Annotated in this window: 56 protein-coding genes (1 of these 56 running past the window's edge); 28 read left to right on the top strand and 28 right to left on the bottom strand. The window is 59.7% G+C overall.

The window, feature by feature from the left end:
* Positions 1-2,941 (bottom strand): hypothetical protein (locus tag VJU77_01495; GenBank protein ID HKP02010.1); only part of this gene is annotated, 2,941 nt, incomplete at its 3' end.
* Positions 2,942-3,154: 213 nt separating this feature from the next.
* Between VJU77_01495 and panC the strand changes: the two genes are divergently transcribed.
* The 3 genes from panC to VJU77_01510 all read left to right on the top strand — a co-directional run bounded on the left by panC (position 3,155) and on the right by VJU77_01510 (position 6,598).
* Positions 3,155-3,994 carry a pantoate--beta-alanine ligase gene (gene panC / locus VJU77_01500; protein HKP02011.1) on the top strand — a complete coding sequence of 280 codons (840 nt, stop codon included), beginning with the start codon at positions 3,155-3,157 and terminating at the stop codon, positions 3,992-3,994.
* A gap of 52 nt (positions 3,995-4,046) precedes the next feature.
* On the top strand, positions 4,047-5,657 hold the full coding sequence (nadB, locus tag VJU77_01505) for an L-aspartate oxidase (protein ID HKP02012.1): 1,611 nt from the start codon (positions 4,047-4,049) through the stop codon (positions 5,655-5,657).
* A gap of 116 nt (positions 5,658-5,773) precedes the next feature.
* Positions 5,774-6,598, top strand: coding sequence for a hypothetical protein (locus tag VJU77_01510; GenBank protein ID HKP02013.1), 825 nt, complete (start codon positions 5,774-5,776; stop codon positions 6,596-6,598).
* A gap of 25 nt (positions 6,599-6,623) precedes the next feature.
* On the opposite strand, the gene VJU77_01515 is transcribed toward VJU77_01510, so the two are convergent.
* Positions 6,624-8,357: a dynamin family protein gene (locus VJU77_01515; protein ID HKP02014.1), complete on the bottom strand. Its 1,734-nt coding sequence runs from the start codon at positions 8,355-8,357 to the stop codon at positions 6,624-6,626.
* Positions 8,358-8,366: 9 nt separating this feature from the next.
* Positions 8,367-9,230, bottom strand: coding sequence for a polysaccharide deacetylase family protein (locus tag VJU77_01520; protein HKP02015.1), 864 nt, complete (start codon positions 9,228-9,230; stop codon positions 8,367-8,369).
* 260 nt (positions 9,231-9,490) lie between these two features.
* Here VJU77_01520 and VJU77_01525 point away from each other — a divergent pair, with 260 nt between their 5' ends.
* Positions 9,491-11,383 carry a response regulator gene (locus VJU77_01525; protein HKP02016.1) on the top strand — a complete coding sequence of 631 codons (1,893 nt, stop codon included), beginning with the start codon at positions 9,491-9,493 and terminating at the stop codon, positions 11,381-11,383.
* On the opposite strand, the gene VJU77_01530 is transcribed toward VJU77_01525, so the two are convergent.
* The 3 genes from VJU77_01530 to VJU77_01540 form a co-directional block, all read right to left on the bottom strand.
* Complete coding sequence (locus tag VJU77_01530) at positions 11,384-11,866, bottom strand: thioredoxin family protein (GenBank protein ID HKP02017.1); 483 nt, start codon at positions 11,864-11,866, stop codon at positions 11,384-11,386.
* Between the two features lie 144 nt (positions 11,867-12,010).
* Positions 12,011-12,241: an SWIB/MDM2 domain-containing protein gene (locus tag VJU77_01535; protein ID HKP02018.1), complete on the bottom strand. Its 231-nt coding sequence runs from the start codon at positions 12,239-12,241 to the stop codon at positions 12,011-12,013.
* A gap of 125 nt (positions 12,242-12,366) precedes the next feature.
* A complete protein-coding gene (locus VJU77_01540; GenBank protein HKP02019.1) occupies positions 12,367-13,533 on the bottom strand; it encodes a SpoIIE family protein phosphatase in 1,167 nt (388 codons plus the stop codon).
* Positions 13,534-13,710: 177 nt separating this feature from the next.
* Between VJU77_01540 and VJU77_01545 the strand changes: the two genes are divergently transcribed.
* The 6 genes from VJU77_01545 (at position 13,711) to VJU77_01570 (ending at position 19,464) form a co-directional block, all read left to right on the top strand.
* Positions 13,711-14,100 (top strand): hypothetical protein, encoded by a 390-nt coding sequence (locus tag VJU77_01545; GenBank protein ID HKP02020.1) that lies wholly within the window; start codon positions 13,711-13,713, stop codon positions 14,098-14,100.
* A 192-nt stretch (positions 14,101-14,292) separates the two neighbouring features.
* On the top strand, positions 14,293-15,645 hold the full coding sequence (gene aroA / locus VJU77_01550) for a 3-phosphoshikimate 1-carboxyvinyltransferase (protein HKP02021.1): 1,353 nt from the start codon (positions 14,293-14,295) through the stop codon (positions 15,643-15,645).
* Between the two features lie 25 nt (positions 15,646-15,670).
* Complete coding sequence (gene cmk, locus VJU77_01555; protein HKP02022.1) at positions 15,671-16,324, top strand: (d)CMP kinase; 654 nt, start codon at positions 15,671-15,673, stop codon at positions 16,322-16,324.
* Between the two features lie 79 nt (positions 16,325-16,403).
* Positions 16,404-17,021 carry a lysophospholipid acyltransferase family protein gene (locus tag VJU77_01560; protein HKP02023.1) on the top strand — a complete coding sequence of 206 codons (618 nt, stop codon included), beginning with the start codon at positions 16,404-16,406 and terminating at the stop codon, positions 17,019-17,021.
* Positions 17,022-17,060: 39 nt separating this feature from the next.
* Positions 17,061-17,264 carry a hypothetical protein gene (locus VJU77_01565; protein ID HKP02024.1) on the top strand — a complete coding sequence of 68 codons (204 nt, stop codon included), beginning with the start codon at positions 17,061-17,063 and terminating at the stop codon, positions 17,262-17,264.
* A gap of 76 nt (positions 17,265-17,340) precedes the next feature.
* Positions 17,341-19,464 carry a DUF6600 domain-containing protein gene (locus VJU77_01570; protein HKP02025.1) on the top strand — a complete coding sequence of 708 codons (2,124 nt, stop codon included), beginning with the start codon at positions 17,341-17,343 and terminating at the stop codon, positions 19,462-19,464.
* 49 nt (positions 19,465-19,513) lie between these two features.
* Here the strand turns inward: VJU77_01570 and VJU77_01575 are convergent, their stop codons facing one another.
* Together VJU77_01575 and VJU77_01580 are read right to left on the bottom strand one after the other, a co-directional pair.
* A complete protein-coding gene (locus tag VJU77_01575; GenBank protein HKP02026.1) occupies positions 19,514-22,480 on the bottom strand; it encodes a hypothetical protein in 2,967 nt (988 codons plus the stop codon).
* 87 nt (positions 22,481-22,567) lie between these two features.
* Positions 22,568-25,267: an ATP-dependent DNA ligase gene (locus VJU77_01580; GenBank protein ID HKP02027.1), complete on the bottom strand. Its 2,700-nt coding sequence runs from the start codon at positions 25,265-25,267 to the stop codon at positions 22,568-22,570.
* Between the two features lie 87 nt (positions 25,268-25,354).
* On the opposite strand from VJU77_01580, the gene VJU77_01585 reads away from it, so the two are divergent.
* From VJU77_01585 to VJU77_01610, 6 genes are all read left to right on the top strand, one after another.
* The gene (locus VJU77_01585; protein ID HKP02028.1) at positions 25,355-25,933 is read left to right on the top strand and encodes a hypothetical protein; all 579 of its coding nucleotides are present in this window, start codon (positions 25,355-25,357) and stop codon (positions 25,931-25,933) included.
* A 61-nt stretch (positions 25,934-25,994) separates the two neighbouring features.
* The gene (locus tag VJU77_01590) at positions 25,995-26,507 is read left to right on the top strand and encodes an STAS domain-containing protein (protein ID HKP02029.1); all 513 of its coding nucleotides are present in this window, start codon (positions 25,995-25,997) and stop codon (positions 26,505-26,507) included.
* Between the two features lie 15 nt (positions 26,508-26,522).
* Entirely contained in the window at positions 26,523-27,956 is a 1,434-nt protein-coding gene (locus VJU77_01595) for a GAF domain-containing SpoIIE family protein phosphatase (protein HKP02030.1), read from the top strand.
* Positions 27,953-28,504 (top strand): nucleotide exchange factor GrpE, encoded by a 552-nt coding sequence (grpE, locus tag VJU77_01600; protein ID HKP02031.1) that lies wholly within the window; start codon positions 27,953-27,955, stop codon positions 28,502-28,504. The genes VJU77_01595 and grpE overlap by 4 nt, the downstream gene beginning before the upstream one ends.
* 102 nt (positions 28,505-28,606) lie before the next feature.
* Positions 28,607-29,749, top strand: coding sequence for a molecular chaperone DnaJ (gene dnaJ, locus VJU77_01605; GenBank protein ID HKP02032.1), 1,143 nt, complete (start codon positions 28,607-28,609; stop codon positions 29,747-29,749).
* Between the two features lie 99 nt (positions 29,750-29,848).
* Entirely contained in the window at positions 29,849-30,595 is a 747-nt protein-coding gene (locus VJU77_01610; protein ID HKP02033.1) for a 16S rRNA (uracil(1498)-N(3))-methyltransferase, read from the top strand.
* 115 nt (positions 30,596-30,710) lie between these two features.
* On the opposite strand, the gene VJU77_01615 is transcribed toward VJU77_01610, so the two are convergent.
* The 9 genes from VJU77_01615 to VJU77_01655 all read right to left on the bottom strand — a co-directional run bounded on the left by VJU77_01615 (position 30,711) and on the right by VJU77_01655 (position 35,731).
* Positions 30,711-32,024 carry a sorbosone dehydrogenase family protein gene (locus VJU77_01615; protein HKP02034.1) on the bottom strand — a complete coding sequence of 438 codons (1,314 nt, stop codon included), beginning with the start codon at positions 32,022-32,024 and terminating at the stop codon, positions 30,711-30,713.
* A gap of 19 nt (positions 32,025-32,043) precedes the next feature.
* Positions 32,044-32,427: a VOC family protein gene (locus VJU77_01620; protein ID HKP02035.1), complete on the bottom strand. Its 384-nt coding sequence runs from the start codon at positions 32,425-32,427 to the stop codon at positions 32,044-32,046.
* 4 nt (positions 32,428-32,431) lie between these two features.
* On the bottom strand, positions 32,432-32,872 hold the full coding sequence (locus tag VJU77_01625; protein ID HKP02036.1) for a hypothetical protein: 441 nt from the start codon (positions 32,870-32,872) through the stop codon (positions 32,432-32,434).
* Positions 32,873-33,018: 146 nt separating this feature from the next.
* Entirely contained in the window at positions 33,019-33,279 is a 261-nt protein-coding gene (locus VJU77_01630) for a hypothetical protein (protein HKP02037.1), read from the bottom strand.
* A 26-nt stretch (positions 33,280-33,305) separates the two neighbouring features.
* A complete protein-coding gene (locus VJU77_01635; GenBank protein HKP02038.1) occupies positions 33,306-33,668 on the bottom strand; it encodes a hypothetical protein in 363 nt (120 codons plus the stop codon).
* Positions 33,669-33,680: 12 nt separating this feature from the next.
* Positions 33,681-34,025 carry a hypothetical protein gene (locus VJU77_01640; protein HKP02039.1) on the bottom strand — a complete coding sequence of 115 codons (345 nt, stop codon included), beginning with the start codon at positions 34,023-34,025 and terminating at the stop codon, positions 33,681-33,683.
* Positions 34,022-34,531, bottom strand: coding sequence for a hypothetical protein (locus tag VJU77_01645; protein HKP02040.1), 510 nt, complete (start codon positions 34,529-34,531; stop codon positions 34,022-34,024). The genes VJU77_01640 and VJU77_01645 overlap by 4 nt, the downstream gene beginning before the upstream one ends.
* An 80-nt stretch (positions 34,532-34,611) precedes the next feature.
* Positions 34,612-34,950: a hypothetical protein gene (locus VJU77_01650; protein ID HKP02041.1), complete on the bottom strand. Its 339-nt coding sequence runs from the start codon at positions 34,948-34,950 to the stop codon at positions 34,612-34,614.
* Positions 34,951-35,056: 106 nt separating this feature from the next.
* Entirely contained in the window at positions 35,057-35,731 is a 675-nt protein-coding gene (locus tag VJU77_01655) for a hypothetical protein (protein ID HKP02042.1), read from the bottom strand.
* Between the two features lie 187 nt (positions 35,732-35,918).
* Between VJU77_01655 and VJU77_01660 the strand changes: the two genes are divergently transcribed.
* The gene (locus tag VJU77_01660) at positions 35,919-36,281 is read left to right on the top strand and encodes a hypothetical protein (GenBank protein HKP02043.1); all 363 of its coding nucleotides are present in this window, start codon (positions 35,919-35,921) and stop codon (positions 36,279-36,281) included.
* A gap of 25 nt (positions 36,282-36,306) precedes the next feature.
* Here the strand turns inward: VJU77_01660 and VJU77_01665 are convergent, their stop codons facing one another.
* Positions 36,307-36,693, bottom strand: coding sequence for a VOC family protein (locus VJU77_01665; protein HKP02044.1), 387 nt, complete (start codon positions 36,691-36,693; stop codon positions 36,307-36,309).
* Positions 36,694-37,375: 682 nt separating this feature from the next.
* On the opposite strand from VJU77_01665, the gene VJU77_01670 reads away from it, so the two are divergent.
* From VJU77_01670 to VJU77_01685, 4 genes are all read left to right on the top strand, one after another.
* Positions 37,376-39,151: a GspE/PulE family protein gene (locus VJU77_01670; GenBank protein ID HKP02045.1), complete on the top strand. Its 1,776-nt coding sequence runs from the start codon at positions 37,376-37,378 to the stop codon at positions 39,149-39,151.
* A gap of 72 nt (positions 39,152-39,223) precedes the next feature.
* Positions 39,224-40,909, top strand: coding sequence for a GspE/PulE family protein (locus tag VJU77_01675; GenBank protein ID HKP02046.1), 1,686 nt, complete (start codon positions 39,224-39,226; stop codon positions 40,907-40,909).
* An 85-nt stretch (positions 40,910-40,994) separates the two neighbouring features.
* Positions 40,995-42,284, top strand: a complete 1,290-nt coding sequence (locus tag VJU77_01680) for a type II secretion system F family protein (GenBank protein ID HKP02047.1) — start codon at positions 40,995-40,997, stop codon at positions 42,282-42,284.
* Entirely contained in the window at positions 42,281-42,862 is a 582-nt protein-coding gene (locus VJU77_01685; GenBank protein ID HKP02048.1) for a prepilin-type N-terminal cleavage/methylation domain-containing protein, read from the top strand. Before VJU77_01680 ends, VJU77_01685 begins: the two co-directional genes overlap by 4 nt.
* Positions 42,863-42,878: 16 nt before the next feature.
* Here the strand turns inward: VJU77_01685 and VJU77_01690 are convergent, their stop codons facing one another.
* The 6 genes from VJU77_01690 to dapF form a co-directional block, all read right to left on the bottom strand.
* Complete coding sequence (locus VJU77_01690; GenBank protein HKP02049.1) at positions 42,879-43,949, bottom strand: OmpA family protein; 1,071 nt, start codon at positions 43,947-43,949, stop codon at positions 42,879-42,881.
* A gap of 219 nt (positions 43,950-44,168) precedes the next feature.
* The gene (gene panB, locus VJU77_01695; GenBank protein HKP02050.1) at positions 44,169-44,915 is read right to left on the bottom strand and encodes a 3-methyl-2-oxobutanoate hydroxymethyltransferase; all 747 of its coding nucleotides are present in this window, start codon (positions 44,913-44,915) and stop codon (positions 44,169-44,171) included.
* Positions 44,916-44,926: 11 nt separating this feature from the next.
* Positions 44,927-45,424 (bottom strand): 2-amino-4-hydroxy-6-hydroxymethyldihydropteridine diphosphokinase, encoded by a 498-nt coding sequence (gene folK, locus VJU77_01700; GenBank protein ID HKP02051.1) that lies wholly within the window; start codon positions 45,422-45,424, stop codon positions 44,927-44,929.
* Positions 45,425-45,508: 84 nt separating this feature from the next.
* Entirely contained in the window at positions 45,509-46,246 is a 738-nt protein-coding gene (dapB, locus tag VJU77_01705; GenBank protein HKP02052.1) for a 4-hydroxy-tetrahydrodipicolinate reductase, read from the bottom strand.
* Complete coding sequence (gene dapA, locus VJU77_01710) at positions 46,243-47,121, bottom strand: 4-hydroxy-tetrahydrodipicolinate synthase (protein HKP02053.1); 879 nt, start codon at positions 47,119-47,121, stop codon at positions 46,243-46,245. Before dapA ends, dapB begins: the two co-directional genes overlap by 4 nt.
* A gap of 52 nt (positions 47,122-47,173) precedes the next feature.
* The gene (gene dapF, locus VJU77_01715; protein ID HKP02054.1) at positions 47,174-47,977 is read right to left on the bottom strand and encodes a diaminopimelate epimerase; all 804 of its coding nucleotides are present in this window, start codon (positions 47,975-47,977) and stop codon (positions 47,174-47,176) included.
* 552 nt (positions 47,978-48,529) lie between these two features.
* On the opposite strand from dapF, the gene VJU77_01720 reads away from it, so the two are divergent.
* A complete protein-coding gene (locus tag VJU77_01720; protein ID HKP02055.1) occupies positions 48,530-49,291 on the top strand; it encodes a hypothetical protein in 762 nt (253 codons plus the stop codon).
* A 119-nt stretch (positions 49,292-49,410) separates the two neighbouring features.
* On the opposite strand, the gene trpA is transcribed toward VJU77_01720, so the two are convergent.
* Positions 49,411-50,277: a tryptophan synthase subunit alpha gene (trpA, locus tag VJU77_01725; GenBank protein HKP02056.1), complete on the bottom strand. Its 867-nt coding sequence runs from the start codon at positions 50,275-50,277 to the stop codon at positions 49,411-49,413.
* 67 nt (positions 50,278-50,344) lie between these two features.
* Between trpA and queE the strand changes: the two genes are divergently transcribed.
* Both queE and queD read left to right on the top strand, forming a co-directional pair.
* Positions 50,345-51,007: a 7-carboxy-7-deazaguanine synthase QueE gene (gene queE / locus VJU77_01730; protein HKP02057.1), complete on the top strand. Its 663-nt coding sequence runs from the start codon at positions 50,345-50,347 to the stop codon at positions 51,005-51,007.
* Positions 51,008-51,016: 9 nt separating this feature from the next.
* A complete protein-coding gene (gene queD / locus VJU77_01735) occupies positions 51,017-51,382 on the top strand; it encodes a 6-carboxytetrahydropterin synthase QueD (protein ID HKP02058.1) in 366 nt (121 codons plus the stop codon).
* A gap of 110 nt (positions 51,383-51,492) precedes the next feature.
* Here the strand turns inward: queD and VJU77_01740 are convergent, their stop codons facing one another.
* A complete protein-coding gene (locus tag VJU77_01740; GenBank protein ID HKP02059.1) occupies positions 51,493-52,131 on the bottom strand; it encodes a type 1 glutamine amidotransferase in 639 nt (212 codons plus the stop codon).
* Between the two features lie 48 nt (positions 52,132-52,179).
* On the opposite strand from VJU77_01740, the gene VJU77_01745 reads away from it, so the two are divergent.
* From VJU77_01745 to VJU77_01755, 3 genes are read left to right on the top strand one after another with little or no spacing between them, the layout of a single operon-like run.
* A complete protein-coding gene (locus VJU77_01745) occupies positions 52,180-53,034 on the top strand; it encodes a serine hydrolase (GenBank protein ID HKP02060.1) in 855 nt (284 codons plus the stop codon).
* A complete protein-coding gene (locus VJU77_01750) occupies positions 53,031-53,618 on the top strand; it encodes a hypothetical protein (GenBank protein HKP02061.1) in 588 nt (195 codons plus the stop codon). Before VJU77_01745 ends, VJU77_01750 begins: the two co-directional genes overlap by 4 nt.
* Entirely contained in the window at positions 53,603-54,817 is a 1,215-nt protein-coding gene (locus VJU77_01755; GenBank protein HKP02062.1) for a hypothetical protein, read from the top strand. Before VJU77_01750 ends, VJU77_01755 begins: the two co-directional genes overlap by 16 nt.
* 69 nt (positions 54,818-54,886) lie before the next feature.
* Here VJU77_01755 and VJU77_01760 read toward each other — a convergent pair whose 3' ends face one another.
* Complete coding sequence (locus VJU77_01760; GenBank protein ID HKP02063.1) at positions 54,887-56,572, bottom strand: DUF885 domain-containing protein; 1,686 nt, start codon at positions 56,570-56,572, stop codon at positions 54,887-54,889.
* Positions 56,573-56,704: 132 nt separating this feature from the next.
* On the opposite strand from VJU77_01760, the gene VJU77_01765 reads away from it, so the two are divergent.
* The gene (locus VJU77_01765; GenBank protein ID HKP02064.1) at positions 56,705-56,878 is read left to right on the top strand and encodes a hypothetical protein; all 174 of its coding nucleotides are present in this window, start codon (positions 56,705-56,707) and stop codon (positions 56,876-56,878) included.
* A 6-nt stretch (positions 56,879-56,884) separates the two neighbouring features.
* Here the strand turns inward: VJU77_01765 and VJU77_01770 are convergent, their stop codons facing one another.
* Positions 56,885-57,671, bottom strand: the 3' portion of a protein-coding gene (locus VJU77_01770; GenBank protein ID HKP02065.1) for a POT family MFS transporter. The gene runs 632 nt beyond the window's last position; 787 of the gene's 1,419 nt are visible here — the last part of the coding sequence; its start codon lies beyond the right edge, outside the window; it ends in the stop codon at positions 56,885-56,887.

A 57,671-nucleotide genomic window follows, 5' to 3' on the forward strand; every position in this document is an offset into this window, starting at 1 on the left:
GCACGATGAACCCGGCGATCATGAGCCCGTCGCCCGGTTGGACCAGACCGCGGGTGGCGATATTGGCCAGGCGCGCTGGGGAAGCGGAGGAAAGATCGAACGCATCGACGACACCGGTGCCGACAGTATTTCCCGCGCCGCGCACGACCGCTGTGTAACTGCCGGGCTCAAGATTTGCGATGATCGCGGACTCGAGATCGCTGCTCGGCGCGAGACCGCTGCCGTTAATCTCGGTAAACTGATTGCCCGGAATGAGTCCGCCAATCTGGGTTGTCTTCCAGTCGTTATTTGTTGCCACGGTCGCCCCGCTGGCGTCGTGAATTTCCAAGGTAGGGTTTGCCAGTGCGCCGGGAACTCCGAATTGCGCGAGCGAAGGTCCAATGGCGCGCACGAGGATTTTCTTGGACGAGCCGGCCGGTCCTTGAACGATGAATCCTTCGATCAGGACATTGTCGTCTGTTCCGACAACGAGACGGGTCGAGATGTTGCCAACGTTGGGCGCGAGACCGAGGAGACGAATCAACGAGCGGGGCTCCGTTTCGCCATTGACGATGTACGGACCGCTGAGCAGGAACGAGCCATCGGGCTGCGCATGGAACGCGCTCGCCATCCGCGAACGCTTGTCGCGATGCACCGGTGCCACGAAAGACGTGTCCACGGAGCCGTCGGCATTCAACTGGGTAATGCCCGGGGCCGCCGTTCCGTTGAACGCTTCGAAATTTCCGGTGATGAGAAACTTTCCGTCGGTTGTTGGCTCGATGTTTTCGATGGATGGGAAGAACGAGGCCGTTTCCGTTATGCTCGTCCACTGCATGCCATTCCCGGCGTTGAAGGTGCTGTCGACAGTGCCGCTTGATTCGATCCGGATGATTCCGCGAGCGGGAGTATCCCCATAGGCCGTGAAGTGACCCACGAGTATGATACGTCCATCGGGCTGGATATGGGCGCCCTGCACTGCCCGTGTTGCAGACCAGGCACCGTTCGGCGGTTGCACAGTGGTTCCAATGGCGGGATCGAGAACGAACGGGAAGCTGGTCGCGGCAGCGTCGGGAGCGGAGAAGGTCACTTCCGGCAGCGCTCCATCTCCAATGAACCCGAAGAGGTGGAACTTTAGGTCGCTCGAGAAATACTGGAGCAAGGCATTGCCATCAGGCCTGATCGCGATGTACCGGGTCCCTACATAAAGCGTGAAGAGCATTCCCCCTGAGCGCTCGATCTGACTCTGAATCGGTGCGCCGTTATTGACGAGGTCGCCGTTCACCGTGAGGCGTGCGCCCGAGCCAAAGAGCGTCATTTGAGGATCCTCCCCTGCGGCGAACCAGATTTTTCCGTCCGGCCCAATGGTAATATCGTCTCCCCCAACTCCCTGGCCGATCAGAAACGTCGTGTCCTCGACGCCGTTTTCATCCACCTTGCCATAGATGGGATAGCCTTCGGCCTGCACCCCATTAACGAAAAACTTGCCGTCCGGCAATGGCTTGATGGTTCGCGCACTAAAACCGGTGAGGAACCGGCTCGGATCGGAACTTGAAAGAGCGAAGTTTGGATCGCGCGTTCCGTTTCCAAGCAGCCGCGCAACGTTATAAGCGATCGGAGGATCAATCGGGTCATCGAAGGTGACAAGAGTCGAACCATCATCGAGCCGCACAAAACTGGAGGGTGCGCGTTCGTTTCCGGTCCGGCGGCTGGTGGTAAAAGTGGTGTCGACATTCCCGTCGGAATTCAAGCGAACGGCGCCGAAATGCGCATAGGTTGGGGTAGCCAGAGGGGCGACATCCGTGAAGGCGCCGCCTACCAGCATCCGGCCATCGGAATATAGCTGGAGCGTTACGGGCGTGCCCAGAGTCGTCGGCGGAGTCGCGGTTGCGTCCTCTAGCACCGGCTGGCGGAAAGCCGTGTCGTTTGTCCCGTCGGAATTCAGGCGGTAAACTGAATTGTTAATTACGGCGAGGATCTTGCCATCGGGTTGCAGGCCCAGGTCGCGTCCCGTATTGAAAGTCTGGACGACGCCCGCCGAGTTAAAGCTGGAGTCGAAGAGGCCAACTCCATTTAAGCGAATGACCGGCAGCCGCGGCGAGTTGGGATTGGACCCAAACCGAAAACTACCCGAGAGGAGGGTCGATCCGTCCGGCTGGATAACGATGGCCCGAACCCGACCGGGCGTACTGAAGTCGCTTCCAAAGAACGGAGATGAGTCGAGCGACCCATTGGCGTTCAATCGTGCTACCTTGGAGGTCTTGGTTACACCGTTGACGGTCGTGAAAGATCCGCCGATCACAATTTTGCCGTCCGCTTGGACCGTCGCGGCATAGACGAAGTTATTTATGGTAACCGGCGCAAAGCTGGGATCGACCGTGCCATCGGGCATGAGCCGAACGATGCCGTCACGCGCATCGTTTCCAGCGAAAGTATGAAATCCCCCGACCACCAGAATTCGACCGTCCGGTTGGACCACGATTTGTTGCACGACGGGAAACGGGTCCGGGTTGCCGACGAGATCGGGCGCAAAGCTCGAATCGATGGAACCGTCGGTGTTCAAGCGAAGGATCTCCTCTCTTTCCAAAACGCCATACGCGTAGCGCGCAGCTGCCACGTAAAGTTTGCCATCCGCCGCCGCCGTGGCCGCAACGACTTCCTTGTAGTCGCGACTAAAACTGAACGAACTGTCCAGCGTTCCGTCCGGCATGAACCGCGTGAGCGCTCCGGTCGTTTGATCCGTCAGGGTGTCCATGCCGAAGTAGAGGAGGTACTTTCCGTCGGATAAGAGCAGGGCACGCCCAGGCGTCGCCGCTTTGGCGAAAGTCGGCGGGAGAAATCCGTTATCCGGCGAGATCGGGTCAGTCTCGGCAAGAGCGAGAGAAAGCTGACCGGCGAGGATAAGCGACAACGCGGGAAGGAAGATTTTCGCCGGGCGGAGCAAAGAAACTGTTCGTTGATTCACAAGGATTGGTCGGATTGAAGGTGGATTGCGGATGGTGCCAAAAAAGGTGTTCAGAGGGCCCGGCGCGGGAGGGGCGGAAGGGATACCCGGAAGGCCTCACTGTCAATGAACTTTTTACGAAAAACAGACACTTAGTTTGGCGCTGCCCTCAAATCCCGGACACTTTTCTTCGCATTCGCTGGCAGACCGGGTGTCGCTGCGCAATCATTCCGCGTGAAGGTCATTACCGGCGTGGCAGTTGCACGGGCGTCGCGGGAGCCCGCCAGGCGGCGAGTGCTGGTCCCGACAATGGGCGCGCTGCATCGCGGTCATGGGGAACTGATCCGGCTCGCCCGCGAGGTTGCCGGGCCGATGGGCGAAGTCGCGGTCAGCATTTTTGTGAATCCGCTTCAGTTCGCTCCGGGAGGTGATTACGAAAAATATCCGCGGCCGGAGATGGTCGACGAGGAATTCTGTCGGAAGGCGGGCGTGGACATTCTCTTTCGACCGAGGGTTGACGAGATGTATGCCGCCGATGCTTCTGTAGCGGTTGAGGAGAATTCGCTTTCGAATACGCTTTGTGGGCGGTCGCGCCCCGGGCATTTTCGCGGGGTCTGCACCGTGGTGGCGAAGCTGTTTCATTTGCTGTCGCCCGACGCGGCGGTGTTTGGGGAAAAGGATTTTCAACAGCTTGCGATCATTCGCCGAATGGTGCGGGACCTGAATTTTCCGATCGAAATTATCGGGGCGCCAACGGTGCGGGAAGCGGATGGTCTGGCCTGCAGCTCACGGAATCAATACTTGAGCCCGGTCGAAAGGCAGCAGGCGCCGGTGCTGCAGCGAGCTTTGCAAGAAGCGCGAAAACGAGCCGCGCAAGGCGAGCGATCGGCGCCGGCGATCGAGAACGTGGCGCGCGAAATGATCGCCACAGCTCCGCTAGCCCGGATCGATTATCTCGAGCTGGTGGATGCGGAGAATCTTCAACCGATTCCAGAGGTCCGTCCGAATTCGCTGATCGCCGTCGCCGCTTTCTTCGGACAGACTCGCTTGATCGACAACATTCGGCTGCCATGAGCATTTTCGGGCTTGTAACCGGAGCGACGGCGTTCCACGGCGACAAAGGGCCGTGGCTACAACGATGAAGGAATATGATTTCGTAGTCATCGGGAGCGGCATTGCCGGGCTCACTTTTGCCCTCAAGGCGGCGAAACATGGCTCGGTCGCGGTGATCACGAAGCGCAAGGGGGTCGACTCCAACACTGCCTGGGCCCAGGGCGGAATTGCCTGCGTGACGAGTGACGAAGATTCGTTCGAGCTGCACGTCGCCGACACGCTCGAAGCCGGCGCCGGTTTGTGCGACGAACAGGCTGTCCGGACGATTGTGATGGAAGGGCCGACCCGCGTCCGAGAGCTGGTGGAACTGGGATTGCATTTTGACGACCGCGAGATTGCCGGGCATCGCGAACCGGACCTGGGACGCGAGGGTGGCCATTCCAAACGCCGCGTCCTCCACGTCCAGGATGTGACCGGGCTGGAGATCGAAAAAACGCTCCTCCGCGAGCTCGACCGTTCGCCCCGCGTGGCGCTGTTGGAAAATCACATGGCCGTCGATTTGATCACGGCCGGCAAGCTGGGTTTCGCCACCGAAGATCGTTGCCTGGGGGTGTATGTCCTCAACGAACGCTCGGGCGAAGTGGAAACCATTCGCACGGATCGTCTCGTTCTCGCCACCGGCGGGTGCGGGAAAGTCTATCTTTACACAACCAACCCCGACATCGCGACCGGGGATGGCGTGGCCATGGCCTGGCGAGCGGGCGCGGTCATCGCGAACATGGAATTCATTCAATTCCATCCCACCTGTCTGTTTCACCCGCTCGCGAAGTCGTTTCTCATCTCGGAAGCGGTGCGGGGGGAGGGCGGAATCTTGCGAAACCAGAGTGGGGAAGATTTCATGCAACGCTATCATCCGCAGCGTTCGCTGGCGCCGAGGGACATCGTGGCCCGGGCGATCGACGCCGAAATGAAGCGGTCCGGTTCGAAGTGCGTCTTCCTGGATATCACCCATCAGCCTCCCGAGTTCCTCAAAGAGCGTTTCCCTCATATCTACGAAACCTGCCTTCGGTTTGGAGTCGACATGGCGAAACAACCGATTCCGGTCGTGCCGGCGGCCCATTATCAATGCGGCGGCATCCGAACCGACGTGAACGGCGCGACGACCCTGCCCGGTCTCTATGCGATCGGCGAGGTGGCCTGCACGGGGCTGCACGGCGCGAACCGGCTGGCCAGCAATTCTCTGCTCGAAGGGCTCGTCATGGCCCATCGCGCCTGTGAAGCGCTCCTGCGGGAACAGCCAACCTCCCACGCTGCCCGGACCATTTCGTTGCCGGAATGGGAATCGGGCGACGTGCAAAACGTGGATGAGCTGGTGGTGATCTACCACAACTGGGACGAAATCCGCCGCCTGATGTGGGATTACGTAGGCATTGTGCGCAGCGACAAACGGCTCCAACGGGCCGCCGCACGGTTGCGGAACCTGCAACGCGAGATCCGCGAGTTTTACTGGAACTTCAAAGTCTCGGTGGACCTTCTGGAGCTGCGCAACCTGGCCACGGTGGCCGCCCTGATCGTGGATTCGGCTCTAAGCCGGAAAGAGAGCCGCGGGCTGCATTTTACGCTCGACTATCCCGAGCTTTCCGAAGAGCGGTTTAAGCGCGACACGCTGGTAAGCCGGACCTGATCGCTGGCGTGGTTGTTGCTAAAGATAAAATGCCGAAAATAGCTGGAGCTGGATCGTTAAGGGAAAGGCCTTGCCTAACAGCCACTTTTCGCCTAAATCACGTGCCAACTGTCTCAATGAGAAGATTTTTCGCCTTTCTTCCCTTGCTCCTGGTGAGCGCGTTGCCCCTCTGTGCTCAGTCGCCCTACGAGAGCAGTGCGGACTTTGCCAAGTACGCGATGAAGCTCCGGGAGCAGGCCCTCCTGAAAGTGGAACCCCAGGTTTTCGTCCCAACGACCTCCCGAGCGAGCATGACCCGATATCCCTGGAAGACGAACATTGTGACTACGGTCTTCTGGATCGGCGAGGCGGCCGGCGGCAACAATCCGGTGCCGAATGTGAAAAGTTCCTGGGACGCGAACTGGACCTCCAACTACGGCGGCTACGACACTCCCGATGCCGGCTCCCGGCGGAACTACATCCCGGTCTCGTTCACCCCCCGTCAGAACCCATTCTATTTTGCGTTGCCCTACAACGACGTCACGCACGGGCAGTTCAAGCCTGAAGCGGCGCTGGTGATCCCCTGGTTCAAGCAAGCCTACACGGAACCCGGGCGCTCCGTCTGCAAGGACCGCTGGATCGCCATTCGGAAAGGCAACCGGACCGCTTATGCGCAGTGGGAAGATTGCGGCCCGTTCCGCACCGATCATTTCCAATATGTTTTTCAAAACGAGAAGCCCAAACCGAACCTGAACCGCGGCGCGGGCCTCGATGTTTCACCGGCCGTGCGCGATTACCTGGGGCTCTCGCCGACCGACGTGACCGATTGGCAGTTCGTTGAAGTGCGTGATGTCCCACCAGGACCCTGGCGGAACTACGGCGACAACAATCACTTCGTTATCGCCAAGCGGCAGACCGAGCAAAAGGTCGTTCAGGAAGAGACGGACAAGAAAAAGAAATAGTCCTTCGACTCCGCTAACGCTCTGCTCAGGATGACGAGCTGGAGCCGAGCCGTTGGCTTATCCCCCCGAATAACTCTTTCAGGCTGTCCGCCTGCTGCAGCAGCGGTTCGCAGCGCTTGCGTTCGGCGGTGCAAAAGGCGGCCAGGGGCTCGAAAGCAGTCGCGATATCTTCATAAAAAAGATCGATGGCGTGCTTCATCTGTTGCTCGATCGCATGGACCAGTTCTTCGCGTTTCGTTTCCATCGCCTTCTCATAGGCGGACAGAATTTTCCGCCGCTGGGCGAACGCGACGATGGTCCCGATCACGGCGGCCGAGGCCGCCAGCACTCCCGTTACATCCGCGACCGAGGCGCTGCTCATCGCCACGATGACCGTGATGATTCCGCCCGCCGCCGCCACTCCCGCGGGCAGCCGCAACCACGCTGCCGTCTCGCGAAACATGCGGCCAAGTTGTTCTTCGACGGCCTTGCCCGCCACCCGTTCGACCAGCGTTAGCTCAATCGATTGGAGCAGCTCGCGCCGCTGCCGGGCGAAATCGGGAATTGTCTTGCGCACCCGATTTTTCCCCTCAGACGCAAACTGCGCTTCAATCGTATCCTGAAGTTGCGGCCAAAGACCGCGCAGATCGGTCTCCAGCAATTGAACCGCGTTCTCAACCTGGGGCTCGATCGTCTGGCGCAGTTTCGCCTCTATTTCCGTCTGGAAATCGTGCTGCCATTGCTCCCGGCTCCAGACCAGCCGCCACGTCCGCCAGAAGGAAAGTTTCTCCTCCAGCAACCGCGTTCCCTGCCGCGCGCATTCCCGGCAGGCTTGTTCGACTCCGCGGAGAAATCCCGCGACCTGCCGCAAGGTCTGGTCCTTCCGCGCCTCGAGGAATTCGTTTACCCGCCCCAGATGTCTTTCGTCACGCCGGATAGTTTCGACCGACCCGTGAATTTCGTCCACGATGTCGTCCAGGATCACGCCACCTGTTTTCACGGTCGATTGCAGCTTCAGAATCCGGACGCCGGACTCGGTCACCGTATGGTTGATTTGCTCCTCCAACGGGCCAAACCCGCTCTCCCGCCAAAGCTGTTCCTTGTCGATCCCGGTCGTGCGCGCGAGCAATGCCTTCCTGGCCGAGACGGGAAAAATCGGAGGCGCGAAGCCAAGTTTTTGCGTGGCCGTGTCCTGCAAATGGCGATGGATTATTTCGATCTCCGCGGTGTCCCGCAGATCCGCCTGTTGCAGGACGAAGACGACGTTCTTAAGCCATTTTTTCTGGACGAAATTCAAGAGCTCCCAGGCGGACTGCGACCAGGGATTTACGACGGAAAAAACAAAAAGAACAATGTCCGCGCGGGGGACAAAACCTTCGGTGATGCTCTGATGCTCGGGGACCATGGTGTTGGTTCCCGGCGTGTCCACCACGTTGAAGTCGTGCAGGAAAGCGATCGGAAGGTAGCGTTCCGTCAATTGCGGCGAAATCTCCACGGTCTTTTCTTCGACGCCGTGGCGAAAAATATAGACCCGATCGGTGGCCGGCCGGACATCGACCTTCGCGAATTCGTGGCCGAAAAGTGCATTGAGCAGCGAGGATTTGCCGGCTTTGACCTCGCCGACGACGACGAAAAGCAACGGCTCCCGGATGTCCGTCAGCAGACCATGGAGGATGTCGAGCGTAGCCGGGTCCCGCCGCATTTCGACGCCGAGGCGCAAGAGTTTCCCGAGCGCAGACTCGAGCTCGGTTCGAAGCTGCAGATAATTATCGGCGATCATGCCGGCCGCTTAACCACCAGGAATCGTTGCCGTAACGGCGGGAGTGGAAACCGGGGTGGGGGTGGTAGCCGGGAGCGCCCGCGGCACCGCCGACGGGGATGGGGAAGCCTTCGGTGGGACCGGAGTCGCCATCGAAAGTAATTCTGTAACTGTGACCGATTTGAAGCCCTTCTTCTGGAGCTGATCGAACGTTGCGGGCATGGCCTCGATCGTCGGCGGATGAATGTCATGCGCGAGGACAATCGAACCTGCATGCGTCTCCTTCAGGATTCGGCTGGTGACGACAGCCGGGCCGGGCCGTTTCCAATCCAGCGGATCGACATCCCAAATGATGATCCGGTAACCGAATTCCTCGTGGATCCAGTGTTTCTGACGCGCGGTAATCGAGCCGTACGGCGGCCGCAGCAAGGTTGGGCGCTTACCGATGGCGGCCGCAATGGCGTCGTCGGTTTTCTGAAGCTCGCGCCGAACCGCTTCGTCCGACATCTTGCCAAGGTTAGGGTGCGACCAGGAATGATTGGCGATCTCGTGTCCCTCCCGCACCGCGCGCTTGAGGATGTCCGGGTGATCCGCGGCATTTTGGCCGACGACGAAAAAGGTCGCCTTGAGATGGCGGGCTGCCAGGAGATCAAGAAGCTTCGGTGTCAGAGTGGCGTTGGGTCCGTCGTCAAAAGTCAGGGCGATGTAGGGGCCGTCCACGTGGACCGAATTAAAGGTGTAGGAAGGCTCCGCCGGAGTGGCCGGAGGTTTTGGTTTGGAAACAGGGGAAGCGGATTTTTCCGCAGGCGCAGAAGGCTTCGGCTCCTGTCCGGAAGCGGCTTGGAACGCCAAAAAACAAACCGCGACAAGGGCGAGCAACCGTGGAAAAAGCATGAATGACAAAGGCTGGACCGAAACTCCGGTCTATCTAGCAGAGAGGCCATGCAACGCAAGCAATGGGCCGCCTCAGATTGGCCCCAAATGGGACCGGATAAGGCCGGCAAAACGAATGTCAATCCAGGGGGTGTTTTTGGGACATAATCCGATAATTTGGCAATTATCCTGCTAAACCAAGGAGGATAACTCGCTTTCGCTGAGCGGAGCGAAGCGTCACGCATGGCCACACCGGCGCTGACGCGGTCTGCTTCTCCTACATGAAAATTTTGCTCGTCGAAGACCACCCGGGAAGCCGGCGTAACCTGCAGCGACTCATCGCCAAGCGCGGCCATGACGTCACTGCCGTTGCCACCGCCGAAGACGCTGAGGCTGCACTCGCCGCGGGAAGCTTCCCCTTTCTGATCCTGGACTGGATGTTGCCCGGGAAGAGCGGGATCGAGCTTTGCCGAAAATTGCGGGCCCAGCCGCGGGGCGACGAGATGTTTATTTTGCTGGTGACTGCCCGGGCCGATACCGCGGATCTCGAGCAGGCCCTTGAAGCGGGCGCGAACGACTATCTCACGAAGCCGCTCGATGTCGGGTTATTGAATGTCCGAATTTCCGTTGCCGAGCGCCAGATCCAGGAGCTCCAGGAACGCAATCAAGCCCGGGCCGCGCTGCAGGAATCCGCCCGGACGATGACGAACATTTTGGAGAAGACGACGGATGGCTTTTTTGCGGTCGATTCCGAGTGGAAACTTACCTACGTAAACGCCGCGGCCGAAGCGATCGTGAAGCGCAAGCGGAACCAGCTCATCGGAGGCCTGCTTTGGGAACGATTTCCCGAGCTGGTCGGCTCTGTCTTTCAGGCCAACTACGAGAAAGTCCTGGCAGAGCAAGTGGCCATGGAATTCGAGGCCAGCGATTCTGCCGGTAAAGTCTGGTATGACGTTCACGCCTATCCCAGCGACGGCGGAGTCTCCGTCTTTATCCGCGACATCAGCGAGAGGAAGAAAACCGAAACCGAACGGTTGACCACGAGCAAGCTCGAATCGCTTGGCACCCTCGCCGGCGGAATCGCGCACGATTTGAACAACATTCTCACCGTGATTTCCGGCAACATTGGGCTCGCCCAGATCGAAGCCCCAGCCGACTCCGGAAGTCTCCTCGGATTCCTTTCGAAAGCCGGCCAGGCCGCCCAACATGCCGCGCATTTGTCGGGTCAACTGCTGACCTTTTCGAAAGGTGGCGCGCCCCTGAAGAAGGTCGTGTCCATCGGTGAGCTCCTGGAACGGTCCGCGGAATTCGCCCTTTATGGATCCAACCTGCGCGCGGACTTCGACATCGCGGTCGACCTCTGGAAAGCAGAGGTGGATGCCGGCCAGATCGAGCAGGTCATTAATGCCCTGATGCTCAATGCGCGCGAGGCCATGCCCTTCGGTGGGACGGTTCGGGTCCGGGCGAGAAATGTGATTTTCGAAGACGATGCCAATGCTCTTCTGGTGGCGGGGCGTTACTTGAAGGTTTCGATTACTGACCGCGGCACCGGTGTTCCGGAGGAGTTGCGGGCCAAAATTTTCGATCCCTACTTCACCACCAAAGCGACCGGCACCGGTCTTGGACTGGCCATCAGTTACTCGGTGGTGAAAAAACACGGCGGCTTACTTCTCCTGGAGAGTTCGTCTCCGGAAGGCTCAGTGTTTTCTTTTTACCTGCGGGCGAGTGAACGCATGGTTTCACCTTCTGAGGCGCGCGTCGCTGGCCGGCCGTTCCATTACAACCACCAGCGAATCCTGGTGATGGATGATGAAGCGGCGATCAGGGAATTAACTTCCCAGCTCCTCGGAACGCTTGGCTACGAAGTGACGGCCGTCCCGGATGGACTGGAGGCGATCCGCCTTTACGAGCGCGCCTTGCGCCGCGGAGAGCATTTCCAGGCGGTAATTCTCGATGCCACCGTCCGCGGTGGAATGGGTGGCGTGGCCACCATCGAGCGTCTGCGCTCCATGGATCCAAAGGTAAACGCAATTATCTGCAGCGGTTATTCTGACGAAGCCGCCTTATCCGAATTCCTGGCCTACGGTTTTCGGGGCGCGCTGCCCAAGCCGTTTACCCGCTCGGAGCTGGCCGACGCTCTTCAACACACGTTTGAAAAGACCAGCGCGAACTGATTAACCGTTCCGCATTTTTTCCAGTTGGGCGATGAACACCGACGGGCCGCCCTTCATATAGCCCAGCGCCCCTACGACCTTGCCGGCGCCGTTCAGAACCACGACCGTCGGAAAGGACATGATTTGGTATTGAAAAGCCAGGCGCCGATTCTGTTCCACAGTTTCAGTCGGCATTTTCTTCGTCTTCGGGAAGTCCAACTCGAGGAGGACCAGGTTCTTCTGGGCGTATTCTTTGAACTCCGGTTTTGAAAAAATTTCGCGGTCGAGCATGATGCACCAGCCGCACCAGTCGGAGCCGGTAAAATCCATGAGGAGGAGCTTGTTCCCGGCCTGGGCCTCTTTTTGGGCTTTCTCGTAACTGGTTAACCATCCTGGCTTGGCGGATGTGGAGACGTCCGCGGTCTTTACCGGCGGCGTCTCTTCTTTAGAGCACGAAACCGCCAGGGCCGCGGCTGCGACCACGGCCGGAAGTAAAAAGCGCATGCGTTGCACGGCGGGAACTTCTCGCAGTTTGCCCCACTTCGCAAACCTGCGCCAAAGCGCCGACCCGGGATCGCGGCGCACTTCCAGTACAAAACTAGCCCGGCGGGTTGCGCCGGGCTAAAAAACCAACCGAAAGATTTAGATTTATTTAATGTGTCCGGAGACGAGTTTGGTCATCTCGAACATGCTGACCTGGCTCTTGCCGTTGAAGACGGGCTTGAGCGAATCGTCCGCATTGATCATGGTCCGCTTTTTCTTATCCTGGCAACCGTTCTTCTTGATGTAGTCCCAGAGTTTTTTGGTGAGCTCGGAACGTGGGAGCGGCTTGGAGCCGACGATTGCGGCAAGTTTGTCGTCGGGCTGCACCGGTCTCATGAAGGCGGCGTTCGGTTTACGTTTTGAAGGAGTCTTTTTGGCTTTGGTTTTCGGCATAGAGGCTGATTAATCCTTCACTCGTAGGAGGGCAATACTAATTTTAGCTATTTAAAAAATTTCTCCACTCACCCTGTCCGGCGGACGGCGACCGCCGCCACGTCGTCTGCCGATGCTTTGCCGCCATCGTTGCGGGTTGCCTGCTCCACCACCCGCGTCAGGAGAGCCTGCGCATTCTCGGAGATCGGTTGCAGCATTTCCGCCAGGCGGCTTGAAGAAAGGCGCGGATTTTCGTCGTGTCCCGATCCATAAATCCCATCGGTGTAGAGAAAAAAAGCATCGCCCAATTCCAAATCGATATTGGTCTCGACGAAATCGGAGCGCTCGAGCAAACCGAGAGGAGGCGCCGATGAAGCAATCGATTCCGTCCTGCCGCCACCGCGCGCGACCAGGAGAGGCGGATGTCCCGCGCCCACCACGCTGGCTCGTCCGGTCAACGGATCCAGCGCGACACACATCGCCGTCATAAAAGAGCGGGCGCTGAAAATGGTCCGGAAATCATTGTTCACCGCTTCCATGATTTTGGCCGGGGCATGATGTTCGGCCGTCCCGTGGTGGAAGAGGAGTTTGGCCAGGGTGGTGAGCAGGGCGGCGGAAGCCCCGTGCCCGGTGGCATCCGCGATCCAGAAGAGGGTGCGGCCATCCGCCATCCGGAGCCAGCCGTAGATATCGCCCCCGACCTGAATAACGGGCCGGTAGAGGGCCGCGATGTCCCAGCCGGGGAGAACGAGCGGCTTTTGCGGGATCAGCGATTGTTGGGTCAGTCGGGCGGCTGCCAGGTCACGCTCCAGATTATGCCGCCAGGCTTCGAGCTCATCGTTTTGCTTTTGCAATTGGCTCCGCATGGAACGGAGCCGCAATTGTGTCTCGATTCGCGCCCGCAGGACCGCCTGGTTGATCGGTTTCGTCACGAAATCATCCGCGCCTGCCTCCAGGCACAAAACTTCGCTCTCTTCGCCGCCATGGCCGGTGAGCATGATCGTGGGGATTTGAGCAATCGAAGCGATGCCGTCCCGGCGCAGGTGCTTCAAGACTTCCGCGCCATCCATCCCAGGCATGTCGAAATCCAGCAGGAGCAGCGACGGAGGATCAGCGCGCAACGATTCCAGCGCCACAATGCCATCCGGCGCCTCGGTGCAGGAAAAGCCCGCTCGGGTGAGAATGCGCGACAGCAGCTTGCGGCTGGTCGGATCGTCGTCGGCTATCAGGATTCGCTCGCTAAATTTCTTTGTCACCGTTTCTTTTGATTCGAAATGAACGTGTTGCGGAACTGTATTTTTTCCTGGGGCGGAAAAGGATCGGACTTTGGGGCAGGCTCGGGCCCATTCACACGGGAGGCATCCGGTGCTAATTAGCGATTGTCAGCAGCCCCACAATGAATTACAACGGATTCACCTTCGTCGAAATCACTTATGAAACTTTCGCATTCGCTTTTGCTTCTCGGTGCCTTTGCTCTCTTTTCCGCCTGCGAAGATGAGCCGCCAGTCCATTCTCCACGTCAACGGCCATCCAAATACCCTACTCCGTCCCCGCAATATCCGCCTCCACCTCAGCCTTACGATACGAACGCCGGCCCGCCGCCACCGGAAACAACCGCGCCCGAACCGGCGCCGCAGCCGACCGCCGCAACCGTCAACAAACCGACGAAGGGCGATCTGCCTTACGGGATTCCAGTTCCAAATAAGCCGGGATTCGTCACCAGTCCTTACGCGCCCAATTCGGGTTACGTCGACGTCCGCGGTTTCCCGCCAGGCACCGAGGTCAAGGATCCGTACACCCAAAAAATCTTTTTGGTGCCCTGAGGCGAACCCGGTCTCCTGTTCCGGCATTTGAGGGGCGGCAAACTGGGCCCGCGTCCCGGATGGTTCGACGGTCGCGAGGCCTTGTAAGCGGCGACACTGGACAAGTCGGCGGATTCTCCGATGCTGACCGTCGCGCATCCTGGGACTGCTCCCTGCGCGATACCTTCACTGGAACCGATAGAATAGAGTCGTATGGAATTTCGCGTTAAGCGGGCACCCCGAATCGAAGCGGAGATCACCGTGCCCGGTGACAAAAGCATTTCGCACCGCGCGGTCATCATCAGCGCGCTCTCGAATGGCGTTTGCGTCCTGCGCGGGTTTCTGCCCAGCGACGATTGCCTGCGCACCGTCCAAGCCCTCCGGGCTCTTGGCATCAAGATCGAGCATCCGGAGCCGGACATGCTGGTGGTGCACGGCAAGAAACGCCTTCTCACGGCGCCTGCCGGCGAGATCGATTGCGGCAACTCGGCGACCACCATGCGTCTGCTGATCGGACTCCTGGCCGGGCAAAAATTCGACAGCGTCCTGGTCGGTGGCGCGACGCTCTCGGCGCGGCCCATGGATCGGGTGCTGGTTCCTCTTCGCAAGATGGGGGCAAACATCGTGGCCCAGGGACCTGACGAAAGCGCCCCCGTCAAGATTCACGGGGTTAAGTTGAAGGGAGCACGCCATGACCTGCCCATCGCGAGCGCCCAGGTCAAAAGCGCCTTGCTGCTGGCCGGCCTTTTCGCCAAAGGGAAAACAACCGTTCGCGAACCCTCCATCAGCCGGAATCACACGGAATTAATGCTGAATTATTTCCTCGTCCGAACGGTGCGGGACGAAGATGGAGCGATCAGCGTTTTCGGCGACCAAACCCCGGAATCGCGCGATTTTTCGATCCCGGGAGATATTTCCTCGGCGGCCTTTTGGCTGGTGGCGGCGGCGGCGCAGCCAGGAGGCCATTTGCTTGTCCGCCACGCGGGACTAAACGACACGCGCACCGCTTTGCTCGGAGTCCTGGTTCGAATGGGAGCGCAGGTGCGCGAAGCGATCGAGGAAGTCGACCAAATGGAGCCCCGCGGGACTGTGGAAGTGACCGGCGCGCCGCTCAAGGGGACCGTGATCCAGGGCAAAGAGATTCCGCAACTGATCGATGAACTTCCGATCCTCGCCGTGGCCGCCGCGCTCGCCGAGGGAACGACAATCATTCGCCAGGCGCAGGAGCTGCGCGTGAAAGAGACGGACCGCATAGCGGCGATCGCGCACAATTTGCGGGCCATGGGAACGCAAGTCGTCGAGATGGCCGATGGGCTCGAGATTCACGGTCGCGCGGAGCTGCGCGGCGCTCGCGTCGCCAGTTTTGGCGACCACCGCATCGCCATGGCGTTTGCCATTGCCGGGATGTTTGCCGATGGCGAAACAATTGTGCAGGACGTTGAGTGCGTTCGCGAGTCATATCCGGGTTTCGAAAAGGCGCTGGATGAATTCGTGAATTCAAAGCGAGTGCGCATGACGACTCCGGTTATCAGCTCGCTCACTCCTGCGAAGTCCGAGGGAGAATGAGCAGCCGCAGGCGCGTTTTCCTGCCGTGAATTCTTCTCATCGCGTCATCGCGATCGATGGGCCGGCCGCGTCCGGGAAGAGCAGCGTTGCGCGCGAGGTCGCGAACCGGATTGGCTTTGCCTACGTGAATTCCGGCGCGATGTATCGCGCGGTCACCTGGCACGTCCTGCAACAGGGGGTTTCTCCGGAGGACTCGGCCGCGATTGCGCAGCTTCTCGAGGCCACTCGTCTCGATTGCACCATCGGTCCGAGCGGCTCGCTTATTTTGATCAACGGGGTCGATCCGGCGGCGCATCTGAGCGAGGAGCGCGTCAATGAAGCGGTTTCCGCTGTAAGCAGGATTCCGCGGGTTCGGGAAATATTGGTCGAGAAGATGCGCCGCCTTGTCGGCGATCACGACGTTGTCATGGAAGGGCGAGACATCGGGTCGGTCGTTTTCCCTGAAACTCCCTACAAGTTTTATGTCGACGCTTCGCCGGAGGTCCGGCTGCGCCGCCGTCAGGCCCAGGGGCTGCGGGATCAGATTGCCGCGCGGGACCGGGCCGATTCCTCGCGGGCGGCCTCGCCCCTCGTCATCCCCAAAGATGCGCATGTGATCGACAGCTCGAACCTGACGATCGACGAAGTAGTGGCCGAGATCGTTGCGCAGCTGAAAATGAAAGGGCTGGAAACCAATTAATGAATTAGCGACTAAGCGAATTAACGAATGACTTATTCCCTAATCGCTAATTCGCTCAGTCGTTAACTCGCTCAGTGCTTTGAATCCTTACTACTGGATCTGCTACCATCTGATCAAATTGATCGGCCGGATTTTCTTCCGGCTTCGTTACGTGCACCGAGAGCGCATGATCAACCATGGTCCGGTGATTCTCGCGGCAAACCACCAGAGTTTTCTCGATCCGCCGTTTGCCGGCAGCGCCTCAGACAGGGCGATTTATTTTCTCGCCCGCCGGACCCTGTTGGACGGGCCGATTCTCGGCTGGCTTCTGCCCAAGCTCAACGTCATCCCGGTCGATTCTGAAACCGGAAAGGATCGAACGGCGCTCAAGGCTTTGATTCGAATCCTGAGAGCCGGCGAGGGGACCCTGGTTTTTCCCGAAGGCCAGCGCTCGCCGGACGGCCAGCTGCAACCGGTCCTGCCCGGGTTAGGCCTCGTCATCGCCAAGACGCTGGCGCCCGTCGTGCCGATGCGAATTTTCGGCGCGCACGCTGCCTGGCCGATCGGACAAAAGTGGCCGCGTTTTCGTCCGGTCACAGTCGTAGTGGGCGAGCCGATTCATTTTAGCCCGGCCGATCTTGAGCCTGCCGGCAAAGATCTCTATCTGCGGTTGAGCCAACGGGTGATGGACGCGATCGCCGCTCTCAAGATCGATTGAGCCGCTTGCGCTCCTCCCAGGCGCGACGGACGGTGCGCCGTGCAAGCTCCGGGAGAAGAAGAATCAGTGGATCGTTCCCGCGCGCCGCGTTCTGGCCTGAGACTAATGATGATCATTCTCGTGGGCACAGCCCTGGTGGCCGTTTACGCCAACGTGCAGAAAGCACGGCGGGGAAAGATCGAAAAGGTCACGATTATTCCGGTCTCGACCGCCACGCCGTCGCCGTCGCCCGCTGGAAATTGACCCAACCTCTCTCTCGGATGCGGCCGAAGTGGCTTTTGCATCGAATAACCAATGTTCGTTCTGGTCTAATCACATCATGAAGAAGTATTTCCTTTTGCCGCTCATCGCCGCTCTGGCCGTTGGAGTTGCCTGCCAGAAGCAACAAACCGAGGAGGAACGACGGGCGGAAGTGGAGCGCCAGGTCCAGGAGCGCCTCACCGCTGAACGCTTGGCGGCCGACAAGGATGCCGTCGCGAAACAACAGGCCGAATTGGCCGCGCGCGAGAAAGCTCTCGCCGATCGCGAGGCCGCTGCCGCGACAACCCCGGCGGAAGAACCGCCCGCTACCTCAACCGAGGAAACGACGACGACATCCGAAACATCGGAGACCCGCTCCGAAGCGGTTTCGACTGAAACTTACGGCACGTTCTACGAGAAGCTTGAACCGTATGGCGCGTGGCGGGAGACAGCGGATTATGGTTACGTCTGGCAGCCACGAGAAGCGGAAGAGTCGCGCGATTGGCGGCCCTACACTGAAGGCCGGTGGGCTTATTCGGACGCAGGGTGGACCTGGGTTTCGGACGAATCGTTTGGCTGGGCGACTTATCATTACGGTCGCTGGGTGCGGTTGCGGCGCGTCGGCTGGGTTTGGGTTCCGGGCAATGAATGGGCGCCCGCCTGGGTTTCCTGGCGCACCAGTAAGGATTATGTCGGTTGGGCTCCGTTGCCGCCGGAAGCACGCTTCGACCGCCGTCACGGCATCCACAATTGGGCCGATAGTTATTACGACATCGGTCCCGATCAATACGCGTTCGTTCGCGGCGAGGAATTTGGAGGGAAACACCTGCGACATTCCCTGGTTTCGACCGAGCAGAATGTAACCATCGTGCTGGAGACGACGAATGTGACCAACATCACTTTCTCGAATACCACCATCATTAACCAGGGGCCGAACTACGACGAAATCCGCTCTCGCAGTCGCGAGCCGATGGAGCGGTATCGCCTGCGTCGCAATTTCGAAATGAATGCTGATTTCCGTTCCGCAACGGTGCGCGGCGATGAAATCGAAGTCTCAGCCCCGCGCCTCCACAACGTCGCTGGGTTCCGTCGCCCACGCACGATCAAGGAAAGAGTGTCCGACGTCACCGTGGAAGACGGTTGGAACTCGGTGAAAGATCGGTCGGCCGCGGAGCGCGCGCGGACCAGGATAAAAACCGAGGCCACGCCGCCTCCTAATGCGCCGCCGAAAAAATTCGTGAGACCCACCGAGAGTGCGGGTGGTCCGTCACCAAGTTCGACGGTCGCAGCGACAGTCGCCCCGGTCGCTACCGCAACGCCGGCGCCGATCGCCACGATTGCGCCAACCGCCCATCCGAGCGCGACGGTCGCTTCCACGGCCTCTCCGACTCCCAGGGTTCGGCAATCACCGTCAATCACTCCAAGACCGACGGCGCGGCCCGTCGCGTCGCCCTCGCCAACACCGGTTGTAGCGCCCTCACCGACTCCCGTGGCGGTGCTCTCGCCGACTCCGGCGATTCCCGCTGTCTCACCGACTCCGCACACCCTGGTTTCGCCCACCGTCAGACCACTGCCCTCTCCGCCTATCTCGTTGAGAGCATCGCCATCCGTTGCGCCTATCACCGATCCGGCCGCCGCGGAAAAGAGGCGGAAACTGGACGAGGCACGAAAAAACAAACAGCTGCCGAACAGGCCGGCTCCGGCTGCATCGATTGCTCCTTTGCCACCCAACACTGAGCAAACTCTTCCCGTCGAACCCCCGCACAAGACCCCGCCGGTTTTGGAGAATTCCCCGCCGGCCGTTGCACCTCCGGCGTCAGTCCCGCCGATCAAGCACCCCACGGTCGCGCCCCGAATGAAGCAGGCCATTCCGCCAAACGTGAGCGAAACCACACCGGCGCCGGTTGCTCCCCCGGCGCCACCAAGGAAGATCCCGCCGCGAATTGCGCCGACCGTGACCACCCCGCCACCGTCCGACGCGGCTGCTCCGGCCGTTCCGCCCCCGGCGCCACCAAGGAAGATCCCACCGCGGATTGCGCCGACCGTGACCACCCCCCCACCGTCCGACGCGGCTGCTCCGGCCGTTCCGCCCTCGGCGCCACCCCGCAGCGACGCAAAGCCGAAGGATAAAAAACCGAAACCTGGCCCACTCGACGCCGCCATCATAACCCCGACGCCGCCTCCGCCGCCGGTTCCGAAATAGTTTAGCGGCCTGGCCAACGGTCGCGCGGAGGCCGGCGGGTTGATCGCGTCTATTGAACGAAGAGCCGCGCAACTGCGGCCACGCTCAGGCTCCCAAACACACCCACTACGGAGAATAGCGCGACGAAAATGGGTTGATTGTACCAGGGCGCGAATACGCCTTGGTTAATCGCATCCAACTCCTTCCGGGCCTTTTCGCAGGCGTCGACTTTGGATTTCCTGGCTTCACTCTCGTCTTTGACCGGGGTGGGAGGGGACTGCCCGGGTTGCGCAGATGAGGGAGTTTGTTTTGCTGGAAGCTCATCCGGGAATTCGCTCGCGTACCGCTCCGCGTCTTCCGCAAATCGATCAAGAACCTCGTTCTTCAAGCGAGTGCCTTGCACCCATAACAACAATGACGCGGTAATGAGCGCGGACGCACCAGCCAGGAAGGTTATCGCCAGGCTCGGAGTCATCGTCCAGTTGTCGAACTGCCGCAGGCGCGAAAGGATGATCAGGATCAGAACCGTCAGCGGATAAAGCAGCGTCTTGCCGATAACCGCCGTGAAGGTGCTGGTCGCCTCCAGCATGTGCTTCGCCTTTATCCGGGTGCCCGTCCTCTCGATTCTTCTCCAGCTTTCCCGTTCGCAAATAGCGCGCAACGTCCGCAGAAAATAAAAAGCCGTTCCGTGAAGATGGAGACAAAAGACGAGGTGGATGATGTATAAAGAAACCCCCAGGGCCAGAATGATTTTCTCGTTCAACAAAGCAAAGGCGCCTCGCCCCGGAACGGACGGCGGCCACTGCCGAAACAGAAAAGCGGAGAGCAAAAAATAGGCGACAGAGATGCCAATGATTTGCCAGAGGCGCTCGTTCCGCCACCAGATTGGCTCTTCTTTGCCGAAGAATCTATCGAGCTGACATTCAAATTCCTGGAGAGGCGGAGTGGTAGGCCTCTCGTAGGCAAAACTCCGGCATAATCGAATTCCCTCTCGCGCGAAACCTTCGGGCAAATGAAACTGGATCTTCTGGATTCTTTTGCCCAGCGCCTCCTCCATCTGGTCCTTTATCGCCGTCCCTTCCGTAAAGAAACTATAGGACGCGAGGAGGAGAAATAAGATCGCGACGATGAAGGCAAGAAGACGAATAAGCACGCTCGGCCAAATGCTGATGCCTAAGGCCAGCGGTTCTGCGAACAACAACGTGTTGTCGCGCCAACCAAGAAAAATGAGGAGAACCAGGATGCCAGCCAAGCCAAGAGAGATCTCGCTCCAAACAAGTATTCGCGCCCATGGCTTCATCGGCGCGATGGTAATATTCGGCTGGTCGGGGTCTTGCTTCGGTGTGCGACTAAAAATGGCGATTAGAATGACAAACGCATGCGCCAGAGACAGGAAGAAAATAATCGCGGTGGACCACCCGTGCGCGAGCGCGGCGAGAACGGCATCTCTGAGCTTCGTATGGGCGGACTCAGGACTTCCTGCTTTCAGGTCAACGTGTTTGCCCCGGGCGATTTCGAAAATATGGGGGGTTGGGGCAGTTCTAGGTTCGGATGCGTTAATAAAGCCTTGAACCGTTCTTACCAGGATAGTCTGGTAGCTATCACGCATGGGTGGCAGGCTTGAGTTAACCACCAGATCGTCGGCCGCTGCCACCACGAGGTTGCGGGTGTAGTCTTGATGGGCGTGCTCGAGATAAAGCGCGTCCAGGTCCGTCGTAAAAAAGATGGCCGCGGGCAACTGGGGTTGAAGAGCTTCGAGCACCAGGATCTTGTCATAGATATCGCTGCCCAGGATTCCGACCGCGGCTACCGCATGACCTTTGCGGCTGTTTGTTTGGGTGCCGAGGCGGAAAGCCAGCCGTCGCAGATAGTCCAGTTGCGATCTTCCAAAACTGGTTTCCCCATACCCTTCATCTTTGCTTTTATCCGACGATGTTTCCTGCTTTTCGGCTCTGGGAGAGTCCCCCGGCAGCGACGCATTTTCCGAGCGACCGTCGAGTCCACGCAGATAGGAGCAAAATTCCAGCTCGGCTACTGGCCCGAATCTGTCCTTGATCTCCTTTATGATCGCCTGGCTGTAGGTCGTGTCGCGTTCGGTCACGACCACGATTCGCGGCCGATTTTTCTCGTTCGGCATCACGGTGTTCAGCGCGGGAATTCGCAAAGACAACTCGTTGAACAGAGTGCCGATAAGGTCATCGTCCGTGACGATGGAACGGTATTTGTCTAACTTCTTGTTTCCAATAGTTGCCCGCACAAAGGAGATCTTCCCCTCGAGATAGGGGTTTGGGGAACTGGCATAATCTTCGAGATCCTGGCTGTTTCCATGATGGAGAACCCGGAGCTCGACCTCTCCTTCGGCTTCTTCTCCGTCCCGTTCTTCGATCTGCTGCTTGACCTTCTCAACCCGGTCAGCGTCCAGCTTTATCTCTTTGGGCGTCCAAACCAGAATAACGCGCTGGTGCGGAGCTTTGGATTCCGGAGCGGCCCGAAAGGTCTCAAAATACCCAATGACATCATCCTTGCCCTTTTGCTTGGCTGAGGCTGGAGCTGATTCATCGGCCAGGGGGCTAAGCAGGGACTCTCGCGCCGGGAGGTAATCGGCCGTTAGGATTGCCGAGACGATCGCATAGCGAATGCGGAGTCGGCGCTCCTTTACCTCAGCGGTCTGTCTGGCATCGAGGATGTTCCAGACTAGCAGCTTGGTCACTTTTGGCCGTGTCGGAGTCGGCGTCGGTGAACCACTCTCGCTTGTAGTCGGCGCGACATTGGTCGGCTCAGCTTCCGCCGCTACCGGTTTGGGGACGGCAACGCGTGGCTTTAGAACGGCGATTTTTGAGACGTCTCCCAAAGGATCGTCCCAAAGACGTGCAAATCGATCTCCATAACGATCATCGCCGGCCACGGCTGTCGCCTTGCTGCCCGCCGGCCGGGGAGTTTGCAACTTCGATTGTTGCGTCCACAAGCCGATAATAACAATGATAACTCCGACAAGCTGCGAGCCGAATACAACCAGCTTATTTGCATCTTGCACCATGAGGTTTTTGGCGAGGGACGGTTATCAGCCAGGTAGGAATAGTCTGCTTGCCTGATCCCCGGTCTGACAAGGCGAATTGTGGAGCTGCTATCTCCGGTTGTGCTGGGGCAACGGATGGGATTGCATCAGCGATCGCGCGTAGGCGAGGGTGTCGATGGCATCGACCGTCTTATCCCGGCGGATCGCCTTGATGCGCGGAAAGCGCAGCGCCAGGCCACTTTCGTGCCGGGTGCTGGGCTGGATCGAGTCGAAGGCGATTTCCAGCACCGTGTCCGGTTTCACTTCGCGATAACGGCCGCGGTTCGAGATCGTTTGCTTTTTGAAGTGCTCGGTTAACTCCGCGATCTCGACATCGGTCAATCCGCTATAAGCTTTTCCGATCGTGAGCAGCTCCCCGCTGGTTTCGTCGCGCACGGCGAACGTGTAATCGCTCAGGACATGATTTCGTTTGCCGTGTCCGAGTTCGGCCGCGACCACGACCACGTCGAGGGTAGCCAGCTCCTTCTTTAGTTTGAACCAGAACATTCCCCGGCGGCCAGGCGAGTAGATGCTCTCGGGATCTTTGACCATCAGGCCTTCGTTGAAGCGGCGGCGCGCCTGTTGAAACGCCGTCTCGATCTCATCCGCGGAATGAGCGGGATACACTTCCGCGAGCTGGAAGCCGGTCGGCAGCTTCAAGCCTCGCAATGCTTCCCGGCGCTCTCGCAGCGGGCGGCGCAGAAACGATTTGCCGCTCATCCAGAGCAAATCGAACGCGACAAAGACTACCGGCACGTCGGCTGAAGCAGCCGCGAACAAATCCGCGCCCTCGTGCTTGCGGCCCAATCGTTTTTGCAGGTCGAAGAAGGTCAATTTCCTTCCCTGCTCGAACGCCATGATCTCGCCGTCGAGAATGATTTCAGCGTCGAAGTTCCGCGCATGATCCGCGAGCTCTGGGAATTGATCGGTCATTCGCCGCAGGTCCCGCGAGAATATTTCCACCCGACCGGCGCCGCGATGGAGCTGGGCGCGAATGCCGTCGAACTTGTCTTCAACGTAAACCACCGGCGCGTCCGCGAAGCGCTCCCAGATGGCTTCCGCGGTTGATTCGGGGCTCGCCAGCATGCTTTTGATCGGCCGAAACAGGGATAGCTCGGCGCGCTGCAATTCGCCTTTCGACGCGAGCAGCGCAGTATTCCCGAGATCTCCGAGGAGCATGTTGGCTTCCTTCACCTCATCGAGCGGCGCGGAGAACGCGCTCGCGATCGCTTCTTCGACCAGGCCTTCTCGCAGGCCAATCCGGAGATCGCCCGTGAGAATCTTCACGATGTATTGCCCTTCCCGCGCGGACAAACGGGCGAGTCGTTTCTGCAACAATCCCGTCTTTCCGAGCGGTCCTCGTGTCTTGTGGAGCAAATCAAAAAGCTCCCGCGATTCGGCCAGGGTGAACGCTTCCGGAGCGGTGCGCCCTTCCAGGGCTTCCAGCGCCGTCTTGCCCGCGTCACCGTGGGAGCTGGCCATCCGTCGGAATTCCGGCTCGGCCAGTTTCGTGGCGCCCATCAACGCACGGTGAATCACCGCCCAGCCCGCCTGGACTGTGCGCAGATCATTTTGCGGGAACGGTTTCCCGGTGAAGTAGGTTGTCGCAATGGCGAGCTGATCCGGGCGCAGTGTCCGCAAATATTCTGCCAGCAACCGCACCTTCTCCAACTTGGCCGGCGTCGCTGCGATCGCTTCCCCAACCGTCGCGAACGCGTGGAATTCTGATCCTGTAGCCGCGGCCTTGTGGGCCGCTTCCGCCTTCGCATCCGAGATAATTGCGCGTTCCGTCTTCCCCAGCGTTAGCTCCATCTGGTTTTCCTCGCTCAGGGCCCACGCTTCGATCCCGCGTTCGCGCAAATCACGCGCGAACTCCGCCGCGAAACCGTGCAGCGTCAGGACGCGTTGCGGTTTCACCAGCTCCACATAACGGACCAGATCGTTGTAATCGGCGTGGTCGGAAAGCGGAAAAGCCGCGTCGACCTGATAACGGTGGATCGCGCTCGGTTCCACGGCCCAGCCACTGATCATCGCGACGCGTTTCTCTTTGATCTTGTCCAGCATTCGCGAACGATTCGCGCTCGGCGGGCAGATCAGGACTTTGCCGGCGATGGCGTTGGCGTTGTAGCGCTCGTATTCGCAGAACTCCTGGCCGAACTGCTCGTAAATCCGCGTCATCCGATGCACGGTCCCGTGCAGCATTGGCTGCAATCCCGCCCCGGCCAGCGCGCACAGAATTTCCTGCGCTTTGCCTAACGAGTAACCGAGCAGCACCGGGACGGCGCCACTTTCGAGCGCGTCCCGGCAGAATGCCACGATCTGGCCGATCACTTCATCCGTGGGCGGGAACCGATAACGCGGCAGGCCGAACGTCGTTTCCATGATGAGCGTCTCGGCGTGCCGCCATTCCGCCGGCTCCGCCGACCGGCCCGGGCGCAATTTGAAATCGCCCGTGTAAAGAAGCGACCCGGTCGCCGTTTCCAGGAAGAACTGGGCGGAGCCAAAAATATGTCCGGCGGGAATGAGGGTCACGTCGAGCCCGCGAACCAGCGTCGATTCGCCAAACGGCAGGATGTGTTCGTTGCGTTCCCCCGGCAAACGCGCCTGCATCAATCTCGCGGTTCGTTCGGAGACGATGATCTCGTCGTGAGGCGCAATGTGGTCGCTATGGGCGTGCGAGACGAAGGCGAATGGCTTCGCGTCCCACGGATCAAGCCAGACGTCTTCATTCGGCAGGTAAACGCCGCGCTCATAACGAACTTCGATCACGCGATGAATTTACGCAGCTGTCTCTTGGGATCGAGCGCCTGATCCACCGGATTGACACGACGCAGCTGTGCCCCTTTCATTAGCCCCATGAAACGGGCTGCGATTTCTCTCGTCGCGCTGTTCGTGGCCGGCAACCTTCTGGCCGCGGACGCGTCCAAACCCGTGCCCAAAATCCTGCCCAAGGTGACCGCGCTGCCCACCGCGCTGAACGACGATTTCCAGTTCCGAAAGACGAAGCTTTTCCTCATGACGGAAACACCGCCGAAGTCTCGGAGGTCTCTTTCGCGAAGCCTGGCGTCGAGCAATCCAAACAATCCAACGGCCGGCATCGCGGAAGCGTCCCTGGGTTTCGAACGCACCTATCGCCTGTATGGCGCCATCACCAACGCCGATCGGAACCAGCGTTACGGCAACTACTTCGACTTCTTTTGGCGAGTGAAACGGCCCGCGCATGTCACGGTGCGCCTTGAATACCGGCAGGAAAAGCTGCGCTCTTTTGTCCAGGCCCGCGAGATTTCGTATGACTACGTGAAGGGCACCCAGAAGACCGAGTTTACCGTGATCGGCGACGATTATCTGAACGACGGGCGGGTCATCGCCTGGCGTTGCCTGCTCATCGAAAATGGCCGGATTGTGGCCGAAAACCGCTCCTACCTCTGGGACTGACGCCCCTGGTCCCATGGGTTAGGTTGACAGTCCTACCCTCGATCTTATATTTTTCTACGCAGTGCAGTCGTCAATCCAAGTTGGAGTAAATGGGGATGCCGTTTGGGTGAAGGTCGAGGGCAAGGGCAGCTTCCTTAACAGTGGCAACCTCAAGGAGTTCACCCGTGAGATGGTGAACCGCGGTTACCGCGAATTTGTGGTCGACCTCGAGGACTGCGCGATGATGGATTCCACCTTCATGGGCACGATGGCCGGGGTGGCCTTGCGCTTGAAGGAACTTGGCCACGGACATCTCCATGTCGTTCATTGCGGCGAGCGCAGCCGCAATCTTCTCACCGGGCTCGGCCTCGACCAGATCTTCGATATTCACGCAAATGGCTCCGCCGCACCGCAGTGCGAATTGCTCAAGCGAGACGGGGCCAACGGGGGCGCCGAGCAGAAGAAACAGGTCAACGCGGACATGCTCGACGCCCATGAAGCGCTTTGCGAGGCCGTGCCGCAGAACCTTTCCCGGTTCAAGGACGTCCTCGAATATCTAAAGCAAGACCTCCATCACGAAACGCCGTCGAACTGATTCTGCCCGCGGCGCATGTGGCCAATTCTTCTCCTCGGGCTGTTGATCGCGTGTGCGGGCTGGCTGTTTACCTGGCAGCGGCAGCGGATCCGCATTCGGCAGCTCGAGCGCTCCAAGGAAGAGATCCAGATCGAGGAGACGCTCGTCTTCGATTTTCTTCACGGGCTCGGTGAAGCGTTTACGGAAACGATTCGCGCGGCCGATCTGCACCGCCTGATCGTGGAAGGCGCGGCGCGGGTTCTCGATGCGCAAGGGGGCGCCCTTTACATGATGGAACGGGCTGGGGGAAAACTGGCGCCGGCGTTTATCTCGAAAGGTTGTCCGCCTTTTGTCGATGTGCCCGCTCATGTTTTGCAGCAGGCCGCCGCTAATCCGGCCACGCTCGAAGGCTATCTGCGTCTCCACCCGATTCCGCCCGGTGAAGGCATTATTGGCCGCGTCTGGCAGAGCCGGGAGCCGGTCTGCCTGACTGACCTGGCGGATGCCCCGGAGCTGGCGAACCTGCGCGGCACCTCTCTCGGCACGGCCTCCGTCATGGTGACGCCCCTGCTTTACGGAAAGCAGAACATGGGCGTGCTCGCCCTGGGCAACGGCCCAACCAGCCCTTCGTTTACCCAGAGCGATTTCGTCGTCTTCAAGTCGATCGCGGAGCAATCCGCCTTCGCGCTCTACAACGCCATCATTTATTCCGAGGCGAACGAAAAGAAGCGCCTCGACCACGACCTGGAGATCGCGCGGGACATTCAGCGGATCCTGTTGCCGAGCGAAGCGCCGGTCGTCGATGGTTTTGAGATCAGCGGAATCAATATTCCCGCCCGCCACGTCAGCGGGGATTATTTCGATTACATCACGGTCGATGACGACAGGCTCGGCGTGGCGATTGCCGATGTTTCCGGGAAAGGCGTGCCCGCTTCAATCATCATGGCCATCTGCCGCAGCGTTTTGCGCAGTCAGGCAACCGGAAACGCTTCCCCGGCTGATGTTCTCCAGAAGGTCAACCGCCAGCTCTACCCCGATATCAAGGAGGACATGTTCATCAGCATGGCCTACGTCGTTCTCGATCATGTGCGGGGCACCGTGGTGATGTCGCGCGCGGGCCATGATGCGCCGATTTCGTACGATCGCGCGACCGGAACTGTCACCCCGGTGAAGCCGCCCGGAATGGTCGTGGGAATTGACAGTGGAAGCGTGTTCGATAGGATAACGGGCGATTTCGCCCTCTCCCTCAAACGGGACGATTGCCTCCTCCTCTACACGGATGGAGTCACCGAAGCGCTCGACGCCAACGGAGACGAATTTGGCGTCGACCGCATGTTGGAATGCATTCGCGCCAGCGCTCCGGAAGGGGCGCCGGCCATCATCACGCGGGTGATTGATGAGCTGCGGAGCTTCGTGGGGACGCAACCGCAAAACGACGACATCACTTTAATTGCCATTCGCAAAACATGAGAAAAATCCCGGTCACAGAATCATCAGAGCAGGAGAAGGACGCCAAGCCGGCCGCCGAAGCGCCGGCGCCGGAGACCGAGTCAAACGATGACGGCTCCGAGGGTTTGCAGGCGGACTTGAACCGGTTCCGCGATCTCGCTTTGCGAAGCCAGGCCGATTTCGAGAACTACAAAAAGCGGGCCGCGCGGGAAAAGGATGAAGCGATCAAATACGCTAACAGTTCGCTGCTCGAGAAGCTGGTCGCCATTGTCGACAACTTCGAGCTCGGACTTGAAGCCGCGCGGGCCGAGGGCGAGAAATCGCCGATTTTCTCCGGCATGAGCATGGTCCTGAAACAATTAATGGATTTCCTCACCGACAACGGGCTTCAACCAATCGATGCCGCCGGCCAGAAGTTCGACCCCAATTTGCACGAAGCGATTGCCCACGAGCCGAGCGATGAATTTCCGGAAGGAATCGTGGTGCGGCAGACCCGCCGCGGTTATCGGATGAAAGACCGTCTCCTGCGGCCGTCGAGTGTGGTCGTGTCGAGCGGCCCAGCGAAATAATATCGTAATCGTGCTCGTGCTCCTGCTCGTGATCGATATCTGTTTTCTAGCGATCCGAATTCGAGCATGAGCACGAGCACGAGCACGATTACGAGGTAAAAGATGCCCACGGAAAAGCGCGATTATTACGAAGTGCTCTCGGTTTCGCGCACCGCGACCGAGGAAGAAGTAAAACGCTCCTATCGCAAACTCGCGGTAAAATTTCACCCCGACAAAAACCCGGATGACCCGCAGGCCGAGGAACGATTCAAGGAGCTGGGGGAAGCCTACGACGTCCTCATGGATGCCGATAAGCGCGCTGCTTACGACCGATTCGGTCACGCGGCGTTTGCCCAGGGAACCGCGGGGCGAGGCGGGGGATTCCACGATCCATTCGATATTTTCAGGGAAGTGTTCGGGGGCGGCGGCGGGGGCGGCGGGATTTTCGAATCGTTTTTCGGCGGCGGCGCTACGGTCGATCGCGAAGGCCGGCAGCGCGGGTCCGATCTTCGTTACGATATGCAGATCACGCTCGAGGAGGCTGCCTTTGGCGTCGATAAGGAAATTGAAGTTCGCAAGCTCGACACCTGCGCTACATGCAACGGCAAAGGAGCCGAGCCCGGTTCGCGCACCATTAATTGTCCGGCGTGCGGCGGACGCGGGCAGGTCATCAGTTCCCGTGGTTTTTTCCAGGTCTCGCAAACCTGCCCGCGGTGTCGCGGGGTTGGCCAGATCATCGAGAAACCGTGCCGGAGTTGTGCCGGAGAAGGACGGGCCGAAAATACCAGCCGAATCAAGCTGAAGATTCCCGCCGGCATCGCCGATGGCTCGCGTCTGCGCTCGTCCGGCAATGGAGAGGCCGGAATCCGGGGCGGATCGGCCGGCGACCTTTACGTCGTCATCCACATCAAAGAGCACGCGATCTTTCAGCGCGAGGAGGACAATCTTTATTGCGAAGTCCCGATCTCGTTCACTCTCGCGGCGCTCGGCGGAGAGATCGCCGTCCCCACCCTGGAAGGAAAAGCCAACCTGAAAGTGCCGGCTGGAACTCAGAGCGGCCAGATCTTTAAGCTTCGCGGGAAGGGCGTGATGAATGTGAACCAGCGCGATCGCGGCGACCTGATGGCGCGGCTTTTGGTCGAAGTGCCAACCCGCCTGAACCACGACCAGCGCCAGAAGCTCGAAGAATTCGCCTCTCTTTGCGGGGAAGAGAACACCCCGCTGCACAAAAGCTTCTTCGATCGCGCCAAGGAATTCTTTCGTTAATTGAACCGCGGATTACGCGGATAACGCGGATGGGAAAAAAGCAGAGCAGTTAAGTCTTCATCCGCATAAATCCGCGTCATCCGCGGTTAATTTTTTCCCATGCACCGCTTCTACATAGCCCCCGAAAACTGGCAGCCCGATGCTTTGGTCCTGACCGGAGCTGAAGCCCATCACGGTCGCAACGTTCTCCGTCTTGAGCCGGGCGATAAAGTTGTCCTGTTCGACGGGCGCGGCCACGAGGTGACCGCCGAAATCACCGCGAGCGACGCCGCCCAGATTCAGCTTCGCAAGCTGCATGAAGCGCGGACGCCGCCGTTACGTTGCCGGATCACGCTCGGCCAGGCCATTCCCAAGGGGAAAAATATGGACCTGATCGTGCAGAAAGCCGTCGAGATCGGCGCCGCTGAGATCTCACCGATCCTCTCCGACCGGACGATTGTCCGCCTCGACGAGGAGAGCGCCGCTTCGAAGCAGGAGAAATGGCAAACCGTCGCGATTGAAGCCGCCAAACAATGCGGCCAAAACTGGCTCCCCCGAGTCCAAACCCCGCAATCGCTCGCCCAATTTTTCCAGGAGCACCGGCGATTCGATCTCCAGTTGATCGGCTCGCTTCAAACCGACGCCGTCCATCTCAAGAAAATCCTGGCGGAATATTCAGCCGAGCACGGCGATCGGCCGGCAAGCGTGTTGATGTTGGTCGGTCCCGAGGGCGATTTCACGCCGGCCGAACTTTCGCTCGCCCGCAGCCAGGGCTGCCGTCCCATCACTCTCGGCCCGATCGTTCTCCGCGTTGAGACCGCGTCGATCTATTGCCTGAGCGTTCTCTCCTACGAGTTGCTGGTCTAGCGGCTCCTCAACCGCCTTGGAGCCGGCGCGCCTTCGCGCCGGAGGGAACCGACCCCGCAACTCATACGGCCATCCTTGGAGCCGGCGCGCCACCGCGCCGGCGGAGCAGACACCGTCAGCGGTTACGGCTCGATGGCGAGCCGTCTCCATTACCGTAGCTCACCCGCCAGATCGTCTTGTTGCCGTCTTCGCTGAACAGCAGGCTCCCATCTTTCGCCACAGTGATACCGACCGGCCGCCCCCAGACATTTCCCTCCGGCGTGACAAAGCCAGTCACGAAATCTTCATAATCGCCGCGCGCTTTCCCGGTCGCTTTGTCGAGCGGAACCCGCACGATTTTGTATCCGGTCCGGCGCTCCCGGTTCCACGAGCCATGGAACGCCGCGAAAATATTCCCCTTATATTCCGACGGAAACTGCGTCCCCTCGTAAAAGCAAAGGTTCAGCGTCGCCGAATGACTTTGCACGAGAACGTCCGGCACCACGACTTTCCCGGCCAACTCGGGATGCTTCCCTTTGTGACGCGGGTCCTGGTGGTTCCCAATATAAAACCAGGGCCAGCCGTAGAACCCGCCCGGCTGCACCCGGCTGATGTAGTCCGGCACCAGGTCTTCGCCCAGCTCATCCCGTTCGTTCACGCTCATCCAAAGCTCGTTCGTCCCCGGCCGGAATTTGATGCCGACCGCGTTGCGGATTCCCCACGCAAAAACATTCTTCCCCGTCCCGTCCGGATTGAACTCGAAGATTCGCGCCCGATTCGCTTCCGAGGAATTGTCCGACACATTCGAATACGACCCGATCGAGACGTACATCTTTTTGCCGTCCGGGGAGAACGCGATATCGCGCGTCCAATGACCGCCGCCGGGCAGGACTCCGCCGGGGGAAAGCTCTACCCCGAGTTTCTCCGCCAGCCCCCGCGCCCTGGTATCACCGTTGCGGTAGGGAAACCGGACCACTCCATTGGTGTTCGCGACATAAAGAAACTGCGGATCCGGACCGGGCGGATACAACGCGATCCCAAACGGGTCGTTTAAGCCGCTGTTGGCGAAGGTCTCGTTGATGTCCGGTTTGCCATCGCCGTTGTTGTCGCGCAGGACCTTGATGCTGTCGGACCGGCTTTCGGTGACGAAGACGTCTCCGTTCGGTGCGGTGAGGAGATAGCGCGGATACGAAAACCCGGAAGCGTATTCCTCGATCTTGAACCCGTTCGGAACGCGCGGCTGCGCGCCGGCCGGCCGCCTCACCACCCGCGGACTGTTCGTGGCCGAGCCGGTTGCATACGGCGCCGGCAGATCGTTCACCGTAAATTTGTGCCGCACGCCCGGCGCGTCCTCGCGCCAATCGGCCGTCTGCGGAGCGACCCCCGGTTCCGCCGCCAGCAGCAGACTCGCGCTGCCGCTCACAAGCAGCGCCACACTTCTTAATTTCATCCTTTGGTTACCCTCGCTGCTAACCAGCTGGCTGTTGATAAAGCCCGACCACGTTCCCTCCCGGGTCACGGAACCGCGCCGTGATCTCCGGCGCGTCCATGCCTACGGGCTGCACAATCTCGCCGCCATTTGTCGTCACCGCGTTGATCGTCGCCGTCACGCTATCGACCATGATATAAATCAGCATTCCCGGCGTCGCCGGCGGCCGGCCGGTGACCCAGGTGCCGCTCACCTGGCCGACCCCGTCGTCAAACGCAATCGAACCATCCCCGCGCCGCCTGATCCCCCAACCGAAGACTTTCCGGTAGAATTCCGCCGACCTCTGGACGTCGTTCGCCGGGATCTCAATGTAACAAATCTTGCCGTTTCCCAGGGTTGGGTTCATGTCCCGTATTTCGCGCATCTTGTCATTCAGACTTCGGTTTGAGCGCAGGAGAATAACCCGTGCCCTGCCAAAACTCCGGAGGATAATCCAGCAAAGGCTTGCCCACCCAGCCACGCGTAACCTCGAGATAGTATTTGCTCCCGTCCGGCGCGGGATAATACCGGACGGCAGTGAGCGGTATCTGATCCCATCCTCCGATAAACTTAAGCTCCTTCAGCGACTGCGGATAACGGCCGTATCGCGTTTTATGCAGCTCAATGAGCGCAATCGACGTCTTGAGATGCTGGTCGCCGAACATATTGTCGAACGGGCGGGTGATCCCCGACCTGGTGAGGTAATACACAGCCGCTGCGATTGAACCCCCGCCCACCAGAACCGAAGTGCACAAGATGATAATGATAATCTTGGCCGCGGACCTGCCGCTGCGGCGGAGCTCTGACGGAATTGGGGGCGGCGCTGACATCTGACGAGAAGATCAGTGACGCTGAGGTCTACGCAACTCTGTGCAGAAGGAACAACCGCGGATGACACGGATGTCTCGGATAGCTGTAGCGACGGCGCTCTGTCGCCGTATGTAGGAATTGGTTGGGACGGAGCGCTCGTCAGGCCTTACGAGGTTCGCTCCGACTCGAGATAGCGACGATATTTCCGCTCGGACATGAACCAGGCAAACACTGCGACCATCACTCCACCCAAAAACCAGAGGCAAAACGTAACGAGCACCGAATAACGTCGCGGGCTATTCGTCGAAATGTTCAAGAGAAACATGATGGTGCCCCAGCTCAGACTTGTCCGAGCAACGAACTTCCACATCCAGCTTTCGCGGGTGATTTCCCAATGTCTGAGCCAACGCGGCATTTTCGATTTCATGGCGATTGGTTCGACAAACCGCGGTGTTAGCGGTGCGATGGCCATTCGCTCGATCTCACTCCTTTGCCAATAACGATAATATCCCAGGGTTTCAACGGGATGTCCTGGCCACTCTCGAAAATGGAACGCGAATCAAGTTTCGTCACCTGGGCGGCACGAATTAAATAAATCGGTGTGCCGCCGAAATCACCCAAGCCGCCGCCTCTAATGATTGCCCTAACGACGGTGAGATCGGGTGTGTAGCGAATTTCCATGGTCGTTTTCGCCCCATCTCCCGACACGAACACGCGCTCGTCTGGCGCCGCCGGCGCTCCCGCAAGGGCGACCCGAGCCGCGAACAGAACAAGCGCGATGCCGCCGAGCGCGAGTCGTTTTACAATATGCTTCATCGTCGGGCTAGATCAGTTGGGCCTGAGCTCGATCCAGGGTTTGTTTTCACGATTGCCGGGATTCGTCTCTGAATCGTGAATTACCAGAGTAAACGTGTAGGGACCAGACGCTCCTTTCAACCGAGCTGGAAACTCGAACGGCGGAACCCGGCTTCCTTCGCGTTCTCCGGCGTCCTTGCCCAGCCGAACCCCGTTGCCTGTGGGAGCGACATCTAATGAATCGGTGATGATCTTCAGCAGATCAGGGTTCTTTTTCAGGATGGGCAAGGCGTGAAAATTCCACTCAACGCTGCCACCGCCAAAGGCGAAGCGAGCCGACATCAAAAGACAGAGCAGTATCGTCAGCGCGGATCTCATGCACTAACTAAACACAAGATCGGCGGCTGGCGACGCATGGGCTCACGAGTGCTTCGGAGTTCATTCGTCGCCTCCGGTGGCGTCGGGGTGGGATTATCGAAGTAATCCACAATCGAATGAAACACGAGCACGTCGCCGTCTTTGAGTTGGCGGATAAGGTCAATCGACCTCGGCTTGGAGGAAAATGAAGATGCCAGTCGGACGAAGGCGCCTTCCGCGTCGCTCCAGCGATAAAGTTTGACCATCGTCTTAACCATGTAGCGGACGCCAGCTCGCTGCCGCGCGAGGGCTGCGACCTGCAGCGCAGTTGCGTCGGCAGGGATATCCGCCAGCGGCAACAAGATATCGAAGTCCGACTTCGGGATTACGCGAAGGCGCTCGGGGGCGTGGAACATTTCCAAAGAGACCACCCTGACGGCCCGGCTTTTCGGCGACGGCGATGGCTGAGCGAATGCGACCGAGGTGGCTGCTGCTCCGATGAGGACGAGAACCAGTGCACGATTCATGATGCCTAACGGAAAATAGACGAGAGCCCGGGTTCAAAGACGAACATATCTTCGGCTGTCGCGATTGAAAGGGGTGGGCGTTATGATCCGCCCGAGGAGGATCGACGATGGACGATGGCGCTCAAAACGGCAAAGGTCCCCAGGCCGATGCACAAGATGCCGATCGCGTAACTCTGTGCAGGCGTTACCGGCGCGGAGCCTCGATAATAGCTCAATCGATGTGTTCGCTCGTTTTCGCGTGCCTCGAACAGGTTAAAAACACCGAACGCGACCATGAAAACGCCGAACACGATTGATCCAAAGTTGAGGCGGCGATACCAAGCTGGCGTCGGTGAGGCAAGAATCATTACGAACATCATCAGAGAGATCGCGGCGAAGCAGACGACGATGATCGCTATCAGCGCTGAAAGCGGCGTCATCAGCTAACGAGAATGAACGGACTGGCTCGCTGTGACATAGACGGGAAGTCCGAAGGGCGAACGAGTGGCATGAGCGAATCGAGGGCTTGCTTGAACAGCCTAAGGGTTACAAGGGATGATAGTGTCCTGCGCAGCCACGATTTGCCACTTCCCGGCGCTTCAGCCACGTGTCTGTCCAGACCTGGCAACTCTTCGTCTCTTTGCCGTCCTTGTCCTTGATCATTCTGCTTTCGGCGCCGTAGGCGATGGCGATGGAGTCGCCGAAGAATCTGACCTTAACCTCGCCGAGTTGGCAGTCGCGCGACAAAGATTTTGTATCCGTGGTGATGGCATCCTCCTTCCCGTAGCGTTTGCCCTTGGTGGATGTCCCCTGGAAGTCGTCCGCAATGATGTCCTTAAGCTCCGGCTGCGGGCTACAGGCTGAGCTGGCCCACTTTGCCTCGGCGGCGATCATGAATTTGACGGTCTCCTCCTCCGGCGATCCCCATCGCGAATCCTGCGCAATGGTCGGTGACGTGAATCCACCGAGGAAAAACAGGGTGAGACCGAAGGCTGGGATCATTAAGGTTAATTTCATGGCTTTCATGTTCTGGCGCTTTTGCTTCACCGGCGTCCGCGAGGCAAGCGTCCAAAGTCTGACGAGAATGGCGTGGACTGCCAAGCCGTGAAATAAACGGGGAGGCCCATCAATTCCACCAGCGGAATACGTCAAACAGCCGATGCCAAAAGCGATCTCCAAAAACCAGGGCGAGAACTCCGAATACGAGCGCTGACGCGACAATGAGTGAAATCCACGTGAACCCATCGCCAACCGCGATGCGCAAGCCCGCGACGAATGCGACTACGGCGCCTACGAGAAAACCGCATCCGAACCGAAGGACCTTTTCTTCGGTATCAGGCTGATGCGAATCCGACATGAAATCTAACGAAACACAAGATCAGCGACTCGCGGACGCGCCCGGTGGCCAATGAAAATGCCATTAACGCCGCACCTGCCATGCGATACCGGTTATGAGGCCGATGAGAAGGCCAGCGAAAACAATGTCGAGGCGGAAACCTGGCTCGCCGAGCAGCCAGCACACCACGAAAGAAATGATGAGCGCCAAGCCAATGCAGCACAGGACTCGCCACGGCAAAAGATAATCGCAAACCGCCTCGACGATCACTGCAAAGAACTCTCCAATCATACATTGCGAGCTGGGTTACCAGTTAACGAGAATGAAACGGACAGCTCAGACTCAAAGACGACACTTTCAAAGTGCTCGGGAGACAGATCATTCACCGATTCGCGAATACTTTCGGATTTGGCTCGGACATCTCCTGTTTCATAAATCTTAATTCTTCCTTCATCCTTTCTTAGACCACCTGGCCGAAACCGATGTCGTAGCCGTCCAGATCCTGGATGCCAAACTCGCGGCAGCCGTAGGGTTGATCGCAGGGATCGTAATCCATCGTCGCGCCGCGCTCCTTGAACTCCTGGTAGAGAGCGTCGGCGTCGTTGACCCAGAAATAAACGTTCCAGAGCTTGTCCGACACCGTCCAGTGGGGAACGACATGCTTTGGATTCTCGGCCTGTTTGAGCATGAGATAGCAACCGTCCCGGCGGAGGATACAGAAGGAGGGGGGCTCGCCGTGGAAAGAATCGAAGGCAAACCCGAGCTTATCTCGATAATGCTCGGCCGCCGCCACCACATCCTTCACCAGCAACACCGCCGCGCTGCATTTTAGTTCCGGTTTAGACATGGGCGCGTCAGCGGATAACTGATCAACAGTTCGGGAAGAGTTTCGGGGTTCACGGTATCGAACGATTAGGCCACGTGGTTGCGGGCGCATAAACGATTATCGAGCCAATGATATTCAAGGGAACGGCGATTGAAACAGAGTAAATTCCCGTCCTAAAAAACGAAAACGCGAAATGCCAGAAAGCCTTGGAATGCTCGCGCGGGCCGGGCGGCGAAATCAACGGGCCTCGGCGAATACCGTCGCAAAGGCAGGACGGCAGCGGGATGGGAGAGCGTCCAAGGCAGGCGATACCAGTGGTGCCGGAGATGGACGGTGGAAGACGCGATTCCCGGTAGACCTCTCAGTCCGAAGGGACGCCGGAATAAAGCCCGGAGTGAAGCGCAGCGAACTCCGGGACTTCGGGTTCGATGAAACCAGCCCCGGCGCGGGGCGACGGATCGGCGAACGGTGTTGGCCATGGATCATATTCGACGACTCCGTCACCCCTTGCAGGGGTTTGATCGGTGGTTGGTCGGTTTCCCGGAGTTCGCTGCGCTCACTCCGGGCTTTGATCCATCGCGCCTTCGGCGCTCTACCGCGGATGCGCGCCTGAGGGCGAGGGCTGAAGAAGACGGCGGTTTGGAAAGCGCCGCTCCTTGTGGCCGCTGCAGCGGCCCGGCGAGAGTGGGAGGCTGTTCATGCGTTGACATCGCTCTCACCGCCCAATACGCTCGGCACTCAGCGGGGCCTGTTGGCCCCCACCTCCCCCCAGGTGCAACCGAACAGCGAACATTTTGTTCTCGACCTGCTTGAAGAGGCAGGGCTCGTAACACGTCCGCAAATTGATGACGCCTGTTCGAAGTCGAATGGTGCGGGCGGCGCCGTCGATCTGCTGATCAGAGAAGGCGTCGTTTCGGAAGCTGACGTTTCCCGTAGCCTGGTGGCACACACCCAAGTCGGATGGGTCGATCTTTCGACGAGAGTCGTCCCGCCAGAAATCATCGGGGAGATTCGCGCCGAGGATGCGCGCCGCTTCAACGTGATTCCCGTCGGATTCGGGGAGAGCGGGTTGATCGTCGCGGTGAGCGATCCGCTCGATATCCACACGGTCGATAATCTGAGATTTTCACTCCAGCGCCAGATCGAGCTGGTCTGCGCGAGCCCGGAACAAATTCGTCTGGCGTTGATCAAGTATTACGGCGCAGCGAAGAATGACCGTGACGGGCCGTTACAGAGGGTGACGACGAGTCTTGATCATGACCTCGAGATCGCGCAGAACGGCGACCTGAACGTCACGGATGAAGCAGACGCGCCGATCATTTGCCTGGTCTCGATGCTGCTGGGCGAGGCGCACCGGGTCGGCGCGAGTGATATTCATCTCGAGCCGCTCGACAAGAAATTCCGCGTCCGGTTCCGGATCGATGGCGTTCTTCAGGAAATGCCGGCGCCGCCGAAACGGCTGCAATCCGCCATCGTCAGCCGGCTCAAGATCATGACCGGCTCGATGAGCATCGCGGAAAAGCGGTTGCCGCAGGATGGACGCATCCAGGTAAAGCTTTCGCGGAAGCCAATCGATCTCCGTGTCTCGACGATCCCAACCAATCACGGCGAGAGCGTCGTGATGCGGCTCCTCGACAAGTCGAACCTGATGCTCGGCCTTCCCGAGCTCGGATTTTTTCCCGACGACCAGGAAACGTTCGAGCGCCTGATCCGGTTGCCCGACGGCATTCTGCTGGTGACCGGACCGACGGGCTCCGGCAAAACCAGCACGCTTTATTCGTGCCTCAATTTCATCAACAAGCCGGACCGCAAGATCATCACGGTCGAAGACCCGATCGAATACCAGATGAACGGCATCAACCAGGTGCCGGTGAATGCCGAAATCGGAATGACGTTCCCGGTCGCGCTCCGGTCGATTTTGCGGCAGGCGCCGAATGTGATCATGATCGGGGAGATTCGAGATCGGGAGACGGCGACCATTGCGACGAACGCGAGCCTCACCGGTCACTTGGTTTTCAGCACCCTCCATACGAATGATGCCACTTCGGCCGTAGCGCGGCTGGTCGATATCGGCGTCCAGCCATTTCTCGTCGCTTCGTCGATGCGCGCGATCATGGCCCAACGGCTGATCCGGCGGCTTTGCCTCAACTGCAAACAACCCGGTGAACTGACTGAGACGGAGCTTCGTGCCCTGAATCTGGCGCCGGAACAACTGGGCGAAGCCGAAATCATGAAACCGGCCGGGTGCGAAGAATGCCGTCAAACCGGTTACAAAGGGCGCATGGGTATCTTCGAGATTCTCGTCATCGACGACGAACTTCGGCACATGATCAACAACCGGCGCTCGACTTTGCAGCTTCGCCAGCGCGCGCGTGAGCTGGGCATGCGAACGCTCCGCGAAGATGGGGTTCGGAAAGTCCTCGCCGGTCTGACTTCAGCCGAGGAAGTGATCTCGGTGACGCTGGGAGATGTTAGCTGAGAACATAATGGTAGGGGCGGCGCGCTGCGCCGACCGCGGACGCCGCAGCGCGACGTCCCTACCGGAGCTGCGATGAACGCGCAACAGATTGTCGACCTCTTTGTCGCCCGACACATCCTGGCGCCCTCGCAGGCGGACGACGTTTTGGAGGAGGCAAACGTCAATGGCAAAACGGTCGAGCAGGCGCTGGTCGACGGGGGATTTGTGGATGAGCACGGTTACTACGCGGTCATCGCCGAAGCGTTCGGGACCGAGCTTTACGAAATTCCCGAGGAGATTGCGCCCGAGATTCTGCGTTTGATTCCGGCCGCGCTCGCGCGGTTGCATCGCGCGCTACCGGTAGCGTGGAATGACAATACGCTCAGCGTGGTGCTGGCCGATCCGTTCGAGCTGCGGACCACGGAGGATCTCCGATTTACTCTAGGGAAAGAGGTGCATCTCCTGGTCGCGCCGGCCGCGGCGGTGGAAGAATGCATCGAGCGTTATTATGGCGCCGACGGCGCGAGCATGGAGGAGGTTCTCAAGCAGCTGGGCCGAAATGGGGAGATGCCGGCCTCGAGCGGCATCGACGAAAGCGCTTCGATCGCCGAGGCGGAAGCGAATGCCACCCCAATCATTCGCCTGGTCGATTTGATTCTCACCCAGGCGATCCACGATCGCGCGAGTGACATTCACTTCGAGCCTTTCGAAGACGAGTTCAAAGTTCGCTATCGCGTCGATGGCGCGCTTTACGAAATGGCGCCGCCGCCGCGCCACCTCGCGCTGCCGATCATCTCTCGCGTGAAAGTGATGGCTAATATGAATATCGCCGAGCGCCGGCTTCCGCAGGACGGGCGCATCCAGAAAAATGTCGCGGACCGCAGCGTCGATCTTCGCGTCTCGACCCTGCCGACCCAATTTGGGGAGAGCCTGGTTCTTCGGGTGCTCGATCGCTCCACCGTAAATCTCGATCTCGAGGCGCTCGGGATGCCCGATTACGTCCACGATTACGTCTTGGAGATCATTCATCGGCCAAACGGCATCTTCATTGTCACGGGTCCGACCGGTTCGGGAAAGACAACGACCCTTTATTCCTGCCTGCGCAAGGTCAACACGATCGATTCAAAACTCCTCACGGCCGAGGAGCCGGTCGAGTACGACCTCGAAGGGATCGTCCAGGTCCCGGTCAACGAAGCAATCGGCCTTACCTTCGCTCGGACGCTCCGGGCGTTTCTGCGCCAGGACCCGGATCGAATCATGGTCGGCGAAACGCGCGACCTGGAGACGGCGCAAATCTCCATCCAAGCCTCGCTGACAGGCCACCTGGTTTTCACGACGCTTCACACGAACGATGCGCCGGGAACAATCACTCGCCTCATCGACATGGGCGTGGAGCCGTTCCTGATATCGTCGACCCTGGCAGCCGTCCTTGGACAGCGCTTGCTCCGCGGGATTTGCCAGCACTGCCGCGAGATTTATCAGCCGCCCGAGGAGCTCCTGGCGCCACTCGGCCTGAGCCGGCGCGATATCGCCGGGAAAACTTTTTTTCACGGCGTCGGTTGCGAAGCTTGCAACCACAGCGGCTACAAAGGCCGCAAGGGCATCTTCGAGCTGATGCCGATGACCGATCCGTTGCGCGAACTGATCAACGCGCGCGCGCCGACCGTGACTTTGAAAGAGAAGGCGATCGAGCTCGGAATGGTGACGCTGCGTCAGGACGGGTTGCGCAGCATTTTCGCCGGCCACACGACAATCGAGGAAGTGTTGAAATACACTTGAGCCACGGATGGACACGGATTCTCACGGATACATTGCCAGAGTTTCCTCAATCCGTGTTTCATCCGTGTAAATCTGTGGCCTAACCATGCCGCGCTACGCCTACGTTGCTCTCGACTCGCGCGGTCAGGAGTCGACCGGGCTAGTCGAGGCGGCTTCGACGAATGAAGCGATCGGCCAGCTTCGCCAGAAAGGCTACTTCCCCACCAATGTCTCGGAAGACGGGACGGGCGGTCCGACAAAGACACAAAAGGCGAGAGGTAGAACGAAGACGCCGCGCTCCGAAGGGAAGATAAGCAGGAGAAACATCGTTCTCTTCCGGAGAAGGTCTGTGAAGCCGAAAACGCTCATGATTTTCACGAGACAGCTGGCCACGTTGATCGATGCGGGGCTGCCGCTGCTTCGGGGACTGAATGTCCTGGCGAAACAGGAGCGCGATTCTCTCCTGAAAAATACGATCAACAAACTGGCCGATTCGATCCAGGGCGGCAGCACCTTTTCGGAAGGGCTCGCCCAACACCCGCGGCTGTTCAACGGTCTCTACGTCAACATGGTCAGAGCGGGGGAGGTGGGCGGCGTCCTCGAAGTGGTATTGACCCGGCTCGCGGAATTCCAGGAGAAGGCGCAGAAGATCAAGAACAAGGTCGTCGCCGCGATGGTCTATCCGCTGATCGTGATGGCACTGGCCGCCGGGATCATGATTTTTCTCATGGTTTTCATTGTCCCGCGGTTTGAAGCGATCTTTCACGACATGCTAGGGGGCAAACCGTTGCCCGCGATCACGCTCTTTGTCATTGGCGTGAGCGACTTCATCCAGAACCATTGGGCGGTTTTGCTGGGCGCGGCGGTTGGCGGGTTTGTTCTCTGCAAAGTGGCTGCCCGCCTCCGCGCCTGTCGCGTTCTGTTGGATCGGATAAAGCTGCGCGCGCCGATTTTTGGAGACTTGGTCCGGAAGACCTCGATCGCGCGATTTTCGCGCACGCTCGGAACGCTGGTCACGAGCGGGGTCCCGATTTTACAGGCCCTCACGATCACGAGAGAAACCGCCGGGAACGCCGTCATCGCGCGCGCGATCTCGCAGGTGCACGACAGCGTCAAGGAAGGCGACGCCATTGTTCAGCCGCTCGAAGGGAGTGGCGTGTTTCCGCCGATGGTAATCAGCATGATCGACGTCGGCGAGGAAACGGGTCAGTTGCCGGAGATGCTGCTGAAGATCGCTGAGGTCTACGACGACGAAGTCGACAATTCCGTCGCCGCTCTCACCTCCTTGTTAGAGCCGATCATGGTCGTGTTCCTGGCTCTGGTGGTGGGCACGATTGTGATCGCGTTGTTCATGCCGCTCATCAGCATCATCAGTGGACTGCAGCTGCAGACATGACAAGGAGGTGTAGGGGCGGCTGTCGCCAGCCGCAAAGATGTTGTGCGCGTGGCGACACGCGCCGCTACACCGCCTTCACCCTGATCGAACTGCTCGTTGTCATGGCGCTCATCACCATCCTTGCGAGCCTCATTTTTGCGGCCTCGAGCTACGTCCAGAACAAGGCTCGGCGTTCGAGAGCGGAGGCCGAGATCGCGGCGCTGTCGGCAGCCTCGGAAAATTACAAGGCGGACAATGGGATTTACCCAACCGATCCCGTGAAAACCGAGCTGGTCGATCCGAACGTCTTGCCGCCTTCAGCGGGGGCGAGTCTTTACCTGTATGAAAAGCTGGCCGGCGATTCGAACGACGATCGGGTCGTCGACACGACGTCCTATTTTTCCTTCAAGCCGAATCAGTTAGGGCCAGCCGATCAAACGCAACCCGTCGCGTTTATTCGCGATCCTTTTGGGAACAGCTACGGCTACTCAACCGCGAAAGCCGCGAACCCTGCGGGAACAATTGGGTATAACCCCACGTTCGATCTCTGGAGCACCGCGAACGAAACCGACCCGGCACGATGGGTCAAGAATTGGTAGCGGCGGCGAGCTACAGCTACCGCGCGTCCGTGTGGACGACGATGACGACGCGGCGGTTAGGGCGCTGCCGGTCGATTTCCATCTGCTCTTCCGGGCTGCCGACGGTAAAGTTCAGCGGCCGCGGCGGCACCAGGAATTTGCTCGCGCCGTAGCCCCGCGTCTGGATCTGCGCCGGATTAATCCCCATCGCTTCGACGAGATACGCCTTCACGCTATCCGCCCGGCGCTGGCTCAAATCCAGGTTGTACTCGGGAGACCCGAGCGAATCGGTGTAGCCTTCGACCGAAAAAGTCGCTTTCGGATTGCGTTTGATCAGTGTCGCCAGCTTCTGCAACTGGTTGATGGAGCCCCCTAACAAGTCCGCGCTGTCGTAGTTGAAAAGCTGGTCGTCCGGCATCCGCAATTGCGTGCCGGACCCGAGCGGGCCTTTCTGCGAGAGCAACGAATCGATGTCGCTAAACCCCGGGGTGCGGCCCCGGTTGGGCCCGGCGCTGTCACCGGGCAGCTTGGTAAAGGTGTTGGGCCGCTTGATCGTGGTGCTGGTGGCCAGTTCGGTCCCGGTCAACGCCGGCTGCGGCCGCCCGGAGCTGGCGGAGTCGGTCAGGAGATTCTGTTCCCGGGTGGCGTTGGGACTTTTCGAAAGGGTCTGGGCGGAGCTGTTCTCGATCTCGGTCAAAACCGAGGTGGCGTTCGATTGGTCGACCTGCGGCTTGTCCGGAAGCACATCCCGGGTGTCGTCTGGGAGGGCGGCGCTGGCGTGGACGTCGTCCAGCAATTGGTCGAAAGATTTCTTTTCATCCGGCAACTGGACATCGGTCTTGTCGGGGTCTGGCTTGGCGGCCGGGTTCGTGTTGTCCATGCTCGGTTTGTCGAGCGTTTGCATCTCGACGCTTTTGACCTTGAAGGTCGGCACCGGGATCCGCTGGTCGGCCGGGACTTCGGTGGAGATAAAATTGGTCCGGTAAAAATAGCCGCAGAGCGCACCATGAATCGCGAGCGAGATCATGAGGCCAACCAAAAGCCAGTTCCGCTGTTGCCTGCCCTCCAGGAGCGCTTCTTCGAAGTCGGTGAACTCGGATGTCCTCATCTAGCTGTTAGAAACAAACCGGCACCTGCCGTTCAATGTCAAACAGGTGGATCGAGCGCTCCGCCGCTCAATGAGAGGGGCGAGGGGCGCAGGGGCGAGAGGCGCATTGGAGACGGCCTGCCATCAGGCCGTGGGAATTTCGCCGGGCTGGGTGTATCGAGGCGTTCCCCCAACGGCCTGGTGGCAGGCCGTCTCCAATGTGGCCGTTTCGATGGCGCGCTATTGTTTTGTCCGGCGAATAAAGGCGTGTGTGGCCCTGCGAATTTCCTCGGCCACCCGTGCTTCCGGGGAGACAAACTTCGGGGTGAACCAGGGGAAGAGGCCGATCAAATCGTGGGTGACCAGGATTTGGCCGTCGCAATGTTCGCCCGAGCCGATCCCGATGGTGGGGATTTCGAGCGCCTTGGTGATTTGCCGAGCGGCTTCGGGATTAACGATCTCGAGCACGACGGAGAAGACGCCGGCCTTTTCCACGGCAAGGCCGTCGCGGACGAGCGCCTCGGCTTCCGACTGGGTGCGGCCTTTCACCTTGTAACCGCCTTCTTCGCGCACACTCTGCGGCAGCATTCCGATGTGGCCCATCACGGCGATGCCGTCGGCCACGATGGCTTCGATCTGCGGGACGTGGCTGACGCCGCCCTCCAGTTTCACCGCCTGCGCCCCGGCCGCCATCAAGGCGCGCGCGGTGGCCACGGCGTGGGCCGGGTCGTTGTAAGTGTGGATCGGAAGATCGGCCACGAGCAGGGCGCGTTTGACTCCGCGCGCGGCGGCCTTGGTGTGATGAATCATCTCCGGCAGGGTGACCTCGGTGGTGTCGTCGTAACCGAGCACGACCATGCCGAGCGAATCGCCCACCAGGATGACGTCGATGCCGCTTTCATCGAGCAGGCGAGCCGTCGGATAATCGTAGGCGGTGAGGGCGGTGATGCGTTCGCCTCGCCGTTTTCGCTCCCGGAAATCGTCCATGGGGCTGGAGCCTACCACTCCAAATCGAGTCGCACCACTCCGCTTGCCGGCAAACGCCCAAGGAGCGCGCCGACGGTTTCGGTCTGCCCGGGGAGGACGAGATCGGGACGGATGTCAGCCAGCGGTCGCAGGACAAACTCGCGGTCGACGATGCGCGGATGGGGCAGGCGCAGCTCGGCGGTTTCCATCACGAGCTCGCCGAAATAGAGGAGGTCGAGATCGATGGGGCGGGAAACGTTTCGTTCGTGGGTGGCGGGCCGGCCCAGGGCTCTTTCGATGGCGGCCAGCTCTCGGCGCAGGTCTATAGCTTCGCCCGCGTAATCGAATTCGATGACGGCGTTGAGGAAGGTCGGCGCGCCGGGCTCGCAGCCCACCGGGTCTGTTTCGTAGATCGCGGAGGCCAGGAATGGGCCCGACAATTTATCCAGCGCTTCGATCTTCTGGCGCGCTTTCCGGAAGTTCGCGAAGCGGTCGCCGAGATTGGTTCCTAAGGCGACGCCGGCTCTCATGAGAGGCAAGGAGGGGCGCTTTCCAAACCGCCCTCGGCTTTCGTCGGCGGTTTGTAAACCGCCGCTCCTTGGTTTCGCTCCCGGCTACAATCCGAGCACATCTTCCATGGAATAAAGGCCGGGCGGTTTGGCGACAACCCACTTCGCGGCGCGCAAGGCCCCCAGTGCGAACGTCTCCCGGCTGGCCGCCTTGTGCGAAAGCTCCAGGCGTTCGCCAGCGCCGGCGAATGTGACGGTGTGATCGCCGACAACGTCGCCACCGCGGATCGAGTGCATCCCGATTTCCCTCGCCGGCCGTTCGCCGACCAGGCCTTCGCGGCCATGCGCCACGTTCTTCCCGTAATCGAGACCGCGGACTTCGCAGAGAATTTCGGCCAGCTTTTTGGCCGTGCCGCTCGGCGCATCTTTTTTCAGGCGATGGTGCATCTCGGCGATCTCGAGGTCGAAATCGTCGCCGAGCATCTCCGCGGCTTTTCGCGTCAGCCAGAAGAGCGCGTTGACGCCGACGCTGAAATTTGGGGATAGGACGACCGGGACGGATTGGGCCAATGTTTCAAGGGCCGCGCGCTCTTCTTTCGAATGGCCGGTCGTGCCGATGACAGCCGGCTTCCTGGCCGCGAGGCCAACGCGACTGAGTTCGCTGCTCGCATTTGGGTGACTGAAATCGATAACGACGTCGCAGTTGCCGATGTGGGCGGCAAGATCGTCTCCGAGATCGAGGCTGGCTGCGATTTCCGCCTCAGCTTTCGACGCCGCGGCGGCGATCGCCTGTCCCATGCGGCCTTTGGCGCCGACCAGGAGAACGCGGACGAGCGCTTTCACTCGGTTCCCTCGAAGGCCGCGAGCGTTTTGCGCAACCGCGCCTGGTTCGCGGCGGTCATCTCGCAAAGGGGGAGGCGGACTTCCGCGGTCATCACTCCGCGCCAGGAGAGGGCGGTCTTCACCGGCACCGGATTCGGTTCGATGAACAAATCCTTGAAGAGCGGCAACAACTTGAGATGCAAGTCGCGCGCGCTTTTCGTGTCCCCTGCTCGGAACGCCTGGACCAGAGTGCCGACTTCCGCCGGGAAAAGATTCGAAACCACGCTGACCACGCCGACGGCGCCAGCCGCCATGAATGGGAGGGTGAGGCCATCGTCGCCGCTCAGGATCGTAAAAGCTTCCGGCAGTCTCGCCCGCAAATCGCTGACGCGATCCACGCTGCCGCTCGCTTCCTTGATCGAGACGATGTTCGCGCAATCCATCGCGAGCCGTTCGACCGTTTCCGCGCCGATGTCCACGCCGCAACGGCCAGGAATGTTATAAAGCATGATCGGCGCACTAGTCGCCTGCGCGATCGCCTGGAAATGCCGGAACAAACCTTCCTGGCTCGGCTTGTTATAGTAGGGCGCCACGATCAGCATGCCATCGACCCCCATCTTCTCCGCGGCCCGTGTCGCCGAGATCGCCGCCGAGGTGGAATTCGATCCCGTCCCAGCGAGCACCTGGGCACGCCCTTTCGCAACTTCCACCGTGACGCGAATGACCTGCTCGCGTTCCGCGGCAGTGAGGGTGGGCGATTCCCCCGTGGTGCCGACCGCGACGATGCCGGTGATCGCGTCGGCGATCTGGCCTTCGATCAGCGCTTCCAGAGCGGGCACGTCGATTTCACCGTCCCGGAACGGGGTGACGATTGCGGTGAAAGTTCCTCGAAACATTTGTTAGTTCAGGTGGACCGAGTCCCGGGGCTGCGGGATCGCTCGATGGCAGTTACAGATCAATGGTTCCCTCGAAAACAAAATCCGCGGGTCCAGTCAGGGTGACGTTCCGAAATTTATCCCCGGCTTTTTCAAAACCGACTCTTAACTCGCTCCCGCCCCGGACCAGAACGGCGATCGGCCCGTCGACCTTTTTCGTCGCCGCAAAAATCAATGCGCTCGCCACCACTCCGGTCCCGCAGGCGAGGGTTTCGTCTTCCACCCCTCGCTCGTAAGTGCGGATGGCGATCTCGCGTTCCCCTCGTTCTTTCAAAAAGTTCGCGTTCGCACCTTTGGGCGCGAACAGGTCGTGCCGTCGAATTGCGGAACCGAGACCGCGGACATCGACCTTCTCCAGGTCGTCCACGGGGACGACGACGTGAGGGACGCCGCTGTTTACGAAATGGGCCGCGACCTGCCGGTCGGGCAACGGAATTGAAAGGCCAAGCTGTAAATCCTTCGGCTCGCTCATTTGCAGCCGGACGAGGTCGCCTTGCAGTTCGGCGCCGATCACGCCCGCCGGGGTCTCGAACGATAGTGCCTCCATCGGACCGGCGATGCGGCTGGCGTAGCGGGCGAAACAGCGGGCGCCATTGCCGCACATTTCGGCTTCGCCGCCATCGGCGTTGTAGTAGCGCATCCGGAAATCTGCGCCGTTGGCCGCGCGCTCGAGGATGAGGACGCCATCAGCGCCGACGCCCCGGTGCCGATCGCAAATCTTCGCGATCTGGTCCGAAGCCAGGGATAAATCGCCGAGCCGGTTATCGATCATCACAAAATCGTTCCCGGCTCCGTTCATCTTCGTGAAACGCAGCATGGCCAGTTGGTTACCATAAAGTGCGGCGGAAGCCAAACAAGGAGCGGCGGTTTGAAACCGCCGAATTCGAAAGCCGGCGATTGAAAATCGCCGCTCCTTGGTTGCGGTTTGAAACCGCCCGCCGACGGCGGTGTGGACAGCGCCGCTCCTCGGTGTAGCGACGCCGCGCTGCGGCGTTCGTCCGTGGCCCCGAGATCTTGACGGCTTAAAGCCGTCAAGATTGTAGTGGCGCGTCGGGCCGATTGCGTCTTGGGTGAGCTGAGAAATTCGCCATGCGAAGCATTTGAGAGCAGCATCGCTTGTTCAACAAATAGCGTGGCCACCGATCAACGCGCACCGATGCAAATAACCCGCCCGGCCGGCAAAATCTTGACGGCTTTAAGCCGTCAAGATTCTAACGGCGACGGTTTGGGGCGCGGTCCTGGTGGTGCGGAATACGGCGGACGGCGTCCTTCGGTTGGAACTCAGGGCCTTGAGCCTGTCGAAACGGCAGCGCGCCGTCCCTACCAAGTTGCGAATTGGCGCTTAGCTTCTATCTGTTTGCGAAGCACTTTGAGAAAGTTCCTGGCCACCATCCTTGTTCTGGTTTGCGTCGGCGGCGCGGCGAAGGCCCAACTCGCTCCCGGGCGCTACAACAGCCTCATCCTCGATCAGATCCGGGCCATGCCCTCCGGCGGCCACTATTCCGCTTCGCGGGTGGCGACGATTCGGCTGCAATCGGCGGCTCATTTTGAGTCGGGCATTTTCTCGGTCGTGCCTGATGCTGCTTCTCCAAGTTATTGTTCCGGCGCGACCTATCTGGTTTTCATCAAGACAATCGAAGCCCTCCGCGCCCGCGGAACCCTGACCCTGGATCATGCCACGCTGGAGAGTCTCCTGATTCGCAACCAGCGCGACGGCGAAGGCATCTGGGGCCGGTGGAATGCCAACGGCCCCGGCACCGCTCGATTGTTTCACGAGATGGACCTGGGAGAAAACTTTGACGACTTCTCCGCGGCGCAGCCGGGCGATTTCATGAAAATCTTTTGGTCGCCTGAAGTTGGCCGGGCCGAGCATGGCCATTCGGTGATTTATCTCGGCACGGAAAGGAAGGCCGGGATGGATTACGTCCGGTTTTGGTCGAGCAATATTCCCACCGGCTACGGTGAGAAGAGTGTGCCGCGCGCCAAGATTGTGCACGCGATTTTCTCGCGGCTGGATGCGCCCGGAAATCTTTCGCGGGCCTTGAGCGCGCCGCCGGTCGACAAGTATTTGGCGAGCTTGCTGAGCGCGCGCTCGAGCTACGAGGAAGCAAGAGCGAAGTGCGGAATGTAAGGCGGCGGAACGGCTCACGCGGCGCGCCGAAACAAGGAGCGGCGGTTTACAAACCGCCGTCTGAGGCGCTTCGCTGGCCGAAGCGCATGGGCGGTTTGGAAAGCGCCCCTCCTTGGGGCTTAATGGCCTTTCGACGCGGCGGCTAGCGGTTCAACGAACTGGCCGATCCGCGCGGCTAAATCCGGCTTCGTCGCGTGCTCACTTATTTTCTGCACGATCGCGCTGCCGACGACGACTGCATCGGCGAGACTGGCAACCTCGCGCGCCTGCTCAGGGGTCGAAATCCCGAAGCCGACGGCGATGGGTAGCTTTGTGTGGCGCCGGATTTCACCGACGCGTTCCCTGAGCGACGAGGCGACATTGCTTTGCACGCCAGTGACGCCTTCGCGCGAGACATAGTAAATGAAGCCAGCCGCCCCCGAGCAGATTCGCTCGATGCGATCCGGCGGCGTGGTCGGAGCGATCAGGCGAACGTGAATCGGTCCGTCCTTCGGCATTTCGAGATTCATGCTGTAGCCACGGCGCTCTGTCGCCGTGCGTGTGACGCCCCGACTGAGCGGGGCGGCTACAGCGCGGGAGACTTCCTCGGGTGGCAGGTCGAGGATCAGGAGCCCGTCGACGCCGGCCTGATCCGCTTGACGGTGAAAGTGTTCAAATCCGAATTGAAAGATCGGGTTGAGATAGCTGTAGAGAACGATCGGGATTTGCGAACGCTGGCGAATTTGGCCCACGCAATCCAGAACGCCCTGGACTGTGGCGCCTGCTTCCAAGGCGCGCTGGGCGGCGAGCTGATTGACCAGGCCATCGGCCAATGGATCGGAGAATGGAATGCCGACCTCGAGGATGTCGACGCCGGCTTTTTCCAGGGCGAAAGCGAGATCGACCGTCCGCGGAAAGTCCGGGTCGCCGGCACAGATGTAGGCGATGAATGCTTTTTCGTTATCCGCGCGGAGCACCTGGAAACATTCGTCGATTCGGTTTGGCATCTGGGTTAGCCTTTGCTCTCGGCGGACAGGAAACGTCCAACGTCAAACGCTCAACGTCCAACGTTCAATGAAAGAGACTGGAGAAAAGACGCTGACCATTAATGAGATTTACCAGTCGATCCAGGGGGAGAGCACCTGGGCAGGGGAGCCATGTGTCTTTGTCCGGCTCACGTTCTGCGATCTGCGATGCAATTATTGCGACACGGAGTACGCGTTTTACGAAGGGAAAAAACAAAGGCTAGATGAGATCGTGGCAGCGGTGGCGGAATTCAGCTGTCCGCTGGTCGAGATCACCGGCGGCGAGCCGCTCCTGCAAAAAAATGTGCTGCCGTTGATGAAGTTGTTGGCGGACGCGGGAAAAACGGTGTTGCTGGAAACGAGCGGTGCTCACGATATCTCGGCGGTCGATCCCCGGGTTCATCGGATCATGGACTTGAAGACGCCGGGCAGCGGTGAGTGCGAGCGGAATTTGTTCTCAAACATCGACCACCTGACGGACCGCGACGAAGTGAAGTTCGTGATCGGGTCCCGCGAAGATTATGAATGGTCGCGTGAGCAGGTGGCGAAGTTTCGGTTGAACGAGCGTTGCGGCGCGGTGTTGTTTTCCCCGATCTTCGGCCGAATCGATCCCCGCGAGATCGTGGAATGGATCCTGGCCGATCGGTTGCCGGTCCGTTTCCAACTCCAGATGCACAAGTTCATCTGGACGCCAGCCCAGCGCGGAGTGTAGTCGTCAGCGATGCGCGTTCGCCTGACCAAAGATTTCCAGTTTGAAGCGGCCCAGACGCTCCCGAAGGCGCCGGAAGGCCACAAATGCCGCCGGATGCACGGGCACAGCTTTAAAGTGGAGATTTCGGTCGAAGGGACGGTCGATCCGGCGACCGGGTGGTTTTACGATCATGCGGAGATCAGCGGCGCGATGAAGCCGCTGATCCGGGAGCTCGATCACTCGTATCTAAATGAGATCGCCGGGCTCGAGAATCCGACGATTGAGAACATGGCGGCCTGGTTCTGGCAGAAACTGCAACCGCTTTGCCCGGGGCTTTGCGAAATCGTCGTCCACGAAACGCCGACGGCGCGCTGCGTCTATCGCGGAGGAGGATAGGCATCTATGCCTGTCTCGGCAGATGGGCATCTTGCCCGTCGAGGAAATGCACGAGCAACAGGCTGGAAGCCTATTGGCCGAGACAGGCTGGAAGCCTTCTTCCCGCTCGTTCAGCTGGCGGCCGAATTGCCGAGCCGGGAAACAAAATCGGCGAAAAGCTCGTCGTAACCGTTGCCTCGTTCCGGATGATACTGGACTGCCAGGGCGAAGGGATAATCGCGAAGCCGGACCTGCTCGATGATGTCGTCGGTGGCGCACCAGGCTTCAACCTCGAGTCCGTCTCCGAGTTTATCGAGGGCCTGGTGATGCGAGCTGTTGACCTTATCGAGCCGATGAGACGCTGAACGATCGGTGCGGAGGGGCTGGATATTGTGATCCTTCATTTCCGGCGCGTTATGGCCGGGAATGTCGAGGTGCAGGGTGCCGCCGAGCGCGACATTTAGAAGCTGCATCCCCTTGCAGATCGCGAAGATGGGCAGCTGCCGCTCCAGCGCGGCTTTCGTGGCCACGAATTCCCAGCGGTCGCGGTCCGGTTCCATGTCGGTATCGAGAATGGAAGGATCGGGGACCGGTTGATGAAGAAACTCAGGGGCGACATCGGGGCCGCCGCTTAAGAGCAGGCCCTGCATTTTCTCAAGCGGCACCTGCTGGGTGCGGGCGTTCCAAAGCCGCACATTGGGATGTTTGGCAAAGGCGCGCCGAAACCATTTATCGTCCTTTTCCCGGATCCAGGTGGCCACATGCGGCATGGCCCGACTTTGCGACCCTTCATCTCCGTTGTAAATAGCAGCCCGCCCATGATGATCGATCAGGACAAAACCGGAAGCCTGCGCGAGGCGTGCGAGCGCATCTTTAGCGAGTGCAAAGCGACCGCCTACGCGATTGCGCTCCAGGATTACGACAGTGGCCTCCGGTTATCCATCAATGCCGACCGGCGATTTCATGCCGCGAGCACCATGAAGGTAGCCGTTCTGCTCGCGATCGGTCGGGCGATCGATGAAAAGCGGCTCGAGCCGGATGAAACGCTCCATGTCCGGAACCGTTTCCGGAGTGCGATCGACGGGACGCCGTTCCGGATCGATGCGGAATCGGACGGTTATGCGCAGCTCCATCGCCTGATCGGACGCACGGCGAAAATTTCCGATCTCACCGAATGGATGATTGTTTCCAGCAGCAACCTCGCGACGAACCTGCTGCTTGATTACCTGACGGTGGAATATGTTCGCGGTGTCCTGGAGGCGGCCGGAGTGGAGGGGATCGATCTCCGGCGCGGGGTCGACGACACGAAGGCGCACGAGCAAAAATTCAACAACGAGACGACTGCTCACGGTTTGCTCGATCTCTTTGCGACTTTGCGCGGAGATTTTTTGTCGAAGACCAGCCGGGAACGCGCGATCAACATTCTTCTCCAGCAGCGCTTCAATTCGATGATCCCCGCGCCGCTGCCCGCCCATGCCAGCGTGGCGCACAAGACTGGCGAGATTTCCACGGCCTGTCACGACGCCGGCATCGTTTATTTACCGGAGCGCGATCCTTACATTCTCGTCGTGCTGACGGAGGTGCCGCCGGACACGAACGGGCGCCGCGAGACGATCGCGAAGATCTCAGAGGTTGTTTTCAAAATGCTCACGGGAACGGAGGCTGAGTCGTGACGGGGGCCGGCGAGCTGCGGCCAGTCGATGGCCTGACGTTGTCGCCCGAGCACCGGGCGGCGCTACGCCCGGGTGAGGCGGTCACGGATGAGCATGGCGCGATTCATCATTTGCCTCGGTTCTTTTTTCAGGTGCCGAGCTGGGAGGAAGCGCATGCCCTGCGAGTGGCGGCGCATTTCGCGCTCTCCGAACTGATCACGGTGGATTCGCGGGAAGCGCCGTTGCTTCTGCGAACGTTTCCCCATCACGTCCCGTGCGCGATCCTGGCCCTGGCGCGTTACCTCGAGGATTTCCGGCGAGAAGTCGACGCGCCGGTGTTCGTGAGCGCGAATGGCGGTTACCGCTCGCCTGCGCACCGAATCAACAAAGGCGCGCCGTCGTTCCATAGTTGGGGGACGGCGGCGGACATTTATCGCGTGGGCGACACGTATCTCGACGACGAAAAGTCGATCACGCGTTATGGGGAAATTGCAGCGGCACTCGGCGCGGAGGTGCGGGTGCGGGCTTACAGGGAGGGGGACGATCATCTTCAGGTTGACCTGGGGTATCTCACGGTCGTTCCGCGGGAATGCAGCGAATCGTAAAACAGGACCGCTCGAAAGAGGCGGGGCGGTTTCACCTTCCGCCGCCGCGCGCCGTTATCGGCCTGGAGGCGGAGTTCAGCCTCATTATTAACGATCGGCGCGAGCTGCCCGAAAAAGTTTTTGGGACGGCGCAGAAATTGATCCGGTCCAAAATGCTCCCGCGGACCGGGCGCTCATTCCAGCTACCTTCCGGCGGCGCCATCTACTTCGATACCGGCGTGATTGAAGTGGCGACGCCGATTGTGGAATTGGAGCCGGGATGTTGCTATCGCGCCACGCGGCTGTTGTGGGAGCAAATCCATTTCGTTGGCGAAGAGCTGCGGCGCTGGGCGCGGCGGAACAAATGCCGGGCGCGGCTCCAGGGTTTCAGCACGCATTACAATTTTTCCTTTCAAGACGAGCACGCTTCGCCGGTGCGCGACGCGAACCGGCTTGGTTATTTGCTAGCGCACATTCTTCCCGCGCCGGTGATGTTGTTGGCGACGAATCGGAAAAGTACCGCGGTGGGAGTTCGGCCGCGCGGGAAACGGATTGAGGTGACGACGGATTTTACGCCGGACGCCGCGCTGATGCTGGCGACCTGCGCTTTTATTGCCGGCGTGGCCGGAGTGGCGAGCGCGTGGCCGGACTACGAGCTCGCGCGGCTGGACGAGAATAGGATTCCGCGGTTTGCGTCCTTTCGACTCCGGAAACATTCGTCGCGGAAAGGCTGGCGGGTGACGAAGCAATCGCTGGCCCGCGACCCGTTCGCCTGCGACGTGAATTCGCCGATCTGGAAAGTTAGCGATGGGCGCGAGCTGAGCCTCCGGGAGATCGCGCAGGAAACACTGCGGCCGTTTCGCACCAGCATCCGCCGGGTCGGCGACCTGGAAACGTTGCGACACATCGAGGCTGTATTTGACGGCGATGCCCGCTCGTTTCTGGATTTCCCCGAGCGTCCCGAGGCCTACGACGATGCCGGACACGAGTGGAATTGGAACCGGCGCCGGATGCGGCATTGGCCGCGGTCATCCTACGAGAAGGTGATTCATCGCGTCATTGCGCGGCAGCCGATCCAGATTGGTGGAAAGCGTTATGTCGCCGAGCGGATGCAAGGGTGGTACGAAGTGATGTTCCGCGAATCGAAGAGAGGCGTTCGGCGGGTCTTTAACCTGGATCACCTGGCGAAGTTGATGGCCACGAAAAAGCGGAAGTTGTAGCCGGGATCGGTGATCCCGGCCAGTATCGACGCGACCCTTCGCCGGGATCACCGATCCCGGCTACAACAGCTACAGCCCCATCATCTCCCGCACGTATTTCACGGGCGGACTGCCGTAGGAGAGGACGGTGTCGTTGTATTTCCTTAGGTCGAACTTCGCGCCGTCGCGGGCTTTGGCCTTTTCGCGCATCGCGAGGTGCTCCGTTACGCCGACGAAGTAGGTGGAAAGCTGGGTCGAGCTGAGGCGGGCGCGTTTCCATTTCCCGACGGCTTCGCCTTCCTGCTGGAATCCTTCCTTCATCATCACGTCGAGCGCTTCCTGTTCGCTCATGTTTCCGGCGTGAATCGACTGGTCGATGATCGCGTTGCAGATGACACGAAGCCGCATTTTGAGCTGCTGCATCTTCACTTCGGGCCCGCCGTAACCGGCCTCCGCCATGAATTGCTCGGAGTAAACCGCCCAGCCTTCAATGAAGGTGCCGCTTTGAAAAATAGAGCGCACGAGCGTCGGCGCCTTGAACTCATTCGAATGGGCGAGCTGAAGGTAATGGCCTGGCATCGCTTCGTGCACGGTCAGGTCGCGAACCATGAAGTTGTTGTACTCCCGGAAGAACGAATCCTTGCGCTCCTGCTTCCAGTCGTCTGGCGTCGGCGCCACGGCGAAGAACGTCTTGCCGTTTTTCTCCAGGGCGCCGGGTGAATCGCAGTAGGCGGTGGATTGCCCACGCTTGAACTCGGGCATGACGACCACGTCGACCGGTGTGGTCGGCACCCTCACCAGGTTTTTCGCTTTCACGAAATCGGTCGTCTCTTTCAGAACCGTCTTCGAATAGTCGACGATGGTGGCGTCGGTCGGGCGCTGTTCCGCCAGTTTGTCGAGCACGGCGGCCGTCACTTTTTTGCGGTCGGCGAGGGTTGCCTCATCCGCGTTTGGATTCTGCTTTTTGTAGAGGGGCAACGCCGTTTCGTAGATTGCCTTCTGGGTCTGCTCCAGATCGGTGCGGGCCGCCTTCATCAAGTCTTCCATCGACATGTCGGAAGAGAGAGCGAAGCGGAGCTTCTTCCGGAACTTGTCCGCGCCGATCCGGAAATCACCGGTCGAACGCGGAAGCAGGTCGTTTTTCAGCCAGGTGTTGTAGTCGTTTAGCGCCGCAATCGTTTTCTCCTGGAGGGGCGCCAGGTCAGCCTTGGCTTTGGGAGCCTTGTCGAGCGTCTCGTTGAGACCTTCCTTGATGAGCGAAATCGCGCCCTGGGTTTGGTCAATCGCCGTCTCGGTGTAAACCTGAGGTGGATTTTTCAGGTTCGCTTTCGCCTGCGCTATCACCGCCGGGATTTTTTCCATGCGCGCCTTGATGCTGGCGGCGCGCTTCTCCGGAGACGCAAAGTCCCGGGCGACGAGCAAATAGAGGCTGTTAGCGAGGCTCTCGTTATAAAGCAACGGATTCCATGAGCGTTCTTTCAGCTCCTCGATGCCGAAAATCTCATTGTCGATGTTGTCCTTAAGCAGACGCACATCGACCTTGTTCGGACCGGTCAGCTTCGTCAGATCGCTAAACGCCTCGAGTTGCTGGCGAAAATCCTTGGCGCGCTTGAGTTCCTTCGCCTCCGCTTCATCGGAATAATCGGACAGCCTGTCGTCGAAGCGGTGATCGCCCAGGCTGGTGGCAAACTCCGGGCTCACCTGAAGGAGGCCTTCGATGTAGTCCTTCGCCAGTTTCTGGAAGCGCTCGTCTTCCGGCGTGGCGCCAGCTGTCATGGCCGAGAGCGCGAAGGCGGCAAGGGCCGCGAGCTTGATTCCAAAGATTCGGCGCGTACGCTCTGAGCTATGACCCTCCAATACCTTCGCGGCGCGCAGAGAAAACAACCGTTTATTCCTTTTTCTATTCATATGGCTGACGGGAGCAGTTTTCCTGTTCCCCATTCTGATTTCATTTCGATGCACCCCACCGGCCGGCTCGTTTTCGTCCACGACCAGAAGGGTGGTTCGCAAGTGTTGGATCGCTTGTTGATGACGCACATTGCCTATTCGATGGGCGATGCCGCCGACGTAATCGAATCCTAAGCGCCATTAGGTCGGTGCTCCGGCCGCGAGGACAGGTTCTTCCGGATGCGGTTCCTGCGATTGCAGATAAGTCCGCTCCTTGTAATGCTTCGAGACGAAGATGTAGATGATCGAAGTGCCGAGCATCAGGTAGGTGAAGAAGCGGAAGTAGTTCGCGCCCTCCAGATTCATCCCCATCGATTTGAGTTTCGGGATGAGGAAACTGATGATCGACGGGATCTGGTTCCCGAGCGCGATCGAGAGGAGCCACATCGCCATGAGCAGGCTCTTCATCCGATTGGGCGCCTGGGTGTAGGCAAATTCGAGACCGGTGATCGAGACCATGACTTCGCCGGCCGACAAAATGATGTAGGCGAGAAATTGCCAGCCGACGTTTGGCGTTCCACCGTGATCGATGCCGAGCTGGATCATCCAGATGATGACGAACGATGCCGCGGTGAGGAACAGGCCGATCCCAATCTTGCGCACCGGAGTGAGCGGGAACACCCGGTCAATTGCCGGATACAGCCAGTAGTTAAACAGCGGGATCATTGCCAGGATGAAAAGCCCGTTTACCACGTTGACCTGTTCCGGGAGAAAACTGATACCGAGGAAATGCAGGTCCATGTGCTGGCATTGGACGGTCCATTCGCCGCCGCTGCTCTGGTCCCAGAGCGCCCAGAAAATCATCGTGAACGCGAAGATGATCCAGACGCGGGCGAGAATGCTCAGGCCTTCCTTGCTTTTCAGATCGCGCAAGAAGCCGAGCCCAGCGGGCGGGATGTGAACCATTTTCTTGCGGCCCATCCAAAAG

The organism is Chthoniobacterales bacterium (assembly GCA_035274845.1).
GTDB lineage: Bacteria > Verrucomicrobiota > Verrucomicrobiia > Chthoniobacterales > UBA10450 > AV80.

Coding starts and splice junctions, on each gene's coding strand:
- VJU77_01510 (HKP02013.1), top strand. CDS start 5,774: ATGAGAAGATTTTTCGCCTTTCTTCCCTTGCTCCTGGTGAGCGCGTTG.
- VJU77_01515 (HKP02014.1), bottom strand. CDS start 8,357: ATGATCGCCGATAATTATCTGCAGCTTCGAACCGAGCTCGAGTCTGCG.
- VJU77_01520 (HKP02015.1), bottom strand. CDS start 9,230: ATGCTTTTTCCACGGTTGCTCGCCCTTGTCGCGGTTTGTTTTTTGGCG.
- VJU77_01525 (HKP02016.1), top strand. CDS start 9,491: ATGAAAATTTTGCTCGTCGAAGACCACCCGGGAAGCCGGCGTAACCTG.
- VJU77_01530 (HKP02017.1), bottom strand. CDS start 11,866: ATGCGCTTTTTACTTCCGGCCGTGGTCGCAGCCGCGGCCCTGGCGGTT.
- VJU77_01535 (HKP02018.1), bottom strand. CDS start 12,241: ATGAGACCGGTGCAGCCCGACGACAAACTTGCCGCAATCGTCGGCTCC.
- VJU77_01545 (HKP02020.1), top strand. CDS start 13,711: ATGAAACTTTCGCATTCGCTTTTGCTTCTCGGTGCCTTTGCTCTCTTT.
- aroA (HKP02021.1), top strand. CDS start 14,293: ATGGAATTTCGCGTTAAGCGGGCACCCCGAATCGAAGCGGAGATCACC.
- VJU77_01570 (HKP02025.1), top strand. CDS start 17,341: ATGAAGAAGTATTTCCTTTTGCCGCTCATCGCCGCTCTGGCCGTTGGA.
- VJU77_01575 (HKP02026.1), bottom strand. CDS start 22,480: ATGGTGCAAGATGCAAATAAGCTGGTTGTATTCGGCTCGCAGCTTGTC.
- VJU77_01585 (HKP02028.1), top strand. CDS start 25,355: ATGAAACGGGCTGCGATTTCTCTCGTCGCGCTGTTCGTGGCCGGCAAC.
- VJU77_01595 (HKP02030.1), top strand. CDS start 26,523: ATGTGGCCAATTCTTCTCCTCGGGCTGTTGATCGCGTGTGCGGGCTGG.
- grpE (HKP02031.1), top strand. CDS start 27,953: ATGAGAAAAATCCCGGTCACAGAATCATCAGAGCAGGAGAAGGACGCC.
- dnaJ (HKP02032.1), top strand. CDS start 28,607: ATGCCCACGGAAAAGCGCGATTATTACGAAGTGCTCTCGGTTTCGCGC.
- VJU77_01610 (HKP02033.1), top strand. CDS start 29,849: ATGCACCGCTTCTACATAGCCCCCGAAAACTGGCAGCCCGATGCTTTG.
- VJU77_01615 (HKP02034.1), bottom strand. CDS start 32,024: ATGAAATTAAGAAGTGTGGCGCTGCTTGTGAGCGGCAGCGCGAGTCTG.
- VJU77_01620 (HKP02035.1), bottom strand. CDS start 32,427: ATGCGCGAAATACGGGACATGAACCCAACCCTGGGAAACGGCAAGATT.
- VJU77_01625 (HKP02036.1), bottom strand. CDS start 32,872: ATGTCAGCGCCGCCCCCAATTCCGTCAGAGCTCCGCCGCAGCGGCAGG.
- VJU77_01630 (HKP02037.1), bottom strand. CDS start 33,279: ATGAAATCGAAAATGCCGCGTTGGCTCAGACATTGGGAAATCACCCGC.
- VJU77_01635 (HKP02038.1), bottom strand. CDS start 33,668: ATGAAGCATATTGTAAAACGACTCGCGCTCGGCGGCATCGCGCTTGTT.
- VJU77_01640 (HKP02039.1), bottom strand. CDS start 34,025: ATGAGATCCGCGCTGACGATACTGCTCTGTCTTTTGATGTCGGCTCGC.
- VJU77_01645 (HKP02040.1), bottom strand. CDS start 34,531: ATGAATCGTGCACTGGTTCTCGTCCTCATCGGAGCAGCAGCCACCTCG.
- VJU77_01650 (HKP02041.1), bottom strand. CDS start 34,950: ATGACGCCGCTTTCAGCGCTGATAGCGATCATCGTCGTCTGCTTCGCC.
- VJU77_01660 (HKP02043.1), top strand. CDS start 35,919: ATGAAAATGCCATTAACGCCGCACCTGCCATGCGATACCGGTTATGAG.
- VJU77_01665 (HKP02044.1), bottom strand. CDS start 36,693: ATGTCTAAACCGGAACTAAAATGCAGCGCGGCGGTGTTGCTGGTGAAG.
- VJU77_01675 (HKP02046.1), top strand. CDS start 39,224: ATGAACGCGCAACAGATTGTCGACCTCTTTGTCGCCCGACACATCCTG.
- VJU77_01680 (HKP02047.1), top strand. CDS start 40,995: ATGCCGCGCTACGCCTACGTTGCTCTCGACTCGCGCGGTCAGGAGTCG.
- VJU77_01685 (HKP02048.1), top strand. CDS start 42,281: ATGACAAGGAGGTGTAGGGGCGGCTGTCGCCAGCCGCAAAGATGTTGT.
- VJU77_01690 (HKP02049.1), bottom strand. CDS start 43,949: ATGAGGACATCCGAGTTCACCGACTTCGAAGAAGCGCTCCTGGAGGGC.
- panB (HKP02050.1), bottom strand. CDS start 44,915: ATGGACGATTTCCGGGAGCGAAAACGGCGAGGCGAACGCATCACCGCC.
- folK (HKP02051.1), bottom strand. CDS start 45,424: ATGAGAGCCGGCGTCGCCTTAGGAACCAATCTCGGCGACCGCTTCGCG.
- dapA (HKP02053.1), bottom strand. CDS start 47,121: ATGTTTCGAGGAACTTTCACCGCAATCGTCACCCCGTTCCGGGACGGT.
- dapF (HKP02054.1), bottom strand. CDS start 47,977: ATGCTGCGTTTCACGAAGATGAACGGAGCCGGGAACGATTTTGTGATG.
- trpA (HKP02056.1), bottom strand. CDS start 50,277: ATGCCAAACCGAATCGACGAATGTTTCCAGGTGCTCCGCGCGGATAAC.
- queE (HKP02057.1), top strand. CDS start 50,345: ATGAAAGAGACTGGAGAAAAGACGCTGACCATTAATGAGATTTACCAG.
- queD (HKP02058.1), top strand. CDS start 51,017: ATGCGCGTTCGCCTGACCAAAGATTTCCAGTTTGAAGCGGCCCAGACG.
- VJU77_01740 (HKP02059.1), bottom strand. CDS start 52,131: ATGCCGCATGTGGCCACCTGGATCCGGGAAAAGGACGATAAATGGTTT.
- VJU77_01745 (HKP02060.1), top strand. CDS start 52,180: ATGATGATCGATCAGGACAAAACCGGAAGCCTGCGCGAGGCGTGCGAG.
- VJU77_01755 (HKP02062.1), top strand. CDS start 53,603: ATGCAGCGAATCGTAAAACAGGACCGCTCGAAAGAGGCGGGGCGGTTT.
- VJU77_01760 (HKP02063.1), bottom strand. CDS start 56,572: ATGACAGCTGGCGCCACGCCGGAAGACGAGCGCTTCCAGAAACTGGCG.
- VJU77_01765 (HKP02064.1), top strand. CDS start 56,705: ATGGCTGACGGGAGCAGTTTTCCTGTTCCCCATTCTGATTTCATTTCG.